Annotated in this window: 53 protein-coding genes and 5 pseudogenes (1 of these 58 only partly in view); 31 read left to right on the top strand and 27 right to left on the bottom strand. The window is 52.1% G+C overall.

What is annotated here, in order from left to right:
• Nucleotides 1-196: 196 nt before the first annotated feature.
• Nucleotides 197-454, bottom strand: a complete 258-nt coding sequence (locus JCM12308_RS28270; RefSeq protein WP_164845283.1) for a hypothetical protein — start codon at nt 452-454, stop codon at nt 197-199.
• Nucleotides 455-892: 438 nt separating this feature from the next.
• Here JCM12308_RS28270 and JCM12308_RS09445 point away from each other — a divergent pair, with 438 nt between their 5' ends.
• A complete protein-coding gene (locus tag JCM12308_RS09445; RefSeq protein ID WP_008551513.1) occupies nt 893-1,159 on the top strand; it encodes a DUF2312 domain-containing protein in 267 nt (88 codons plus the stop codon).
• Between the two features lie 200 nt (nt 1,160-1,359).
• Here the strand turns inward: JCM12308_RS09445 and mepK are convergent, their stop codons facing one another.
• The 3 genes from mepK to JCM12308_RS09460 all read right to left on the bottom strand — a co-directional run bounded on the left by mepK (nt 1,360) and on the right by JCM12308_RS09460 (nt 6,792).
• Nucleotides 1,360-3,051 (bottom strand): peptidoglycan L,D-endopeptidase MepK, encoded by a 1,692-nt coding sequence (gene mepK / locus JCM12308_RS09450; RefSeq protein WP_054783625.1) that lies wholly within the window; start codon nt 3,049-3,051, stop codon nt 1,360-1,362.
• 245 nt (nt 3,052-3,296) lie between these two features.
• Nucleotides 3,297-4,949, bottom strand: a complete 1,653-nt coding sequence (locus JCM12308_RS09455) for a L,D-transpeptidase family protein (RefSeq protein ID WP_054783548.1) — start codon at nt 4,947-4,949, stop codon at nt 3,297-3,299.
• A gap of 286 nt (nt 4,950-5,235) precedes the next feature.
• Nucleotides 5,236-6,792 carry a sigma-54-dependent transcriptional regulator gene (locus JCM12308_RS09460; RefSeq protein WP_008551667.1) on the bottom strand — a complete coding sequence of 519 codons (1,557 nt, stop codon included), beginning with the start codon at nt 6,790-6,792 and terminating at the stop codon, nt 5,236-5,238.
• Between the two features lie 228 nt (nt 6,793-7,020).
• Between JCM12308_RS09460 and JCM12308_RS09465 the strand changes: the two are divergent.
• Nucleotides 7,021-8,867, top strand: a pseudogene (locus JCM12308_RS09465) (M3 family oligoendopeptidase).
• 53 nt (nt 8,868-8,920) lie between these two features.
• On the opposite strand, the gene JCM12308_RS09470 reads toward JCM12308_RS09465, so the two are convergent.
• Together JCM12308_RS09470 and JCM12308_RS32995 are read right to left on the bottom strand one after the other, a co-directional pair.
• Complete coding sequence (locus JCM12308_RS09470) at nt 8,921-9,346, bottom strand: TetR/AcrR family transcriptional regulator C-terminal domain-containing protein (protein ID WP_054783549.1); 426 nt, start codon at nt 9,344-9,346, stop codon at nt 8,921-8,923.
• Nucleotides 9,347-9,393: 47 nt separating this feature from the next.
• Nucleotides 9,394-9,471 carry a TetR family transcriptional regulator gene (locus JCM12308_RS32995; RefSeq protein ID WP_373282349.1) on the bottom strand — a complete coding sequence of 26 codons (78 nt, stop codon included), beginning with the start codon at nt 9,469-9,471 and terminating at the stop codon, nt 9,394-9,396.
• A gap of 9 nt (nt 9,472-9,480) precedes the next feature.
• Between JCM12308_RS32995 and JCM12308_RS27755 the strand changes: the two genes are divergently transcribed.
• A complete protein-coding gene (locus JCM12308_RS27755; protein ID WP_164845285.1) occupies nt 9,481-10,521 on the top strand; it encodes an alpha/beta hydrolase in 1,041 nt (346 codons plus the stop codon).
• Between the two features lie 45 nt (nt 10,522-10,566).
• Here the strand turns inward: JCM12308_RS27755 and JCM12308_RS09480 are convergent, their stop codons facing one another.
• The 3 genes from JCM12308_RS09480 to JCM12308_RS09490 all read right to left on the bottom strand — a co-directional run bounded on the left by JCM12308_RS09480 (nt 10,567) and on the right by JCM12308_RS09490 (nt 12,310).
• Entirely contained in the window at nt 10,567-11,037 is a 471-nt protein-coding gene (locus tag JCM12308_RS09480) for a PaaI family thioesterase (RefSeq protein WP_128647363.1), read from the bottom strand.
• Between the two features lie 18 nt (nt 11,038-11,055).
• Nucleotides 11,056-11,832 carry a helix-turn-helix domain-containing protein gene (locus tag JCM12308_RS09485; protein ID WP_054783552.1) on the bottom strand — a complete coding sequence of 259 codons (777 nt, stop codon included), beginning with the start codon at nt 11,830-11,832 and terminating at the stop codon, nt 11,056-11,058.
• 100 nt (nt 11,833-11,932) lie between these two features.
• Nucleotides 11,933-12,310 (bottom strand): VOC family protein, encoded by a 378-nt coding sequence (locus JCM12308_RS09490; RefSeq protein WP_054783553.1) that lies wholly within the window; start codon nt 12,308-12,310, stop codon nt 11,933-11,935.
• A 299-nt stretch (nt 12,311-12,609) separates the two neighbouring features.
• Here JCM12308_RS09490 and purB point away from each other — a divergent pair, with 299 nt between their 5' ends.
• The 5 genes from purB (at nt 12,610) to JCM12308_RS09515 (ending at nt 16,789) form a co-directional block, all read left to right on the top strand.
• Nucleotides 12,610-13,950, top strand: a complete 1,341-nt coding sequence (gene purB / locus JCM12308_RS09495; RefSeq protein ID WP_054783554.1) for an adenylosuccinate lyase — start codon at nt 12,610-12,612, stop codon at nt 13,948-13,950.
• A gap of 17 nt (nt 13,951-13,967) precedes the next feature.
• On the top strand, nt 13,968-14,327 hold the full coding sequence (locus tag JCM12308_RS09500; RefSeq protein WP_054783555.1) for a VOC family protein: 360 nt from the start codon (nt 13,968-13,970) through the stop codon (nt 14,325-14,327).
• A gap of 154 nt (nt 14,328-14,481) precedes the next feature.
• Nucleotides 14,482-15,282, top strand: coding sequence for a metallophosphoesterase family protein (locus JCM12308_RS09505; RefSeq protein WP_054783556.1), 801 nt, complete (start codon nt 14,482-14,484; stop codon nt 15,280-15,282).
• Nucleotides 15,269-15,820 (top strand): RBBP9/YdeN family alpha/beta hydrolase, encoded by a 552-nt coding sequence (locus tag JCM12308_RS09510; protein WP_054783557.1) that lies wholly within the window; start codon nt 15,269-15,271, stop codon nt 15,818-15,820. Before JCM12308_RS09505 ends, JCM12308_RS09510 begins: the two co-directional genes overlap by 14 nt.
• Nucleotides 15,821-15,880: 60 nt before the next feature.
• Nucleotides 15,881-16,789, top strand: coding sequence for a heme-dependent oxidative N-demethylase family protein (locus JCM12308_RS09515; protein WP_054783558.1), 909 nt, complete (start codon nt 15,881-15,883; stop codon nt 16,787-16,789).
• A gap of 114 nt (nt 16,790-16,903) precedes the next feature.
• Here JCM12308_RS09515 and JCM12308_RS09520 read toward each other — a convergent pair whose 3' ends face one another.
• Nucleotides 16,904-17,602, bottom strand: a complete 699-nt coding sequence (locus tag JCM12308_RS09520; protein ID WP_208978417.1) for a DUF6597 domain-containing transcriptional factor — start codon at nt 17,600-17,602, stop codon at nt 16,904-16,906.
• A 90-nt stretch (nt 17,603-17,692) separates the two neighbouring features.
• Between JCM12308_RS09520 and JCM12308_RS09525 the strand changes: the two genes are divergently transcribed.
• The 6 genes and pseudogenes from JCM12308_RS09525 (at nt 17,693) to JCM12308_RS09550 (ending at nt 23,311) form a co-directional block, all read left to right on the top strand.
• Entirely contained in the window at nt 17,693-18,106 is a 414-nt protein-coding gene (locus JCM12308_RS09525; protein WP_054783626.1) for a DUF3224 domain-containing protein, read from the top strand.
• A gap of 113 nt (nt 18,107-18,219) precedes the next feature.
• Nucleotides 18,220-19,591, top strand: a pseudogene (locus JCM12308_RS09530) (ABC1 kinase family protein).
• A 136-nt stretch (nt 19,592-19,727) separates the two neighbouring features.
• Complete coding sequence (locus JCM12308_RS09535; protein ID WP_208978418.1) at nt 19,728-19,976, top strand: aa3-type cytochrome c oxidase subunit IV; 249 nt, start codon at nt 19,728-19,730, stop codon at nt 19,974-19,976.
• A gap of 193 nt (nt 19,977-20,169) precedes the next feature.
• Nucleotides 20,170-21,483, top strand: a complete 1,314-nt coding sequence (locus JCM12308_RS09540; protein WP_054783559.1) for a hypothetical protein — start codon at nt 20,170-20,172, stop codon at nt 21,481-21,483.
• Between the two features lie 141 nt (nt 21,484-21,624).
• Nucleotides 21,625-22,395 (top strand): acetoacetate decarboxylase, encoded by a 771-nt coding sequence (locus JCM12308_RS09545; protein ID WP_014286984.1) that lies wholly within the window; start codon nt 21,625-21,627, stop codon nt 22,393-22,395.
• A 10-nt stretch (nt 22,396-22,405) separates the two neighbouring features.
• Nucleotides 22,406-23,311, top strand: a complete 906-nt coding sequence (locus JCM12308_RS09550) for an alpha/beta hydrolase (RefSeq protein WP_054783560.1) — start codon at nt 22,406-22,408, stop codon at nt 23,309-23,311.
• 48 nt (nt 23,312-23,359) lie between these two features.
• Here the strand turns inward: JCM12308_RS09550 and JCM12308_RS09555 are convergent, their stop codons facing one another.
• Nucleotides 23,360-24,205, bottom strand: a complete 846-nt coding sequence (locus tag JCM12308_RS09555) for a tetratricopeptide repeat protein (RefSeq protein ID WP_208978419.1) — start codon at nt 24,203-24,205, stop codon at nt 23,360-23,362.
• Between the two features lie 210 nt (nt 24,206-24,415).
• On the bottom strand, nt 24,416-24,664 hold the full coding sequence (rpsU, locus tag JCM12308_RS09560; RefSeq protein WP_235861627.1) for a 30S ribosomal protein S21: 249 nt from the start codon (nt 24,662-24,664) through the stop codon (nt 24,416-24,418).
• Between the two features lie 705 nt (nt 24,665-25,369).
• Between rpsU and JCM12308_RS09565 the strand changes: the two genes are divergently transcribed.
• Both JCM12308_RS09565 and JCM12308_RS09570 read left to right on the top strand, forming a co-directional pair.
• On the top strand, nt 25,370-26,107 hold the full coding sequence (locus JCM12308_RS09565) for a class II glutamine amidotransferase (RefSeq protein ID WP_244271868.1): 738 nt from the start codon (nt 25,370-25,372) through the stop codon (nt 26,105-26,107).
• A gap of 184 nt (nt 26,108-26,291) precedes the next feature.
• The gene (locus tag JCM12308_RS09570; protein WP_208609232.1) at nt 26,292-27,692 is read left to right on the top strand and encodes an MATE family efflux transporter; all 1,401 of its coding nucleotides are present in this window, start codon (nt 26,292-26,294) and stop codon (nt 27,690-27,692) included.
• Between the two features lie 71 nt (nt 27,693-27,763).
• Here JCM12308_RS09570 and JCM12308_RS09575 read toward each other — a convergent pair whose 3' ends face one another.
• The 3 genes from JCM12308_RS09575 to JCM12308_RS09585 all read right to left on the bottom strand — a co-directional run bounded on the left by JCM12308_RS09575 (nt 27,764) and on the right by JCM12308_RS09585 (nt 29,777).
• Complete coding sequence (locus JCM12308_RS09575) at nt 27,764-28,852, bottom strand: 5-(carboxyamino)imidazole ribonucleotide synthase (RefSeq protein ID WP_054783563.1); 1,089 nt, start codon at nt 28,850-28,852, stop codon at nt 27,764-27,766.
• An 85-nt stretch (nt 28,853-28,937) separates the two neighbouring features.
• Nucleotides 28,938-29,441, bottom strand: coding sequence for a 5-(carboxyamino)imidazole ribonucleotide mutase (gene purE, locus JCM12308_RS09580; protein WP_008551529.1), 504 nt, complete (start codon nt 29,439-29,441; stop codon nt 28,938-28,940).
• Between the two features lie 123 nt (nt 29,442-29,564).
• Nucleotides 29,565-29,777 (bottom strand): YdcH family protein, encoded by a 213-nt coding sequence (locus JCM12308_RS09585; protein ID WP_008551464.1) that lies wholly within the window; start codon nt 29,775-29,777, stop codon nt 29,565-29,567.
• A gap of 399 nt (nt 29,778-30,176) precedes the next feature.
• Here JCM12308_RS09585 and JCM12308_RS27760 point away from each other — a divergent pair, with 399 nt between their 5' ends.
• On the top strand, nt 30,177-30,347 hold the full coding sequence (locus tag JCM12308_RS27760) for a YdcH family protein (RefSeq protein ID WP_008551400.1): 171 nt from the start codon (nt 30,177-30,179) through the stop codon (nt 30,345-30,347).
• A 61-nt stretch (nt 30,348-30,408) separates the two neighbouring features.
• Here the strand turns inward: JCM12308_RS27760 and JCM12308_RS09590 are convergent, their stop codons facing one another.
• Entirely contained in the window at nt 30,409-32,055 is a 1,647-nt protein-coding gene (locus JCM12308_RS09590) for an acyl-CoA synthetase (protein WP_054783564.1), read from the bottom strand.
• A 468-nt stretch (nt 32,056-32,523) separates the two neighbouring features.
• Between JCM12308_RS09590 and JCM12308_RS09595 the strand changes: the two genes are divergently transcribed.
• Nucleotides 32,524-33,096, top strand: a complete 573-nt coding sequence (locus tag JCM12308_RS09595) for a hypothetical protein (protein WP_037037760.1) — start codon at nt 32,524-32,526, stop codon at nt 33,094-33,096.
• Here the strand turns inward: JCM12308_RS09595 and JCM12308_RS09600 are convergent.
• The gene (locus tag JCM12308_RS09600) at nt 33,079-33,843 is read right to left on the bottom strand and encodes a sulfite exporter TauE/SafE family protein (RefSeq protein WP_054783565.1); all 765 of its coding nucleotides are present in this window, start codon (nt 33,841-33,843) and stop codon (nt 33,079-33,081) included. The genes JCM12308_RS09595 and JCM12308_RS09600 overlap by 18 nt on opposite strands.
• Nucleotides 33,844-33,922: 79 nt before the next feature.
• Nucleotides 33,923-34,681 (bottom strand): sulfite exporter TauE/SafE family protein, encoded by a 759-nt coding sequence (locus tag JCM12308_RS09605; protein WP_054783566.1) that lies wholly within the window; start codon nt 34,679-34,681, stop codon nt 33,923-33,925.
• Nucleotides 34,682-34,883: 202 nt separating this feature from the next.
• On the opposite strand from JCM12308_RS09605, the gene JCM12308_RS09610 reads away from it, so the two are divergent.
• Nucleotides 34,884-36,797: a propionyl-CoA synthetase gene (locus tag JCM12308_RS09610; RefSeq protein ID WP_054783567.1), complete on the top strand. Its 1,914-nt coding sequence runs from the start codon at nt 34,884-34,886 to the stop codon at nt 36,795-36,797.
• A 102-nt stretch (nt 36,798-36,899) separates the two neighbouring features.
• Nucleotides 36,900-37,690, top strand: a pseudogene (locus JCM12308_RS09615) (SDR family NAD(P)-dependent oxidoreductase).
• Between the two features lie 54 nt (nt 37,691-37,744).
• Here JCM12308_RS09615 and JCM12308_RS09620 read toward each other — a convergent pair.
• Complete coding sequence (locus JCM12308_RS09620; RefSeq protein WP_208609231.1) at nt 37,745-39,547, bottom strand: ABC transporter transmembrane domain-containing protein; 1,803 nt, start codon at nt 39,545-39,547, stop codon at nt 37,745-37,747.
• A gap of 262 nt (nt 39,548-39,809) precedes the next feature.
• Here JCM12308_RS09620 and rpmE point away from each other — a divergent pair, with 262 nt between their 5' ends.
• Nucleotides 39,810-40,034, top strand: coding sequence for a 50S ribosomal protein L31 (rpmE, locus tag JCM12308_RS09625; RefSeq protein WP_008551475.1), 225 nt, complete (start codon nt 39,810-39,812; stop codon nt 40,032-40,034).
• 107 nt (nt 40,035-40,141) lie between these two features.
• On the opposite strand, the gene rcdA is transcribed toward rpmE, so the two are convergent.
• Both rcdA and JCM12308_RS09635 read right to left on the bottom strand, forming a co-directional pair.
• Nucleotides 40,142-40,666 carry a protease adaptor protein RcdA gene (rcdA, locus tag JCM12308_RS09630; protein ID WP_054783569.1) on the bottom strand — a complete coding sequence of 175 codons (525 nt, stop codon included), beginning with the start codon at nt 40,664-40,666 and terminating at the stop codon, nt 40,142-40,144.
• 442 nt (nt 40,667-41,108) lie between these two features.
• Nucleotides 41,109-41,303 (bottom strand): DUF1192 domain-containing protein, encoded by a 195-nt coding sequence (locus JCM12308_RS09635; RefSeq protein WP_054783570.1) that lies wholly within the window; start codon nt 41,301-41,303, stop codon nt 41,109-41,111.
• Nucleotides 41,304-41,466: 163 nt separating this feature from the next.
• On the opposite strand from JCM12308_RS09635, the gene JCM12308_RS09640 reads away from it, so the two are divergent.
• The 5 genes from JCM12308_RS09640 to JCM12308_RS09660 all read left to right on the top strand — a co-directional run bounded on the left by JCM12308_RS09640 (nt 41,467) and on the right by JCM12308_RS09660 (nt 46,741).
• Nucleotides 41,467-42,474, top strand: a complete 1,008-nt coding sequence (locus tag JCM12308_RS09640) for an NAD(P)H-quinone oxidoreductase (protein WP_083417377.1) — start codon at nt 41,467-41,469, stop codon at nt 42,472-42,474.
• A gap of 288 nt (nt 42,475-42,762) precedes the next feature.
• On the top strand, nt 42,763-43,482 hold the full coding sequence (locus JCM12308_RS09645) for a DUF1013 domain-containing protein (RefSeq protein ID WP_054783571.1): 720 nt from the start codon (nt 42,763-42,765) through the stop codon (nt 43,480-43,482).
• A 304-nt stretch (nt 43,483-43,786) separates the two neighbouring features.
• Nucleotides 43,787-44,434: a hypothetical protein gene (locus JCM12308_RS09650; RefSeq protein ID WP_128647364.1), complete on the top strand. Its 648-nt coding sequence runs from the start codon at nt 43,787-43,789 to the stop codon at nt 44,432-44,434.
• Between the two features lie 165 nt (nt 44,435-44,599).
• Nucleotides 44,600-45,982 (top strand): hypothetical protein, encoded by a 1,383-nt coding sequence (locus JCM12308_RS09655; protein WP_128647365.1) that lies wholly within the window; start codon nt 44,600-44,602, stop codon nt 45,980-45,982.
• 123 nt (nt 45,983-46,105) lie between these two features.
• Complete coding sequence (locus tag JCM12308_RS09660; protein ID WP_054783574.1) at nt 46,106-46,741, top strand: hypothetical protein; 636 nt, start codon at nt 46,106-46,108, stop codon at nt 46,739-46,741.
• Between the two features lie 531 nt (nt 46,742-47,272).
• On the opposite strand, the gene JCM12308_RS09665 is transcribed toward JCM12308_RS09660, so the two are convergent.
• Nucleotides 47,273-48,307 (bottom strand): peptidoglycan -binding protein, encoded by a 1,035-nt coding sequence (locus JCM12308_RS09665; RefSeq protein WP_008551564.1) that lies wholly within the window; start codon nt 48,305-48,307, stop codon nt 47,273-47,275.
• A 3-nt stretch (nt 48,308-48,310) separates the two neighbouring features.
• Nucleotides 48,311-49,308, bottom strand: a pseudogene (locus tag JCM12308_RS09670) (flagellar motor protein MotA).
• 211 nt (nt 49,309-49,519) lie between these two features.
• On the opposite strand from JCM12308_RS09670, the gene JCM12308_RS27765 reads away from it, so the two are divergent.
• Nucleotides 49,520-49,669 (top strand): hypothetical protein, encoded by a 150-nt coding sequence (locus JCM12308_RS27765; RefSeq protein ID WP_208609230.1) that lies wholly within the window; start codon nt 49,520-49,522, stop codon nt 49,667-49,669.
• A 9-nt stretch (nt 49,670-49,678) separates the two neighbouring features.
• Here JCM12308_RS27765 and JCM12308_RS09675 read toward each other — a convergent pair whose 3' ends face one another.
• The 3 genes from JCM12308_RS09675 to JCM12308_RS09685 all read right to left on the bottom strand — a co-directional run bounded on the left by JCM12308_RS09675 (nt 49,679) and on the right by JCM12308_RS09685 (nt 51,719).
• Nucleotides 49,679-50,449 (bottom strand): metallophosphoesterase, encoded by a 771-nt coding sequence (locus tag JCM12308_RS09675; RefSeq protein ID WP_054783575.1) that lies wholly within the window; start codon nt 50,447-50,449, stop codon nt 49,679-49,681.
• A gap of 131 nt (nt 50,450-50,580) precedes the next feature.
• Nucleotides 50,581-51,078, bottom strand: a complete 498-nt coding sequence (locus JCM12308_RS09680) for a DUF2938 domain-containing protein (RefSeq protein ID WP_054783576.1) — start codon at nt 51,076-51,078, stop codon at nt 50,581-50,583.
• A 101-nt stretch (nt 51,079-51,179) separates the two neighbouring features.
• Nucleotides 51,180-51,719: a TetR/AcrR family transcriptional regulator gene (locus JCM12308_RS09685; RefSeq protein ID WP_054783577.1), complete on the bottom strand. Its 540-nt coding sequence runs from the start codon at nt 51,717-51,719 to the stop codon at nt 51,180-51,182.
• Nucleotides 51,720-51,853: 134 nt separating this feature from the next.
• On the opposite strand from JCM12308_RS09685, the gene JCM12308_RS09690 reads away from it, so the two are divergent.
• From JCM12308_RS09690 to JCM12308_RS32195, 4 genes are all read left to right on the top strand, one after another.
• Nucleotides 51,854-52,267, top strand: a complete 414-nt coding sequence (locus tag JCM12308_RS09690) for a putative quinol monooxygenase (RefSeq protein ID WP_054783578.1) — start codon at nt 51,854-51,856, stop codon at nt 52,265-52,267.
• Nucleotides 52,268-52,493: 226 nt separating this feature from the next.
• Nucleotides 52,494-52,943, top strand: coding sequence for a hypothetical protein (locus tag JCM12308_RS09695; RefSeq protein ID WP_041768770.1), 450 nt, complete (start codon nt 52,494-52,496; stop codon nt 52,941-52,943).
• A 22-nt stretch (nt 52,944-52,965) separates the two neighbouring features.
• The gene (locus JCM12308_RS09700) at nt 52,966-55,377 is read left to right on the top strand and encodes a hypothetical protein (RefSeq protein ID WP_208978420.1); all 2,412 of its coding nucleotides are present in this window, start codon (nt 52,966-52,968) and stop codon (nt 55,375-55,377) included.
• Nucleotides 55,350-55,481, top strand: a complete 132-nt coding sequence (locus JCM12308_RS32195) for a hypothetical protein (protein ID WP_280138362.1) — start codon at nt 55,350-55,352, stop codon at nt 55,479-55,481. The genes JCM12308_RS09700 and JCM12308_RS32195 overlap by 28 nt, the downstream gene beginning before the upstream one ends.
• 86 nt (nt 55,482-55,567) lie before the next feature.
• Here the strand turns inward: JCM12308_RS32195 and JCM12308_RS09705 are convergent.
• A pseudogene (locus JCM12308_RS09705) lies at nt 55,568-55,903 on the bottom strand (inositol monophosphatase family protein) (it continues 458 nt past the right edge of the window).

Consider the following 55,903-nt stretch of genomic DNA (forward strand, 5'->3'; position numbering starts at 1 on the left):
CAGGTTGTTCTGAGTAAAGAACGTTGCCCCAGCTCACCATTGGCCACACAAAAACGGCAGGATGATGAATTGATGAAAACCCGACATGTCATGCTTTGGTTGCCCCGCCCTGACTCTGGATGAGTGTGGACGACCCCCGTCAACACTTGAAATATGATCCAAAAGTCGGATCTTACCTCTAGGAATCTAAGTATCTTTATTGGCCTGAGTTCTGCATGGAATCAAGAGGAAAGCCTGAAAAGCTTATCTCCTCCCACAGTTCCTCTTGCTTATTGCGAATATATTTAGAAAGAGAAGACAAAGAGATAAACGCCGTTTCGGACAAATGTCCGGTTTTTACAGTTGGATTTGAAGCATCCATTCGGCCGCATACATGAAAATCCTTAGTGCTGCGGCAAGTTATTTCTTTGTAATGCGACACTTTGTCAGGAAAAGTTTCGTAGCGTTGTTCCATTGAATGGAAATGGAAAAGTTGTCATCTTAAATTTTCAAATGAACACTTCCGCTTAGAGGTGAAGCGCTCTGATATATTTAGGGTGTGAATTTGTCGCGCAGATTTATCTTTGGACAATTGTGAGTATGTTTTGATCTATGCAGCAGTGCGTACGTAACGGCACCTATCTTTACGGTAGTTGGAAGCCATTGAATGGATTGGGACTATCGGATCGGGAGTGTGCGTTGCAACGCTGAGATGAATTTGGGGCCGAGTGTTGCCAGCTGATTGTGCACCAATTGAGGCGAGTGTTTTATATTCCCATTGAAACTGAGTTCTTCCCCCAGATCCTGTGAAGGTTGCTGAAAACACATCGTGAACGGTTGACCCGTCTGCTCAGTTCTGGCAGCAAGACAACAAGGTTAATGGTGTTTCGCACGAACGTAAGGTGGATTTCATATGTCAGATGCCGGTGGTGTAGCAGCAGATCAGCTGCGCGCATTTATTGAGCGTATTGAACGTCTTGAAGAAGAGAAAAAAGTTATCGCGGACGACATCAAGGATGTTTACGCGGAAGCTAAGGGCAACGGCTTTGACGTGAAGGTTATGCGCAAGATCGTTTCCTTGCGTAAGCGTAAGCCGCATGAGCGTGAAGAAGAAGAGGCGATCCTCGATCTTTACCTGCATGCGCTCGGCATGGCTGGTCCTGTTGAGGTTGACGCGTAAGCGCTCAGTCAGCAACAAGAGAATACTGAAAGAGGCTCCTTACTGCGGTGAGGGGCCTTTTTTGTTGGGAGTAGGGAACTGATGCTCTGGATGGAATGAGCTGAGACTGGCTGTCTTTGAGGCAGGTATAAAAAACAGTTGCCGCGAGTGGGTGCTCTCGCGTTGAAAGGGCTAGGTTCTCAAAAGGAGGCTGGAGGTGCTTACCGGGAAGAGACTTTGACTGAACCTGTGTAGATGGAGTCGAGCCATGCGATTGCTGAGCCGCGGTTGATGCTTTTGCGGATCGGGCGGTATGGCGTTTGGGTCAGAGCGTCTTTCAGGACAGACGTGACCGGTGACATCAGAACTGCCAGTTGGTTCTGGTCAGGATGTTCCATCGTGATGGTGCGGCGGTTTCTGGCGGTCCAGGTTGGGTCTAGCATCAGCACCGCGTCTGCTTTTGGTGCAGAGTGGAAGCCTGTCAGCGGTGCTTTATGGACTGCTTTGGAGATCACAGTCTGCTGCGCCGATTGTGGCTTTGGTGGCAAGAGGTTTGGCAAGCGCTGCTCAGCGAATGGTGCCTGAGCGGAGAGCGCGGACTTCTTGTTGAATTTGTTCTTAGCCTGATCGTTTCCAGATGCTGGGGAAGCGTACGCGAGCTGTGAGTTCACGAGCGGGCGAAGGCTATCCGGTGTTTTTTCGCCAGTTGCTGCGATAATTGCCGCGATGCCGTCTTTTGGTGTTTCCACTTTTTGCGGAATAATTGGCGCGCGCTGAGGTGTAGCAGGGGTGGCCGCCGGCAAAGCGGCGACCTGAATGATTTGCTGTGGCTTGATGCGAGGACGAGCGGAAGCGAACAGATTGAGGTTCTGCTCAGTCGCTTCAGGTGCTGCTTCGGTTTCAGCCTTTGGCTTGGCGTAGGGTGTGATTGACGCCAGCGCGAGTGGTGATGCAGCTCCCGGAACCGGGCTTGCTGCTGGCTGTGTTGCCAGCAGTGCCACTTTTGGCTGCGGAATAGCATTGAACTCGTTTTCTACACGGCGGCTTGGATCAGGCTCACGCTCGCGTGGTGCCTTGGTTGCCGGTGTAGGAGCTGGTTTGCTTGCTTCATTGCTGTCAGAGTTGCTGAACAGGCGAGAGAAGAAACCGCCACCACTATTGGATGATGTTGCTCTGGCGCTTGCTTTAGAAGAAGAGCTGGAGCGGCTTGCTACGCTTGTTGAGCGGCCTGAATCTCTGCGCTTCACTTCAGCAAGGGTCTGCTTGTAGCGTGCCAAAGGCTTGCCATCAGACGGCACGTGAATGGTATCGCCTTTCGGGAACACCTTGACCAGCTGAGAGCGTGTCATACGTGGCCAGTGACGCACGGAGCCCGTGTCCATGTGAACGAACGGTGTGTTTGAGCGTGGGTAGTACCCGACGCCGCCAACATGCTGACGCAAACCAAGGGCGCGCAGCTTTGCTGTGCTTACACCTGGAATGAAGAAGTCCATCGCGCGGCCTCTGGTGTGTTGGCTGTTTTTAGCCACACCGCTGGAGCGCTTGCGGAGCATATTGTTGGTTTTGGGAGAGCGGTATGCTGAGACCACATGGATGTACTTGCTTGTGCCGGCCTTCTGGTAAACTTCCCAGATGAGGTCAAACAGTTCAGGATCCATTTTGGTTGGCTCATTCTGACGCCAATCCCGCAGGAAGTTGTTGAGCTTGCGAAGGCCTTCTTTGTCATAGCGGCCATTGCGCTTGAAGGTGATTTCCGCTCGCTCTTTTGTGTGGGTGAAGTACAGCTTTAGCGTGCGTGTACTCGCACTAGCCGAAGCAATTGAGGTGAGGAAGAACGCACAAAGAACAGCTGCGACCAGCATTGAAATGCCAGGCAGACGTTTACCAAAGTCCGAGCGCCCGAATGCAATCATGTCACGCAATTGAATCTCGCTTTCGCGTTATCGGCTAAAACCTTACCCCAGAGCCCCACCTCTTTCGTTCTAGTGCGGACAAGGTTAATGAGCCTTTACTTTAGTTACAATTAACGCGAACTAGTGACTTACCGGCAACAATCCAAGTTTTTTGCCAAAAACCGCTATTTACATGCGACAAATGCGCGCGAATCCGCACGCATAAGTCGTCATATCACTGTGGATACATGTGGATTGTGACAATTTTAAAGATTCAGAGCGTCGATCACAGCCTGATTATGTCCGTAAATATCCGGACGTCTTTGCAGCTTTCCGGCCTCATCCACAAATGCAGTGAAGTAAGAGATGTGGACAGGGATATCTTTTTGCAGATTCACCTGTGTCTGCTTCTTACCTACGAGCGAGCGAATGTAGTTGCCGGTGATGGTGTCTTGTGTCGCCATCAGAGCATCTGAGAATTCGAATGGGTTCTGCACACGAACACAGCCATGAGAGAAGGCGCGTTCGGAGCGGTTGAACAGTGACTTGGATGGTGTGTCGTGCAGGTATACGTTGTGCTTGTTGGGGAACATGAACTTGATTTTGCCAAGTGCATTGCCACGGCCCGGACGCTGACGAATACGGATCTGCTTGAAGGTCACCGCATCCCAGTTCACACGGCGCGGATCAACGATCTTACCGCCATACACGATCTCGTAGTTGCCCTTTTGCAGGTAGCTTTGCGGGTTGCTTGCGCGGAGTTCCGGCAGAAGTTCTTTGGATGCGATGGAATATGGGACGTTCCAGTATGGGTTTACGACCACATGCTGCATTTTGTCTGAGAATACCGGTGTCTTGTTGGAGCGTTTGCCAACGACAACGCGTGTCTCATACAGAACGAAGCCTTCCATGTTCAGGCGAACCATGAACTCCGGAATGTTGACGCGCAGGTGGGTTTCACCCAGATCCCGCGGCATCCAACGCCAGCGTTCCATGTTGGCGATGACGTCCTTGATCGGGTCACCACTCACGCGGCCATTGAGGGCCAGCAGAGTGCGCGGGCCGACAGCGCCGTCCGGATGCAGACCGTTTGCAGCCTGGAATGCCTCAACAGCGTAGGCCAGATCCTGCGTGTAGACATTCATCTGAGATTCAACGGTTGGAACACTCAGGCGCTCACGCAGCAGCGCAACGCGGGAACTTTTGCTGCCCACTTTCAGGAGCTTACCAGCTGGAATAACGACCTGCTTTTCAAGATCGCCATTGTCGGTCTGCTCGCGAAGTTCAGCGAGTTGTTTTTTCAGGGCTTTGTATTCAGCATGCGGTGGGTTGAATGCTGCCAAAACCTGTGCCGGAGCTGCCGAGCGCGCGACGGAGGTCAGCGCTTCAATCGGGTCCGGGCGTTCTGGGCGAAGGGTGATGTCCTCGGAAATCGCGTAGGGGCTGACGCGGCCAGCCTGTGCGTCCTCAGCGTATTTGAGGATGGAATGGGTCAGTTCCAGTTCAGCTGCAGCGATCTGGTCAGGTGTTGCTTTGCCATCTGCGTTAAAGTCAGCTGCCGGAACCGGGTAGTCAGCGGTGTGCAGGCCTTCTTCATCAGCGGATTGCAGAGTTTCAATGGCGGACAGAGCGCCGGATGAGAGCTTGCCTTTGAGGATCCAGGCTGGCTGGAAGCTTCTGTTTTCGTAGAAGAGTTTTGCTGCAGCTGCCTCACGCTTTGCATGGAAGTTCTGACGGCGATGCTTTTTGCTGAATGCCTTTTGAATTTCCTGCGCAACCGGATTTGACAGAGCAAGGTTTACTTGCTCGAGCTGCGCGTCAAAATTGTCAGGAATTGCGGCTTGCGCAGAGTACACAGTTGATGAAAGCGCAAAAACTGCCCCTGCGAGCAATACTGATGTGCTCGTTCTACCAAACATTTATGACTACCCACCTGATAACTCTTTGATATTTCAAAGTAGAAGACGAATACCTTGAAATCTAAGAGTGTTGTTTTGCCCAAACTTATATTTATTACGCATATACACTAATGCGTTTTGAGATAGCACGTGTGCGTGATGTTTTAAATTCAAGGTTCAGTGATATGAACTTAAACCCACGGTTTTTTGCCACATATTGTGCTAGAAAATGCCTCAAAGTACGCTCAATCAAAATTGATAAGCGAACTTCGTTCTCCTGCCTTGCGCCACGCTTGTGACTTGCGCTTTAGTGCGCTGCTTTGTTTTCTGGAGTTTCTTCCAGACCGTATTCTTTCAGTTTGCGATAAAGCGTTGAACGCCCGATGCCCAAACGCTTAGCGACCTCGGTCATGCGGCCTCCATAATGGGATATGGCTGTCCGGATCATCTCTTCTTCGACGCCGGTCAGGGTGCGCACATGGCCTTCGCCATCGAGTGAACGCATATATCCAAAGGGAGGTTGCTCCGCATCGAAGGCTGATACTGCTTCGACATGAAGAAATTGTTCGTCCTGCTGTTCCTCCCATTTACTCGCTACACTTAGGGATGAAGAATAGACGTCAGCTTGCGGCTCTTTTTTTCCAACAGACGGCGCTGCCGCGTAACTCATTGGCGTATCAGTCGCTTGAGCTATTTGCGGGAAGTCATCGCATGTCAGGCTTGGACCATCGCACAGGACAACGGCGCGGAATACTGCGTTTTCAAGCTGGCGAATGTTGCCAGGCCAGTCATAACTCTTAAGCATATTGACCGTGTCAGAAGTGATGCCCGTAACTTGAGGCTTGCTTTCTTCTGCAGCAAAACGCGCGAGGAAATGGCGAGTGAGCTCGGGAATATCCTCACTACGATCTCGCAGGGGAGGGATCCAGATTGGGAAGACGTTGAGGCGATAATACAGGTCTTCGCGGAACTTACCTTCCTTCACCTGATCGATCAGGCGGCGGTTGGTTGCGGAGATCAGGCGGAAATCCACTTTGACAGGCTTGCGGGCGCCAACTGGGTCCACTTCGCCTTCCTGAAGAGCGCGAAGAAGTTTGACCTGTACTTCCAGAGGCAGTTCGCCGACTTCATCCAGAAACAGCGTGCCGCCGTTTGCTTCCTGAAATTTACCGATATGCCTGTCGACAGCGCCGGTGAAGGCCCCTTTTTCGTGACCGAAGAGGATGGACTCCACCAGATGATCGGGAATGGCACCGCAATTTACAGTGACAAATGGCTTGGACCTGCGTTCGCTTGAGCCCTGAATGGCGCGTGCGATCAGCTCTTTACCGACACCGGACTCGCCTTCAATCAGGATCGGAATATTGGAGGATGCTGCCCGTTCGCCCAGTCGAAGCACACGGTCCATTGGCTCTGACCGCGTGACAATGTTATCAAAGGTGAGCGTGCCTTCTGAATGCTTGCGGATGCGGGTGAGTTCGCCTTCCAGCGTAGCGACTTTCAGCAGGTTGGTGATGGAAACCTGAAGACGTTCTGGACGGCTTGGTTTGACGACAAAATCCTGAGCGCCTGCCCGCATAGCCTCAATGACGGTTTCAATGCTGCCATTGGCGGTTTGCACGATGACAGGGACGGCGTTTTTGGCTTCCCGGGTTTCTTTAAGAACCTGAAATCCATCAACTTCCGGCATCATCAGATCCAGAATGACCAGATCGATTTCGGATTGGGCACTCCCTGTCAGGATTTCCAGCGCTTCACGGCCATCAACACAGCTTTTGGAGCGGTATCCGAACCGCTTCACTGCCTCTTCCAGCAGGCGGCGTTGGACCGGATCGTCATCTACGATCAAAATGCGCTGTGCCATGGGAAATCCCTTCAAATCGATTGGGCAGTAATGCATAGTGTGCCAATTCAGGTCATCCTGCACTCAATTTGGTAAACAAATTGCCCACTTCATTTTGGGGATCTTGTGAAAACACGCCATTGCATGTGCACGGATTGGACGCATATTTAAACAGTGTGCTACGGAACTTGTTCTGCGCACCTCAGATTTCTTTTTTGGTTACATGCCAACCCACAATCGGACGCTCAAATGACACTTAAGCACGCCACTCCTTTCCCTATCGCTTATCAAAGTGCTGAGGCTGCAATGACAGCCGGAAGCCTTGGTGACTTACCGGAGTGGGATCTTTCTGTATTTTACAGCTCTATAGAAGATCCTGCGATTGATCAGGATATGGAGCGTGCGAAAGAACTGGCAGAGCAGTTCGAGGCGGATTGCAAAGGCAAACTTGCTGAGATCGCTGCTCGTTCCGGCGATGAGATGGCGAGATCGTTCGCCGTTATGAAGAGCTGGAAGACCTGATGGGTCGCATCGGTTCTTATGCTGGTCTCTCTTACGCCGGTGACACGACTGATCCGGCGCGCCAGAAGTTTTATGGCGATGTTCAGGAAAAGCTAACAACCGCCAGCCTTCACATGCTGTTCTTCTCTCTGGAGATGAACAAGATTGATGAAGCGGTTCTGGAAGAGGCTCTGAAGTCAGAGAAACTGGCTTACTATCGCCCTTGGCTGGAAGACCTTCGCAAAGAGCGTCCTCATGAACGCAGTGAGGAAATTGAGCAGCTCTTCCATGAAAAGCATGTGACAGGGGCTGCTGCGTGGAACCGTTTGTTTGATGAAACCATTTCTGGTTCCCGCTATGAGATTGATGGTGAAGAGCTCTCCATTGAGCAGACGCTGAACCTGCTGCAGGGTGCTGATGCTGAGCTGCGCAAGAAGGCAGCTGGTGCGCTTTCCAAAACCTTTGCCAAGAACCTGAGCATCTTTACGCTGATCACCAATACGCTGGCGAAAGACAAAGACACCTACGATCGCTGGCATAACTTTGAAGACATTGCTGACAGTCGTCACCTTTCCAACCGTGTTGAGCGGGAAGTGGTTGATGCGCTGGTGGATTCCGTTCGTGCTGCTTACCCACGCCTGTCTCACCGCTACTATGCGATGAAAGCCAAATGGCTTGGTGTTGAGAAGATGCACTTCTGGGATCGCAATGCGCCACTGCCGCAGGCAGATACCCGTGACATTCCATGGGACGAAGCAAAGACTACTGTTCTGGACGCCTATTCCAAGTTCTCACCTGAGCTTTCAAGCATTGCGGAAGAGTTCTTTGACAAGAACTGGATTGATGGTGCGGCTCGTCCGGGTAAGTCTCCGGGGGCGTTTTCTCATCCAACCGTTCCAAGTGCGCATCCGTTTGTGCTGATCAACTATCAGGGTAAAATCCGTGATGTGATGACGCTTGCGCATGAGCTTGGCCATGGTGTGCACCAAGTGCTGGCGGCTCCTAATGGTGCGTTGATGGCGCCAACACCGCTGACGCTGGCTGAGACTGCTTCTGTGTTTGGCGAGATGCTGACCTTCAAGGATCTGCTTGCAAAAGCAGAAACACCTGAAAAGCGTCAGATCATGCTGGCGGGCAAAGTGGAAGACATGCTGAACACGGTGGTTCGCCAGATTGCGTTCTACACGTTTGAGCGTCAGGTGCATGAGCTGCGCAAGGAAGGTGAGCTGACCTCTGAACAGATCTCGGCGATCTGGATGAGCGTTCAGGAAGAGAGCCTTGGTGAGGCGATTGACCTTGAGGGCGGCTATGAGAACTATTGGACTTACATCCCGCACTTCATCCATTCACCATTCTACGTTTACGCCTATGCTTTTGGCGACTGCCTCGTGAACTCGCTTTATGCGGTTTATGAAGAAGCTGAGGAAGGCTTCCAGCAGAAGTACTTCGATCTGCTGAAAGCAGGTGGCACCAAGCATCACAGCGAACTTCTCGCCCCATTCGGCTTCGACGCCACCGACCCAGCCTTCTGGCAAAAAGGCCTGGCCGTGATCGAGCGGTTCATTGATGAACTGGAAGAGATGGATAAGGCGTAAGCCAAACTGAATTAGGTTCAAAAAGGCGCTCTGTTGGGCGCCTTTTTTATTGCTTACTTCATGTCGTAAACCGACTTAATGCCTTCAATGATGATTTTAAGGCCAGTTTCAAAGTTGTGTTCGTGATCTATCATGAAGTTGTCTCCCAGTGCCCAAAGTGTATTGGGAAAGGGAGCGAGGACCTCTGGTAAGTTGGGCGGGGATGCGTTTTCTTTCATCAGAGCTTCGCGTTTTTTCAGATCCTGCTCTTCGTGCAACACCATATCTGTGGCGTGTGAGATAACCCCTGCGACGGACATGAAAGCTGCTTCTGGGTTGAAGCCTGCTTGCCGCATTACTCCCAGCGAATGCTCCACCACTTTCAGAGCTTCAGGTGTTTGGAGGCCTACATACCTGATGAACTCTACAGAGCCGGGCATAGACAGGGCCACGCGGCGATATTCTCGTGCCAGTTCATAGAGAAACGGCTCCCATTTCATTGTTATCGGGAGTGAGACTTTTTCAGAAATTGTATCAGTGCAAAGTTCTATGAGGCCTGTTTCGAGGGGATGTGCCGATAGAGTGCAGTAGCTGACACGCCAAGATGCTTTGCAATGGTGTGCATGGAAACATCATGAAGTCCGAGCTGCAAAGCGCAGGCGATAATTTTTTCCTGACTGATGTTTGCTGGACGTCCACGCTTTTGCGGGCCAGCCGGTTTTGTGCTTGCCATATTAAGTTAATGCCATTAACAATATCTATATTAGATAACATCATTAACTTAAGGTCGGGGTATCGCAAGAGGTTTCCGGCCAGACGCGGAAACACAATGACTGAATTGCATAATGACTGTGGAGATTACACCGTAAGCCGGTCTGTTGAGGGCGGGATTGAGCGGGTTCGGGTTCTCCCAAAAGAAAAGCGTCACCAAACGCCAATCCTGTTTCAGCACGGGATGTGGCATGGAGCATGGTGTTGGCTACCTTGGCAGGAAATTCTGGCTCAACATGGTTGGGAAAGCTGGGCGATCAGTCTGCCTGGACACGGAGGATCGCCAACTCAACGTCCAGTGCGCTTTTGCAGTTTGGATTATTATCTCGGTTTCCTGAAAGCAGAGATTGAGCAGTCAAAAGTAAAGCCGATTTATATTGGACACAGCATGGGCGGAGCCTTAGGGCAGCGCTATCTCAAGAAAGTTGCTGATGACCTTCCAGCGATGGTGCTTGTTGCATCGTGGACATCGCATAGCACCTGGTTTGATGGCATGGGGTTACATCTTAAACGTGATCCGCTGGGCTTGTTTTTGTCCGGGTTTACTTTTTCAACTCAGCCATTTGTGCGGAATGCTCAGGCTGCGGCCTCTATGTTGATTACGGAGGGCGGACTTTGCAGCGCTGAAGAGCTTTATGAAAAGCTCGGCCCTGAATCTGCGTTGGTGTTGAACCAGCATAACCCTCCGTTCTGGCAGCCAAAGCAGAACCCGCAGACGCCGATGCTTTGGGTCAGTGCGGAGAAAGATGCAGTGATCAGTTCGAAAGGGGCTCGAAAGTCTGCAGAGTTCTATCATGCAGACTTTATCGAGATCGAGGGAAATGGGCATAATCTGATGATGGAAAGCAATTATGCCTCTACCGTTTCTCACATTCACGATTGGCTTGAGCAAAAGCAGCTTTGATCGCAGGCTCTGTTGGAGAGGGTGTTAGCTCTCCAATAGTGCTTGCTACTGCTGAATATCTGCTCTGCCGCGGACGGACATCATGGTGCCAGAGAGGGTGGCGACTTTTTTCTCTACACCATCTTTAATGGCGTAGGCTGCCGCGTTGACGAAGGTGATGGTGCGGCCGGGTTTTTCTACTTTTGCCCGGAACACGAAGTGCTCGCCTGCGGCAGGATTCATCAGGTTGGTTTTCAGCTCGATTGTGAGTACGGCGGTGTCTTCCTCCATAAGGGAGAAGGCGGCGTATCCGGCGGCGCTGTCCAAGGCTGTGGTGACGATGCCAGCGTGAAGGAAACCGTGTTGCTGGGTGAAGTCCTTGTTGTATGGCATGGTCAGCTCGACGATGCCTGGTTCCACTTTGGTGATCTCGATGCCCAGTGAAGCCATAGCGGGTTGGCGGGCAAAGCTGTCTCTTACTTTTTTCTCATAGCCTGCAAAGCGCGGCGTGAATTCTGTCATGCTGTCTGCGAGCATTCTTAATGTCCTACGGGTTTAATCTATTACTATGCCTAGTCTTAATGCCGGGCTTTCCTGATGGTCTTGAAGAAAACGGACAGAGTTGCTTTCTGACCAGATTTCTCTGAACTGTGCAGGGGAGTGTCCGGTTTTCTCTCTGAAATCGCGGCTCATATGCGCCTGATCCGCGAAGGCATGTTCGTAGGCGATGTCGCTGAGCGGTGAGTTGCTCTGCGAAATGTCTGATAGCGTGCTCTGAAATCGGTTGAGTGCTGCAAATGGTTTGGGCGAGATGCCCATACGCGACTTGAACTGTCGGCGGTGTGTGCGTGCTGATTGCGCAGTTGTCGGTTGGTGTGAGGTTTCATTGCCCGGTGTGAGAGACATCAGGATTGTGCAGGTTTCAGTGAGAGCCTGACGGATGGCTTCCAGCTCTCCCGAGTGTTGCTCACAGTGTGTGTGGATCGAATTGATCTGATCAATTGCTGCCATGGGCGGCTGTTGGATCGGGAGAGGTGGCAGCTGTTTGAACTTCACCCCCCAAATCACACCGAAAATCTGGCGGGTCTTAGGAGATATTGTCGGCTTGGGCGGAACGTACCTGAGCTTTGGCGGACCTTCTGTTCGGTCGGTGGAGTACTCAAATCGCAGGGAGGCATAAGGAGAGGCGAAGTTTCCTTTGCTTTGTGCTGAGAGAGTGCCGTTATCGCGGAGGTAGAATGTGCTTTCAATGAAATGGGCTTGCCAATCTAGAGCCTCGAACTCCAGATAGCAGGCTTTGGTATCGGCAAATTCAACTGAAGGAACAGTCACTCACACACCTCATTGGATTTATGAGGGGAGTGTAGAGGGATTTGAGAGGCTTACTAAAGCTCAACGTTTGTCGTAGCTGGCTGGAGAGCTTTCTCTCCGGCTATCTATGCTGATCAATCAGAATTGGGTTTCCGTCAGGATCAACCACCGTGAAGCTTGCCGGTCCTGTGGTGGTTTCGTCAGCTTCCGTTCCATGGATTTCGATGCCATCTGCTTTCAGGCGTTTCTGAAGCTCTCTCACATCCATGAACTCATCCAGCGCCTGAGCTTCCTGATCCCAACCGGGATTGAAGGTGAGCATGTTCTTTTCAAACATACCCTGAAACAGCCCGATGACAGTCTCACCATTCTTCATGATCGCCCACCCGTTAGAGCCATCGCAACTTGGATCGCAGGTGAAACCGAGCTTCTTGTAGAACGCGATTGATGCGTTGATATCTTTAACTGTGAGACTGAGTGAGAACGCGCCCAGTTGCATGTGATATCCCCCTCCAAGAACCAGTATGAAATGTTCAGGTGAGATAGCATAGAGGAAGTTCTGCCGGGCTCAAACTGGGTAGATTTTGCGATGTCCTTGTTGTGTGTTTGATTGAGAAAAATTTGATCAAAAGCAGCAGGTTCTTTTTTCATGGAATGAAGAAATCTTCACCTGCACATAGCAACGCAAAATTCTCCAAAAAACGCGTTTTTCGGTCTTCCTGCTGCTTTCTGGCATTGTTCTAGGGAGCCTGTGCTGCTACATCCTGCGACAGAATTGTAACGCATACGAGGACTGGCATGATCCCGCGCTATTCGCGTCCTGACATGGTCGCTATTTGGTCTCCTGAAACAAAGTTCCGCATCTGGTTTGAGATTGAAGCTCATGCTTGTGATGCTTTGGCAGAGCTGGGTGTGATCCCAAAAGAATCTGCTGCAAAGATCTGGGAGAAGGGTGGTCCGGCTACCTTCGATATTGCGCGGATTGATGAGATCGAGCGTGAAACCAAGCACGACGTGATCGCGTTCCTGACGCATCTTGCTGAGATCGTTGGTCCGGATGCGCGTTTCGTGCACCAGGGCATGACTTCCTCTGACGTTCTGGACACTTGCTTCAACGTTCAGCTGGTTCGCGCGGCGGATATTCTTCTTGCCGACATGGATAAGCTGCTGGCAGCTCTGAAGCGCCGTGCGTATGAGCACAAAGACACCGTAACTATCGGTCGCTCCCACGGTATTCATGCTGAGCCTGTGACCTTCGGTCTGAAGATGGCGCAGGCTTATGCTGAGTTTGATCGCTGTAAAAAGCGTTTGGAACTGGCGCGTGAAGAGATTGCGACCTGCGCGATTTCTGGTGCTGTTGGTACATTCGCGAACATCGACCCTCGCGTTGAAGAGCACGTTGCTGAGAAGCTCGGTCTGGGTGCAGAGCCTGTTTCTACTCAGGTCATCCCGCGCGACCGTCATGCCATGTTCTTCGCGGTTCTGGGCGTGATTGCGTCTTCCATCGAGCGTCTGGCGACTGAGGTTCGTCACCTGCAGCGTACCGAAGTTCTGGAAGCTGAGGAGTTCTTCTCCAAAGGCCAGAAGGGTTCTTCTGCGATGCCGCACAAGCGTAACCCAGTGCTGACCGAGAACCTCACCGGTCTGGCCCGTATGGTTCGCTCCTACGCAATGCCTGCCATGGAAAACGTTGCTCTGTGGCACGAGCGTGACATCTCTCACTCTTCCGTTGAGCGTATGATTGGTCCGGATGCGACTGTAACTCTGGATTTTGCGCTGGCTCGTCTGACCAACGTGATGGAAAATCTGGTGGTTTACCCAGAGCGCATGATGGGTAACATGGACCGTCTTGGTGGTCTGGTACATTCTCAGCGTATTCTGCTTGCTCTGACACAGGCTGGCGCTTCCCGCGAGGACAGCTACCGTCTGGTACAGCGCAATGCGATGAAGGTTTGGGACAGCTATCAGGTTTCCGGTAGCGCAGATGTGGACTTCCTGACTGAGCTGCTGAACGATGAAGATGTTCGCAAGCACCTGTCTGAAGAGCAGATCCGCGAGCGCTTTGACCTTGGCTACCACACCAAGAACGTTGACGTGATCTTTAAGCGGGTGTTTGGCGAAGCTAAGTTGCCCCGTTGATAGCAGTGGAGGGGAAGATGAAGCTTTATGGTCTGCGGATTTTCGTGAATGATATCGGAAAGGCCAAGGAGTTTTATGCTGAGACGCTGGGTCTTCCTCTCAGCTGGGATATGCCTGAGCTTGGCGCGTTTGGTGCCAAGCTCGACAACGCTGAGCTCATTATTGAGCAGGCGCATAACGAAGAAGACCGCGAGTATATTGGTCGCTTCCTTGGTGCTTCTTTGCAGGTGGACGATATTGTCGACACCTATGAACGCCTTTTAGAAAAGGGCGTTGCCTTTTCCAGCCCACCTGAAAAGCAGGAATGGGGTGGAGTTCTTGCACATTTTCATGATCCGTTTGGCAATGTTTTGACATTGCTGGGCGAACCTCGCTGACAACTTGGTCTGTTTAAGGTTTTAATCACGCCAGTGCTGGCAAAGCTTGCTGCCTGATGCAGTGGCTTGGCCAACTGTTTTGCCAATGTTGTTGTGCGTATTCTTTTTTCGCAAATGAGTTGCTCGTCAGGAATACGCTTTTGGAGTTTTTGCTATGAGATTTGCGGTTATCTCCGACATTCACGGTAACCTGCCTGCTCTGGAAGCTGTTCATCGTGACATCAAACGGAAGTCGCCGGATCTGGTGTTCAATCTGGGCGATTGTGTCTCCGGGCCGTTATGGCCGGAAGAGACCGCTCAGTATCTCATTGCTGAAAACTGGCTCACGGTGCGCGGCAATCATGACCGGCATCTGGTGGACCATGCCCAGTCCAATATGGGGCCAAGCGATGCGCATGCCTATTCGCTGCTTTCTGATGAATCAAAGGCATGGCTGAAGCAATTGCCGACGCAAATGGAGCACGTGGAGAATGTGTTTTTGTGTCATGGCACCCCATCAGCGGATAATGTTTATCTGACTGAGGAACTCAGTGATGACCGTACTAAGCTTGCGTCTCCTGAGTACGTGCTGGAGCATATTGGCAATGTGACGTCACCGCTGATCGTGTGTGGGCACACTCATATTCCGCGGGTGATCTGGCTGGAGACAACGGGGCAAATCGTTATGAATGCAGGTAGCGTGGGGCTTCCTGCGTATGATGATGACAAGCCACATTCGCACGTGATGGAAGTTGGAAGCCCGCATGCGCGGTATATGATTGTGACCCGTGTTGGCACGCGATGGTCCTTTGAAGAGCGCATGGTGAACTATGATTGGGACCATGCGAGCAGAAAAGCTGCGCGTAATCAGCGTGGAGATTGGGCTGGAGCTTTGAAAACCGGCTATTTTCGTCCTATTAAGCTGCCAGACTTTTTAGCACGACCACGTATTGAGGAACCCTATGAAGATTTCTGAGGCGGACATTCTGATTGTCCCCGGCCTGCATGGCTCCGACGCAAATCACTGGCAAAGCCGCTGGCAGGCTAAATTCTCCACTGGTCGGCGCATTGAGCAGAAAGACTGGAGTAAGCCTGATCTTGAGGAGTGGGTGAACAATGTTGTGAAGGCGGTTGAGGAAGCGACACGGCCGGTGGTGCTTGTTGCGCACTCCGCTGGTGTTGCAACCGTTGTTCATGCAGCCCCTCGCATCAAGAATTGGGTGAAAGGCGCTTATTTGGTTGCACCGGCAGATGTTGATGACAGCTCCTGCGTGCCAACTGAACTACACGGCTTTGCTCCGTTCCCAACGTCCCCGCTGCCATTCCATGCCAAGGTTGTTGCCAGCCGCAATGATCCTTACTGCACCTATGAGCGAGCGGAGCAGCTTGCGAAGCTGTGGAACGCGCGTTTGCAGGATGCGGGTGAGAGTGGTCACATTAACTCTGAAAGCGGACAGGGGCCGTGGCCAGAAGGCATCATCTCCTTTGCGCACTTCATGAAAGAGCTCGGGTAATCCGTCTAGGTTGCTGAATGCCCTCCATCCGGTGCATGGTTTGCATGGGGAGGGCGTTTGATGTCGCGATTTGCTCATACACCTTATGATGGCTCCAAGAAACCGTTTACCGTTGGGCTTGAACCACTTGATTTGAAAGAGTGGATTGAGCCCGATGAGTTTTTGATTGCGCATTTAGATGAAAAAGAGCGGCTCATAGCTGACCCAAGCGCGTTTGTGTTTGCTGCTGAGGCAAATACGGAAACAGCTCAACGTGAGGTGGCTGAGTTGATCTCATCGCACTTGCTGGTTCAATTTCCAGAGCTTTATGCGTGTGATGCTGATGGGGCTCTGGCTTTGCAGGGAACTGATAAGAGTATTGAGTTTTCTGCTGGTGTTGAAGCTCCGCTTCTGTCGATCTCCCGATTGGTGCAGGAAGATCTGGTGCTGATGCGCAAAGGAGAGGACGGGTATCGGCTTGTGGCGGCGAGCCTGTGCTTTCCCTCCAGCTGGTCTTTGGCAGAGAAGTTCGGTGGTTCAATGACTGCCATCCATGAGGGTGTGCCGGACTTCAATGGCCACCGTATGGGGCAGATGGTTCAGCGGATCTTTGAGCGACTGGAAGCTGACAAGCCCGTCTGGCGGCTGAACTGGTCGCTCTATACAGACGGCGACCTACACCATCCTGTTTCCCGTTTGCACCGTGAGGCTTTTTCTCTGCCAGAACAGGCTCTTGAGCAGCTTTATGTGCGTGTTGAAAAGCAAACACTGCGACGGTTGCCAGAGAGCGGGGACATCCTCTTCACAATCCGCGTGCATCACGATCCCATCAAAAATTTGCTGGAACATCCTGATGGAGATCAGTTGGCGCAGGGTCTAAAAGCGCAAGTTCTTGGGCTGAATGAGGATCAACTGGCTTACAAAGGCATCAAAGCGCATGCTCACGTTATCGGGCAAGCGCTTGATGCTGTTGTGAAAGAAACGGCTTAGGCGGGTTCGGCTTCTGGCAGGTAATGGCTTGGGGTATGGCCTGTTAGTTTTTAAAGGCTTTGCTGAAATGGGCGTGGTCGAAGTAGCCGAGAGAATGTGCCAGGTCGGTCAGGCTCAGGTTCTGGCCCTGATTAATCGCGTCAACCGCAGCAGCATACGGTATCGTTCAACCACCCACTTAGGGTTTACGCCAACGTGGCTTTGGAACAGGCGCTGGATTGTTCTTGGTTGGATGCCAGAGATCCTAGATAGGTCTGTCAGATTGTTGATTTCATCTGATTGAGCAATAAGCTCGACAAGTGCGCGGGCATCTCTTGCTTTAGACGTGAGTAGCTGTTGGAGCTTGAGCAAGTGCTCATCCATCTGTTGGGCAAAGGCCTTCGGGAGATTGGTTTCCCTCAGATCTGAGATGAGTTGTTGCTCTGGAACTTTGAGGAACGGCTCAATGCTCTCGTGGGTGTTGAGGAGCTGTGAAGGATTGTAGCGGAAGAAGTCTGCGAAGGCTCCGGGGCGAAACTTTACGCCAAAGACGCGACCGGTCTGCTGCAGCGTATAATTAAAGACACCTGTGTTGATGCCAAAAACACCTGTCGTTTGGGTGGTGTCTATGACGATGTGTTGGGACGGGTGCGGAAGGTTGGCTTGCTCGTAAGGTGGCTTATCTCGCAGATCCCATGTGATCAGCCAGTAAAACTCGATTGCTTCCTGTAACGGCGCGGCGGGTTCGAGCCACTCCAGATTGAAATGTTGGAGGCTGCACTGCTGGTTCAGTAGGCCGCTGATCTGGTTTGAAGTGTCATCCTGATTTGGCATGAGCATAAAAGATAGCAGCTGTCGCGCTTTTACAAGCCCTTCGATTGAGAGCGCATTAGATCTTCGGTTCGTTCAATCGAGGAGTTGAAGATGGCAAAACTCAAGTGCACCTACAAAGTTGAAGAATGGAAAGAAGAAGTTTCTGAGACACTTTCCAGTACGAGTAAGATTGCAGCTGTTCGTGCTTTTGGTCCCGTTGGAGGGGATATTGTTGGGCAGGTCAACACGTTTTATCAGTTGGCGTATGTGAATGAAAAGCTGGGCAATTATAACGGCTATACGCAGGTGTCCGGTCGGTGTGGGCCGCGTGAAGGCACGTTTCTCGTTGAGGAGACTGGTATTTTTGATGCTGAGGGTGTTCAGTCGGAAATGACTGTGGTGCCGGGTTCCGGGACGGGGGATTTTGAAGGCGTATCCGGGGCCGGCAAGTTTGTGACGTCTCATGGCAATGCAGTTGAGAGTGAGTTTGAGCTGGAGTTTGCCGAGAGGGTTGAGCAAGCCTGAACAAAGATGTGATTAGGTAAATCTCAAAAGTGCCCTTGGGTTCTCTGCGTTTTCTGCTAGGTTTTGCAGTGCACTATATATTGCATAAAGAGTGTGAGACGCAGGAACCCCATATGCCTTCATCTCGTGATCGCGAAGCAAACCGAATGACTGCCCGCATTGGTCGCTATGCCAAGGTTGGCGGCAATATGAGCGGCATTGCAGCCAAGCTTGCTGCTGGCAGGTTGTTCGGCTGGGATCAAGACCCCGCAAAGAATGCAGCTGCTATTGCCGAATCTCTCGGAGAACTTAAAGGGCCGCTGATGAAAGTGGCGCAGCTGCTTTCGACAATCCCTGATGCGGTGCCGCCAGAGTATGCAGCAGAGCTGGCTAGTTTGCAGGCGAATGCTCCGCCGATGGGCTGGGCATTCGTTAAACGACGTATGCGCGCTGAGCTTGGGCCGGGGTGGCAAGGCAAGTTCGATAAGTTTGAGAAGGAACCAGCAGCTGCGGCTTCTCTTGGTCAGGTGCACCGCGCCTTTAATCAGGACGGATCGATGCTGGCGTGCAAGCTGCAATATCCAGATATGGATAGTGCGGTAGAGGCCGATTTGAACCAGTTTGATATGCTGCTGGCGTTGCACCGGCGGTTTCGGCCAGCGATCGAGACATCCGAGATTGCGAAGGAAGTCGGCGCCCGTCTGCGCGAAGAGCTGGATTATCGACGTGAAGCACGACACTCGAAGCTTTATGCCAATGTGTTTGCGAAAGATGCAGAGATCCAGATTCCTGAGGTGGTTGAAGATCTTTCAACGCGACGTTTGCTTTCCATGAGCTGGTTAGAGGGGCGTCCACTGCTTGCGTACAGGCAGGAGAAGCTGGAGGCCCGAAATAAGATCGCGCAGGTCATGTTCAAAGCCTGGTGGCATCCCTTTGCACATTACGGTGTGATCCATGGAGATCCTCATCTTGGCAACTACACGATCTTTGAGGATGGCAAAGAGCCTGCGGGTGTGAACCTGCTGGATTATGGATGTGTGCGGATCTTTCCGCCTGACTTTGTTCAGGGGGTTGTTGATCTGTACCACGGGCTGCTTGAGGATGATCAGGCTCGGGTGGTTTCAGCCGTATGAGACCTGGGGTTTTGAAGGGCTGACGAAGGAGCTCATCGAGACGCTGAACATCTGGGCAAACTTCATTTTTGGTCCATTGCTCAGTGACAGGACGCGTTCCATTGCGGATGGCGTGTCTCCGGCGACCTATGGCCGGAAAGAAGCGTTCCGGGTGCATCAGTCTTTGAAAGAGTTGGGACCGGTAAAGATCCCTCGCTACTTCGTTTTCATGGACCGTGCAGCCATTGGGCTTGGGTCTGTGTTCCTGCATTTGCGTGCAGAGTTGAACTTTCACCAGTTGTTCAACGAGCAGATTGATGGGTTTGAACGAGATGTGCTGACTGCCCATCAAAAGCAACAACTGGACTTATGTGGTTTGACTGCTGCTGATTGAAGCTCATACTTTGCCAGCTGGAATTATCCCCGACACCTCGGTTATTTCCTGAGCGGTTCTTAACGGAAGTTGCGTCACATGACATTGTGATGTTAAAGAATCGTATCAGGAAAACTACTTGTTTCGAGGGGGAATCATGGCTGACGGGAGCGCGTCTGTTATGGATTATGAGGAACACGAGAAGACCTACAAGAACTTCATCAACTTCTCAAAGGTTGGCGTTCTTGCGGTTCTTACGTTCGTATTGGTTATTGCAATGGTTGGATTTGGTGGTACTGCCGGGACGGTATGGGCAAGTATCATCACAGTCGCCAATGTGATTGCAGCAGGTGTTGGTATGGCATCTGGCGACAGAGCCACGTTGTGCCAGGAATCGTCTTCCTGATTGCATGTGCGGTGACGGTTGCATTGACAATCTAGGGAAACCCTCAGGTTTCAAACGGTTTTGAGGATCGCAGGAGCTGTGTGCTTCTGCGATTTTTCGTTTCAACCCCGAGATTCAGCGGAGGCGCTGCCCTTTTCTGATCATTATTGAAGGATAGGGCCTTAGTAATAGTTGTTCTGAGTTCGGGTATCTTATGTCTACTGCGCAAACTGTTCGCGTACTCCTGCGCTGTTCTTTATTGCTTGCCATCTTCATTGTGGTCGCGATTGCTTCATCACCGTCTCACTCTGCCTCTTCAGATTTGGGTTTCTCTCAGATCCTGAAGGAAGAGGGTGTTGCCGTGCGTGGCAGCAATTATGAGATATTGCCGCCCGTCCTTCGGAATGGGACGCTGCTTCAATACAGCCTTCGGGTTCAGGGTAAGACCTACAAGGTGCGCGGTACTGCGACGCTGAAAAAGCGGATTAATGAGCTTCAAGCTCTGCGCGGTATTGAGCAGATGGATACGGTTTCGCAGGCGGGCGAGGGCGTCGTAAGTGCTGTTGCCAAGCCACTGACTTTCTTAGGAAGCCTTGTCACCGATCCGAAAGAAACACTCAGTTCCACTGCTGATGGGGTTGGGTTGCTGCTGAACGGGACAGTCAATACGATTACCGGTAACTCTGGTGCGACTGCGCCTTCTAAAGGCGGAGCCAAGAAGACTTCTGCAGTTGAAAGTGTTGCGGCCGCTGTTGTTGGACGCGATAAAGCGCGCCGCTATATTGCCGTGGCTGCGAATGTTGACCCGTATACGACCTTTCCTCCGCTATCAGATGAGCTTGATAAAGCCGCCTGGGCTTATGCTACTTCTAACCGCCTGACTAATCTGGCGACTGTGTTTATTCCGGGTGGTGCGGGCACTGCTGTGAGTGGCGTGCTGGCAACGACGAACTTTAGTGAAGCGTTGAAGGCGAGCCCGACGGTTGCGGATGAGAAGATGCGGGAGATGCTGGGTGAGATGGCTGTTCCGCAGCGGACCACACAGTCCTTCCTGAGTGCAACATCCATGACTCGCGGCGAAAAGATTGTGTTTGTTGCAAGCCTGAATGCGTTGAAAGGTGTTCGTGGCAAAGCTGCGTTAATTGATCAGGCGAGCCGTCGAGGCTTGTCTCAGGAAGCCGGTTATTATTATCTGATTGGCCTGATGATGATTGCTGACTACCACATTGATACGGAGCGCCTTGCTTCTGTGGAGTTGGTTGAGGGCGTTGCAATCGGGACTACGCGTACAGGACGAAAAGTTGCGTTTGTAGCAGGTGATCGAATTGGATGGAGTGTTGATCAGTCTACCACCACGCTCAACATTGCCAGCCGTGTAAATCAGAGTAGCTCTGGAACTGGCGCAAGTGAGCTTCGCATGTTTGGACTGGTTCATCCGACGTTGAAGACAGAACTTGGGGCGTTGAACTGGGTTATCCGCGAAAAAGCGCCAGTCGCGACCTTCAAGGAAATCGACATAACCAGCTGATTGAAAAAGTGTTTGGGGTGAGCTCTGAAAGTGCCACCCCAAAACCCAAGGGGCAACATCCAAAATATCGGTGCTTATGGTGAGAGCGCGCTGGCTGGTGATTTGGCTGCGTATCACACCCTTTCATGATCGAGGTGGTCCATGAAAATTGCCGATATTCTTGAACAGGCTTCCATGCCGATTGCTTCTCCTGCTTATCCCAAGGGGCCTTACAGGTTTATCGACCGCGAGTTCTTTGTGGTCTCCTACGAGAGTGATCCCGACGCTATTCGCGAAGCCTTACCAGAACCGCTCGAACCAGATGGTTCCAACAAGGTGATGTTTGAGGTGATCCGCATGCCAGATTCTGCTGGCTTTGGGGATTATACTGAATCCGGCATCGTGATCCCCGCCAAGTTTGGTGACCACCCAGTCAACTTCACCCAGCAGATGTTTCTTGATGATACGCCACCGATCTTTGGTGGGCGTGAGATTTGGGGATTCCCTAAGAAACTGGGGCATCCGGAACTGAGTGTGACAGGCGCGACACTGACCGGGCATCTGGAGTTTGATGGAGTAACGATCGCTATTGCGACGATGGGCTATAAGTACCAGCACCTTCTTTACGATGTGGAGCATGGTACGCAGTGTCATCCAGATGCGATCCTGAAGAAACTGCAGAAAACGCAGGTGAATCTGAAGCTTATTCCTGATGTTGATGGCTCATTGGCGATTGCTCAGCTGGTAGCTTATGAAGTTGCTGATGTGACTGTGAAGGGGGCTTGGTCTGGCCCTGCGAGCTTGCAGCTGTTTCACCACGCCAATGCGCCAGTTGCTGACCTACCAATGCTCAAGTCGCTGGGGGGCGTTCACTTTATCACCGATCTCACATTGCCGTATGGCCGGGTTATACATGATTACCTGAAGCCGTAGGAGGCTGGCGATGCTTGGGCTTCTGCAAAGCTGCTTCAGGATTATTGTCGGTCTGATGATGGTGGGTTTGTCGTTCTCTCAGGCTGCTGGCTTTGAGCTGAAACCCTATAAGGATGAACTCTTTGCTTATCCGCTTGTGTTGGAGCAGGGGCAGGGCGATGCGTTTTTGAGGCTCGATTACCAGATACAACGGGACTTGCGGGAGCGGGATGAAATTCCTGAGCGGCGCGTTGACGGACGGTATGTTTCCAGCAGACCGTCCTGGTATGTACGGGAACGCTCGGCAGTCTTAGCAGGCAGCAAGCGAAAGCACATTCGTGTTGGCTCTCCTGATGCCAAGACGAAACTGTTGGTGCTTTATCTGCATGGAAAGGGCGGTAACCGGAAACAGGGGAATGCGGACTGGACGTTTGGTGGGAACTTCAATCGCCTCAAGAACCTGATGGTGCGAAACGGCGGGGTTTATTTATCGCCTGACGTGAAGCTTGAAAGTCCGAGAGGCACGCAGGAAATTCGGGAGCTGATTGCGCAGTATCGAGAACTCGCCCCAAATGCTGCTGTGATTGTTGCCTGTGGCTCCATGGGGTCTCAGGTTTGTTATGGCTTGGCTAGTGACGCTGGTGTGGCAGGCCGTCTGTCTGGTTTGTTTTTCCTTGGAGGTGCTACAGATCGACGGCTTCTTTCAAGCGAAGCTTATGGGGCTGGTGTGCCTATCGTGTTTGGTCACGGGAGTGCAGATCGCGTGTACAGCTGGGAAAAGCAATATGCTTTGTTTCAGGCGCTTGTATCCAAGACAAAGGGATATCCGGTGCGGTTTCGTTTGTTTGAGACAGGCTCTCACGGCACGCCGATCCGCATGATTAATTGGCGGGATGAGATCAACTGGATGCTGGGGCACAGTCTGGGGTCGAGGTAATAAAAAAGGCCGGAAGCCCGGCCTTTGGAAGCTCTATGTATAAAGCGCTTAGGCTTGCGGTACGCCAGAGGACACTGCCAGACGCTTGGCGCCTTCTTTCGCGATCTGGTTTGTCGAGGAAAGCTGCAATGCTCTGGTATAGGACTGACGTGCCTCAGTGATCTGCCCCAAAGCTTCTTCAGCGCGACCGCGGTTTGCCCATGCTGATGCGGACTTTCCGTTCAGTGCAATTGCTGCGTTGAAGTCTTTAAGGGCGGATTTTGCATCGCCGAGTGAAAGGTAGGTTACACCACGTGCGATCAGTGGTGAGTAAGCACGGGAGTTCAGGCCGACTGCGGATGAGAAGTCATTCAGCGCGGCTTCCTGCAGGCCCTGTGCCTGATAGATGAGGCCGCGGTTGTGGTAGGCCTGTGCGTCACCAGCGTTCAGACGGATAACTTCGTTGTAGTCACGCAGGGCTGACGTGTTCTGGCCGATGGAACGGTACGTGTTGCCGCGTCCGTTGAGAGCCTTCACATAATCTGGCTTGATGGACAGAGCTGCGCTGTAATCCTGAATGGCTTGTGAGGTGTTGCCTTTGCGGCGTTCCACCAGCGCGCGGTTTGCATAAGCCTGATAAGAGTTAGGACGCAATTGCAGGGACTTGTTGAAGTCCTCAGTTGCCTGATCAAGGCGTCCTGCTTTTGCATATGCGATGCCGCGCTTGTTGTAAGCGTCTGCATCGGTTGGGTTTGCGTCAACAACAGCGCTCAGACTATCGATGTTGGAGGAAGAGCCAACAGCTTTGTCGATAGGTACATTCTGATAAACAAGGCCGGAAGAGTTGGATTGGCACGCTGCAACGCCAAGCGCGAGCAGACACGCGCAGATGCCTTTAGCCAGTTTATTGTTCACGAGAATGTGCCCCATTCTTAAAGAGTCCTTGCAATGACACGGTAGCCTACACTTTAGTGTGGCAAAAAAAGGTCGAATGAACCAGCAGAAACAATAAACGGACCAACCGGCTTACCGGTTAGTCCGTTCTGAATTCAAGCTCCGAGAAGGTCGCAGGCTGTGTCAAACATTGTTGAACCTTAGCTGTGCGATGCCCCGGATATCGCCGAATTAACGACGGCCTTTGCCGAGCAGCAGGCCTTCACGCTGTGCGCGCTTACGTGCCAGCTTGCGGGTGCGGCGGATAGCTTCAGCCTTTTCGCGAGCCTTCTTTTCAGATGGCTTTTCGTAGTGGCCACGAAGCTTCATTTCACGGAAGATGCCTTCACGCTGCATCTTTTTCTTAAGCGCTTTCAGCGCCTGATCGACGTTATTATCGCGAACGAGAACCTGCACGCGTTTATCCTTACCTTCGAGCATTCCGGATAAGATATCCAGAACGACATAAATGAAATGATTGATAGCGATGCTTAGCGCATATGCACGGGTCACAAGGACTTCGTCGCCGCTGATGCGTCGCTTCTTGACGGGGTAACTAGCAGACTGAGTGTGGGCTGTCTACCTCCTTACTTGAGAATCTATGTTAATTTATAGATGGGATAAGGGGGAATACCTCTTCCAGAGCAAGGCAATCGCAGCAGCAGTCGCACGTTTTCTTCAAGTTGGCGTATCGGCGGCTTCTTGCTTAAAGTAAAAGATAAGTAAAAATAGCTTTCAAAATCCATTATAACTTCATGGCTGAACTCTGATAAGCATAATGCAACCTTTGATTGTGTATGGTTGAATCTCTCTTTTGATACCGAAAAAAGTCACAGGAGCTTTTCTGAACGGTGGAAATCGAGGTGGAGTTTTGAGTGAAATTTGCTTCAAACGCCGTCCGTCGTATTCGGAGACAGAGGATGAGTCGAGCGGGACATTGCGCTTCTGGCATGCTCACTTTAGATTCTCAGAAGGGTCACTGAGAAAACTCGTTACTCTAGTTATAGGGAAGGGGTTTATACGTGCAGGTGGATCATGCATAATCTGAGGACCTCATTTGGGTAATCGATCAGAAGAAAGAATAAAGTAATGTGCCGCTGGCTTGCGTACCGTGGAGCTCCCATTTTTATGGAAGAGCTGATTTCAATGCCCAACCATTCTCTGATTGCGCAGAGCCTGCATTGTGCGGAAGCCAAGGTGAACACCAATGGTGATGGTTTCGGAATTGGCTGGTATGGCCATAAACCTGAGCCGGGTCTTTATCGTGACACGCAGCCGGCATGGGGTGATGAGAACCTGTTGAGCATCACCAAGCAGCTGAAGTCCTCATTATTCTTTGCGCATGTGCGCGCGTCTACTGGTACAGCAACTTCCCGATCCAACTGCCATCCGTTTGCTGTTGGCAAGTGGATGTTCATGCATAATGGACAGATTGGGGGATATGACGATATTCGCCGGCAGATCGAAGGCATGATCAACGACGATTTCTATCGGTATCGCCAGGGCACGACAGACAGTGAAGCTCTGTTTCTTGCGATGATGAGCCATGGTCTGGATGTTGATCCTGTGGGGGCTGTGCAACAGGTGCTGACGAAAACGCTTGAGATTATGCGTTGCAATGATGTCATTGCTCCGTTGCGTGTAGCGATGGCCTTGACTGATGGCGAGCGTCTTTATGCGGTGCGTTGCTCTAGCGACAAGATCGTGCCAAGTCTCTATTATCGCTTGCATAACAGTAACTTGAGTGTTGTGTCTGAGCCTTTGGAAAAGGGCGGGCAAGGTTGGTACGAAGTGCCTTGCGGTCACATCATGATCTATGGCGGTGATAATGCGCCTTGCTTTATTCCTCTGGACATTCCCGAAGAGTTTTGCAAAGTAGCGTAATCGACTTTTTCACTAGCGGAAATGCTTAGGCAGGGAACCGTTGGGAAATTGTCGGTCTGTTTCTATTATAGGAAGTTTCCTCCCAGCGAGGTGATGCGGTCAATTGCGGGTCGCGATCTCGTTTATGTTCTTGAGAGGCTCAAGTTCTGGAGGGGCTCCATGCCCTTTTCTTCAGGAGCTTATGATGACGCGGGTTGAAAGCACCAGCGTTGCCAAACCCACAGCCATGTCTGCATGGTGGGGGGAGTCCAATGCAACGCTTATTTTGGGATTGCCGTTGATCGGTGCGCAGTTAGCGCAGATGGCAATCAACGCCACCGATGCATTGATGATCGGTTGGCTCGGCGCAACAGAACTGGCAGCATCCGTGCTGGCCTTGCAGCTGTTCTTTCTGATCTGGTTGGCTGGACTTGGATTTGTTCAGGCCGTTATGCCATTGGCATCCAGAGCCGAAGGTAAAGGCGATGTGCGTAATGTACGTCGTGCTTCTCGTATGGGACTTTGGATCTCGCTGATCTACACGACCTTTGCGATGGTGGTGCTTTGGAATGGTGAGAGCGTCCTGCTGGCACTGGGACAGGACCCTGAGGTTTCTGCCATTGCTGCGGATTATCTGCGCATTGTGCAGTGGTCTATGTATCCGTCTCTTTTCGTGGCGGCTCTGCGTAGCTTCCTGACCAGTATTGAACGTTCCCAGATCGTGTTGTGGGCGACTGTGGTGAGTGCAATCGTCAACGCTCTGCTCGATTACGTGCTGATCTTTGGTTACTTCGGGTTCCCTAAACTGGGTATTCTGGGTGCTGGTATCGCGTCCGTTGTGACTGCTTTGGCGTCCTGTGTGATCCTGGTGGCCTATGTGTTTTGGGAAGAGAAGTCCCGCAAGTACGAAGTGTTTGTGCGTTTCTGGCGTGCTGACTGGCCTGCGTTCTTTGAGATCCTTCGCCTTGGCTGGCCGATTTCCCTGATGCTGGTCGCTGAAGTTGGCTTGTTTGCTGCTGCGGCGCTGATGATGGGCTGGATTGGTACCTTGGAACTGGCTGCGCACGGTATTGCGGTACAGCTTTCTGGTATCGCCTTCATGATCCCGCTTGGCTTTGCCAATGCTGCTGTTGTGCGTGTTGGTATCGCTTCTGGCCGTGGTGATGCAGATGGCATCACCCGTGCTGGCTGGGTGGCCTTGATCTGGTCTATCGTGATCGGTCTGCTCGGCGCGGTTCTGTTTGTCGCGATCCCGGATACGCTGATTTCGTTCTATCTGGACAGCAGTAACCCTGATGCAGCTGATGTGATCCGCCTTGGTGTGCCGCTGGTGTTTATCGCTGCCGTTTATATGGTGGTTGATGGCATTCAGGTGGTTGCCGGTGGTGTGCTACGTGGTCTCTCCGATACGCGCATACCAATGGTGATTGCTGTGATTGGTTACTGGATTATCGGTGTGCCGCTCTCTTACGTCATGGCTTTTACGTTCAACTGGGGCCCGGAAGGGATCTGGGTTGGATTGGCGAGTGGTCTCTTCATCACCGGCATCCTGTTGCTGATCCGGTTCCAGAAGCGAGATCAACTTGGACTGGTGAGGCTGGGATAAGCTTTAAGATAAAAGAAAAGCCCCGAAGACGGATTGGTCTTCGGGGCTTTTTTGTTGGATGTAGTCGCTGACTATGACTTCGGAGAGAGGCGGTTGATGTGGCCCATCTTGCGGCCTTCGCGTGTCTCTGCTTTGCCGTAAAGTGTCAGACGTGCATTTGGTTCAAGCAATGTGGCTTCCCACGTGTTCACGTCGTCACCAATCAGGTTTTCCATGATGACGTTGTGTGCACGGGTTGGAGTACCAAGTGGCCAGCCCGCGACAGCGCGTACGTGTTGTTCAAACTGAGAAACCGGACAAGCGTCTTCGGTCCAGTGGCCGGAGTTGTGAACGCGAGGTGCGATCTCGTTGACCTTGAGTTCTGTTTTGTCGCCATCCTTCACCACGAATAGTTCCACGCCCATCACGCCGACGTAATTCAGAGCAACTACAATGCGGGTTGCCATGTCAATGGCTTCCTGCGCGGTTGCTTCAGGAATGTCTGCCGGGACACTGGAAGTCTTCAGGATGTGGTTCTTGTGGTAGTTGTCTGCCGGGTCGTAGCATTTCACGGTACCGTCGACACCACGAGCGACGATGATGGAAACTTCCTTTTCGAATAGGACGATGCCTTCCAGAATAGCTGGCTGGTTGCCGAGCTTATCCATGGCGCCTTCGATGTCCTGAGGCGTGCGGATCATGATCTGGCCTTTGCCGTCATATCCAAATCGGCGTGTTTTCAATACGCCTTGGCCGCCAAGTTCCATGAGGGCTGCTTCCAGCTCTGCCTGATTGTCGACCTTGATGAAAGGAGCGACCTGCGTGGCAGCTTCTTCTGAAAGGAAGGTCTTCTCTTCGAGACGGTCCTGTGAAACTTTCAGTGCGAGTGGGCCCGGGCGGACTGGCACGAATTGTTCCAGAATGCGGGCGGTTTCGCCTGGTACGTTCTCGAACTCATATGTGACGACAGAAACGCTCTTTGCGAACTGTGTAAGTGCCTGCTCGTCTTCGTAGGCTGCAACGGTCTTTTCTGCGGAGACCTCAAAGGCCGGGCTGTTTTCATCCGGGCAATAGATATGGCACTTCAGGCCCATCCTGCTGGCAGCTTGTGCGATCATGCGACCAAGCTGACCTCCACCCAGAATACCAATCGTGTCACCAGGACGTAGTGTGGAACCCATTTCGAAAACTTTCCAGAGTTAGGGGCCAGATGTTAGGGGCAGTTAAAACAAATGAGGCGCCTGCAAATGGGCGCCTCTGAAACTCTTACTCTTCCGGATTGACTGGCTTTTCAGCAACAGCCTGACTTTGCTTCTCGCGCCAGTCATCCAAGTTGGCGGCAATCTCTGGATTGTTGAGTGCCAAAACAGCTGCTGCCATGAGTGCGGCGTTGACTGCACCGGCGCGGCCAATGGCCAACGTACCAACCGGAATGCCTGCTGGCATCTGCACGATAGAGAGCAAGCTATCCTGACCTTTCAGGGCGCGCGACTCAATCGGAACACCGAAGACTGGCAATGGAGTCATGGATGCTGCCATGCCTGGCAGGTGAGCTGCTCCACCGGCGCCAGCGATGACAACCTTGAAGCCATTCTCTTTTGCGGTTTTGGAGAATTCTACCAGACGATCCGGAGTGCGGTGCGCGGAGACGATGCGAGCATCATAGGAAACTCCCAGTGCTTCTAGCGTGTCTGCGGCGTTTTTCATGGTTGGCCAATCAGATTGGCTTCCCATGATGATGGCGACTTCTGGCTGATCTGTGCGGTTCATAAAACGGGCACCCTCTGAGCGGCTGGGAAGAAAGCGCGGATTATAGAAATACCACGGCGTGTTTCAACCCAATTACTACAAGAAATGCCAATAATATACGAAGGTTAGAGCTCTGCCTCTAATTTAGGCAATAATGTCAGGTAAGAGCTGGGTTTCCAGTACCTGAATCTTATCTCTTAGCATGAGTTTTTTCTTTTTCAGGCGTTGCAGCTGTAGGACATCTGATCGTCCTGTTTCGATGAGTGCTTCGATAGAGTGATCCAGATCCCGGTGTTCCTGCCTCAGCTCCGCCAGCTCGGAGCGAATGCTATCCTGATCAAGGTTGTCTTCCGTCATCGTTTTGTCCTCACATGACACGTATCGGTCTGTGTGCAACTCTACCCATCAGTGAATAAAATCTGGTGGGGCGCGTTGTCGCAATTCACCGCTCTGTAACAGTATACCGAATGTGTCGGCGCGATGAACATGAGTCTGACGATTTTTACAGGAAGTCGTGTCACATGACGAATTTACGTAGCGTATATATAGGGTTGAATACTTAGTGAGCTTCTCTTTTTGCTGGTGGTGGCAATCACTGAAATTTACTGGGTCATTTATAAGTTCCCTAAGTTTTTCATGAATTAACGATCTCGCGTTGTAGAGGCCGAAAAAAAACAGCTAATCATCGTTCGACAACTCATGAAAATGGTGCCATCATCCTCCTGTAACAGAGACAATGTAGGAGGATTAAAACCTATGTCCATCCGTGAGCATTTGACTGAGCTGGAACGCCGCCATGCTACTCTTGAGAAGGAGCTGGAAAGCGCCAAGCATCATCCATCAATGGATGAACTAGAGATTGGCAATCTCAAAAGGCAAAAGTTGAAGCTTAAGGATGAAATCTCGCGATTACGAGTGACGGGTTAGCTTCCTCTTCCAGAATTATCAGAAAATGCGCCGCTTTATGCGGCGCATTTTTTGTTTGTGCTCAGGCCAGCGCTTTGGCTTTTTCCCGCAATACGAACTTCTGGATTTTGCCGGTAGACGTTTTGGGCAGATCGGTGAAGACAACTGTCCTTGGCGATTTGAAGCTGGCCAGGTGCTCTTTACAGTAGGCGACGATATCTGTTTCGGTCACGCTGCTGTTTTCTTTCAGTTCAACAAACGCACAGGGTGTTTCGCCCCATTTGTCATCAGGCCGAGCAACTACGGCTGCTGCGGAGATCTCCGGGTGTTTGTAGAGCACTTCCTCGATCTCGATGGATGAGATGTTCTCACCTCCTGAGATGATGATGTCTTTGGAGCGATCTTTGAGCTGGACGTATCCATCTTCGTGCTGCACGCCGAGATCTCCTGAATGGAACCAGCCACCTGCAAATGCCTCTTGCGTTGCGGATGGGTTTTTCAGGTATCCCTTCATCACCACGTTGCCTTTGAACATGACTTCGCCGATGGTTTCTCCATCAGCTGGGACTGGCTGCATGGTTTGTGGATTCAGCACGGCGAGATCCTGAAGAGCAACGTAGTTGACACCTTGTCTTGCTTTGAGGGCGGCTTGCTCCGAGGTTGGCAGTTCATCCCAGTGCTCATGCCATTCGTTGACGACTGCGGGCCCATAGACTTCGGTCAGGCCATACAGGTGTGTGACGTTGAAACCTTCTTCGGCCATCGCAGCGAGCACGGCCTCTGGTGGAGGTGCTGCTGCGGTAAAGAACTCGACTTCATGGGTGAGCTTGCGTTTCTGATCTTCTGGCGTGTTGAGTAGCGTGGACATGACGATTGGGGCGCCACACAGGTGCGTAACCTTTTCGTCTGCCAATGCGTTCCAAATCGGGCCTTGCCGAACTTGGCGGAGGCACACATGGGTTCCAGCAACAAGCGACAATGACCACGGAAAGCACCAGCCATTGCAGTGGAACATTGGGAGCGTCCAGAGGTAGACTGGCTTCTTGCCCATAGCTGCTGTGATTATGTTTGCCTGCGCTAGAAGATAAGCACCGCGGTGATGGTAAACGACGCCTTTCGGATTGCCGGTCGTGCCAGAAGTGTAGTTGAGCGTGATGGCATCCCATTCATCGTCCGGGAGTTGCCGCTGGAAGTCAGTTGAACCGCTAGCGATAAGCTCTTCGTACTCAAGCTCTCCAATGGCTGGTGCTGATTGAGGGAACTCTTTGTCGTCATAGAGCACAACGGTTGGCTTGACGGTTGCCAGTTCCAGAGCTTCGGTCATGACCTTCGAGAACTCGCGGTCAACAATAACCAGCTTGCTTTCTGCGTGATCCAGCTGGAAGGCGATGATTGCGGCGTCCAGTCTGGTGTTGAGTGCGTGCAGCACTGCGCCCGCCATAGGTACACCGTAGTGGGCTTCGAGCATGGGTGGTGTGTTGGTCAGCATTACCGACACACAATCATTCTTCCCTATGCCGCGCTGAGACAGAGCGCTGGCAAGGCGGATGGAGCGTTCGTAAAACTCTTTGTAAGACCGGCGGATGCTGCCGTGGATGATCGCTGTGTGGGTTGGGAAAACTTTTGCAGCCCTTTCCAAAAAACTTAGCGGGCTGAGTGGTGTGTAATTGGCGTCCGTTTTTGGGAGGTCTTTGTCGAAATACGATGTGTTTAATAGATGGTTTTTCATGAAATCCCCCAGGCATTCAAATTCCCGCACAAGGAACAGGAAGATCCCTTGAAGTGATAATGAACTTTCCCAAGTTGGTTACTGGCTCTGGTGAAGAGCTAGGAATTAAGAGTGTTACATGTTTTGATATATCTGAGTATAGGCAGAGCGGGTAGCCCAGATGACCTAGATGTTAGTCTGATGGTGTTCTTGCCCTTAGACTTTCATCTATAAGTATTTTCTGGGTGTTTTGTGGAATGGTGTCGATATATTCGGTAAATTTGTATACGCTGGTTGCAATAGTGGCGTTAACTTAACGGAAAAGGTGAAATCTTGTTGCCTTTTTGGGCAAGAAGAAAGCTCGCGACAATTTGCAACACCCCAGAAGTCTTCCCCGTTTGCCTTTCGATTTGTAATGTAGACCTGTCTGATAAAAGAATAAATTGCGACCCGTTTTCGGACGGTGAGCGATGAACAAGCAGGGCTCATATGACCGTAACGACACCAAATCGACAGGGGAAGATCGCCATATTCTTTGGCGTGGTTTTCTGCGCGATTACCGTGGTTCTTACGGGGTACATCTTCATGCTTGGGCCACACAGATCGCAGGATGCACAATGGTTCGTGCTGCTGGTGGCGTTCCCTGTTCTTATTCAGCTCTATCTCAACCGAGCCGTCATTCTCAATCACTTCCGCACCCATTGGTATCTTTGGGCTGTGTCTACTGCAGTGTGTCTGGTGCTTGGGCTTCAACTCAACTTCGCGCAGCTCAACTCGTCGAGTAGCATGGCAGATCAGTTGCGTACCTACTTCTTCTCGTGGGTAGAAGGTCAGCCTCCGAGCTCTGAGTTTGCGGGTGATCCGTCAGACACTTACAACGCAAAGCAGGTTCGGTATCGTATCGTTTCCCCTGCTCGTGGCGATCTGGATCTCACGGATCCTTCCAGCTACTTTCACGAGAGAGTGCCTTGGAAAACCATGCCGGATGCGACCTTTGAGATGGATGGACCGATTGCGGCTATCCGGAGCGTGCTTTACCACGGCCTAGGTGAGCGCGACTAAACCGTCTGCAATCAGCTTCAGCGCTACAATGAAGACACCGAAATAGGTGATCTTATAGAACAGCTGTGGGCTGATAACCTTCGCGATTTTCACTCCCAGATACATGCTTATTGGTGCCAGAGGCAGAAGCACGGCTGAGACCGTGAGGTTAGTGGTGTCGAACTCACCCAACATTGTGTAGGGGATGAGCTTTACTGCGTTGATGACTGCAAAGAAGATGACTGCCGTGCCCGCAAACAGGATAGTTGGCAGCTTGAGGGGCAGGGCATAGATCTGGAATGGTGGGCCGCCAGCATGGGAGACGAAGCTGGTGAAGCCTGCGACCGTACCCCAGAAAATACCCTTCGCCTTACTGGGTTTTGGGGCCTCTTTCTCCGCCTTGTCACCGATCCAATACTTCAAAACGAACGCCAGTGCGATGCCCCCAATCAGGAGTCTGATGATTGCCTCGCTGAAGTAAGCTGCTGTTGCCCAACCGATGGCAACACCCAGTATACCTGCGGGAATGGTGAGCTTGAGCACGGTGGTGTCGTAGGTTCTACGATAGGCGTAGAGGCCCACTACATCCATCGCTACGAGAAGAGGAAGTAGTATTGCTGCAGCCTGAATAGGTGGAATGATCAGGCTGAGCATTGGTACGCCGAGGATTGCCACACCTCCACCGAAGCCGCCCTTTGAGATGCCCACGATGATGAGGGCGGGGATAGCGACAAGGTAAAACAGCGGATTGATGTGAATATCCTGCAACTGTGATGATCCTTTGTAAGAGGCAGCTACAGTCTTTTTAAGAGAAAAGCAGACCTCTCAAAATTGAGAATTCTTTGCGTCACAGACCGCTGGCACCATCCCAGATCAGTTTCAGGGCGATGATGAACAAGCCTGCATAGGTGATTTTGTAGAACAGCTCTTTGTCGATGTGCTTGACGATCTTAATGCCTGCGATGGTTGCCAGAGGTGCTAATGGCAGTAAAATCAGAGAGGTGGAGATATTCTTGGCATCGAACTGTCCGAGTGCGAAGTAGGGCAGAACCTTTGAAAAATTGACTGTGGCAAAGAAGATGACAGCGGTTCCTGCCATGACAGGAGGGGCCAGTCGCAGAGGCAGGACGTACATCTGAAACGGGGCACCGCCTGCATGCGCAATGAAGCTGGTTACGCCGGAGATTGTTCCCCAGATGCCGCCCAAGATGACATTGTGTGGTTTGGGCGTTTTGTTGGCTTTGTTGTTGAACCAGTAGTCCAACACGAAGACGAGTGCGATGACGCCGGTGACCAGCCGGATCAGTGTTTCGGAAATGTATGCTGCAGTGAAGTATCCGATCAGGGTGCCCAGGAGACCTGCCGGGATAAGAATAAGAAGTGTTTTGCGACAATAGATTGCACGGTAGGAGAATAGTCCGACCGCATCCATGACCAATAGGATGGGAAGGAGAATTCCTGCAGCTTGCACAGGTGGAATAGCAAGCGACATCATCGGCACGCCCACAAGTGCGAGGCCTCCGCCGAATCCTCCTTTTGCCATGCCAACAATGAAAACAGCAGGTATTGCACAGAGGTAGAAGAAGGGATCGGTAATAGGCAGCATGAGTTACCACCCGCTATGATGCGGGCAAGTCCTTTTTTTATAAGAGGAAACTAAGAAATAGGCGGGTTGAAACTATGGGGTCATCTTTAGTTATAAGCCGATTTTCTAATATAGCAAAACTTGCCTTTGGGTCATTCAAGGCTCAGTCTTAGCCGAACCTGTGGACAGGTACTATGCAGGGGTGCATGGGAGGAGAGCAGCTATGACGAGCCGATACCACGACGTTTACAATGGATGGAAAGAAAACAAAGAAGCCTTCTGGGACGAAGCGGCTAAGGGCATTGATTGGTTCTCGCCCTATACAAAGACTTTTGATGCTTCGCAGGGCACCTATGGACGATGGTTTGTAAGTGGTGAGTGCAACACTTGCTACAACTGCATTGACCGTCATGTAGAGCATGGCCGTCCGGGCCAGCCAGCAATCATTTACGACAGTGCAGTTACCGGTGAGAAGCGAACCTACACCTATCTTGAAGTGCAAGAGCAGGTGGGCGCTATGGCGGCTTTGCTGCGTGAGAAGGGCGTAGAGAAAGGCACGATGGTGCTGATCTATATGCCGATGATCCCGCAAGCAATGTTTGCGATGCTGGCGTGCGCACGCCTTGGCGCGATCCACTCCGTGGTGTTTGGCGGCTTTGCAGCGCAGGAGCTGGCGGTACGTATTGAGGATTGTAAGCCTAAGGCGATCATCAGTGCTTCCTGCGGTATCGAGCCGGGTCGTGTGGTGGAGTATAAACCGTTGCTCGACAAAGCGATTGAACTGTCCTCTCACAAACCAGATTTCTGTTTCATTCAGCAACGTGAGCAGCTCATTGCTCCGCTGAATGAAGGACGTGATTATGATCTTGGCGCGCTGATGGAAGGTGCGGTGGCTGAAAAGATGACCACCGAATGCGTTCCGGTTGCTGCGACAGATCCTCTTTATGTGCTTTACACCTCCGGAACCACCGGCCAGCCGAAGGGCGTGGTGCGTGATAACGGTGGCCATATGGTTGCGCTCAAGTGGTCCATGGAGAACCTCTACGGGATTGATCCGGGTGAGGTGTTCTGGGCGGCTTCTGATGTGGGCTGGGTTGTTGGTCACTCCTACATCGTTTATGCGCCATTGCTTCATGGTGCTGCAACGGTTCTTTATGAAGGTAAGCCTGTTGGAACACCGGATGCTGGTGCATTCTGGCGTGTGATTTCTGAACACTCTGTGGTGTCTCTGTTTACTGCGCCGACTGCGTTCCGCGCGATTAAGAAGGAAGATCCGGAAGGGACTGAGCTTGCCAAGTACAGCATTGCTGGGCTTCGTTCGCTGTTCCTTGCTGGTGAGCGTGCTGATCCAGATACGATTTTGTGGGCTGAGAACCTGCTGGGTGTGCCTGTGATTGACCACTGGTGGCAGACTGAAACCGGTTGGTGTATCGCGGGTAACCCACTTGGCCTTGGTAAACTGCCGATCAAGCTGGGCAGCTCCACCGTGCCTATGCCGGGTTATGATATGCGTGTGCTGGATGATGAAGGCAACGAGCTGGGCGCTGGTGAGCTGGGCAACATTGTTGTCAAACTGCCGATGCCTCCTGGAGCTTTGCCGACGCTATGGAATGCAGATGACCGCTTCAAAGATGCGTATCTCTCTGAGTTCCCGGGCTACTATAAAACAGCAGATGCTGGCCTGATGGATGATGAGGGATATCTCTTCATCATGTCCCGCACGGATGACATCATCAACGTGGCTGGTCACCGTCTGTCTACCGGTGGAATGGAAGAGGTTCTTTCTGAACATCCAGACGTGGCTGAATGTGCTGTGATTGGTATCTCTGACAATCTTAAAGGCCAGCTGCCTTGCGGGTTTGTGGTGCTGAAGAGTGGCGTTGAGAAGCCAACCGATGTGATCGAGAAAGAGCTTATTGCTCTAGTCCGTGAGAAGGTTGGTCCCGTGGCGGCGTTTAAGCTGGCAATCACTGTTGAGCGTTTGCCGAAGACCCGTTCTGGCAAGATCCTTCGTGCAACCATGCGCAAGATTGCCGATGGCGAAGAGTTCAAAATGCCAGCTACCATCGATGATCCTGCAATTCTTGATGAGATTGCAGAAGCGATCTCTGATCGCGGTTTGGCGTCAGTCAGCTAAATTCAGAGGAGCTAAGGAGTTTTACTGGAGAAGTGCATCGACATGGCTGGCCTTAGAGATTAAGGTCGGCGAAATTTCGGCATTGCCAGAGGTATCTTCAAAGTGAAACTAGAGAAGAAAGTTGCGATTGTAACCGGTGGCGCTCAAGGCATCGGTTACGCTATTGCGCAGCGATTTTTGCAAGACGGCGCCAAAGTCATGCTCTCCGACTCGGATGAGCGTGCCGGGGAAGCAGCTCAGGAAGCTCTCTCCGAGTTTGGACACGTGGCATTCTGCCATTGCGATGTCAGCGTTCGTCTTGATGTCCGCAACATGGTTGCGAACACTCTGGATGAGTTCGGCGACGTTGATGTGCTGGTCAACAATGCTGGCATCACGGCAGGTGGTGATTTTCTGGAACTTTCCGAGGAAGATTTTGATCGGGTGCTGCGCGTCAACCTGAAGGGGGCATTCCTGTGCTCTCAGGCTGTTGCGCGTCATATGGTTGAAAAGGTTGAAGACGGTGGTTCCGCTGGTTCCATCATCAACATCAGCTCTGTCAACAGCGTGCTCGCAATCCCTGATCAGGTGCCTTACACGATCTCCAAAGGTGGCCTGAACCAGCTGACGCACGTTTCTGCTGTTGCGTTGGCAAAGTACGGCATTCGCGTGAATGGCATTGGTCCGGGTTCTATCGAGACTGAGATGCTGAAGAGCGTTGTTCAGGATGCGAGTAAGATGGAAACAGTGCTTTCCCGCACCCCGCTTGGTCGTCTGGGCCAGCCAGCAGAAGTGGCAAGCATTGCTGCTTTCCTTGCTTCTGATGATGCAAGCTATGTTTCCGGGCAGACCATCTAGCTGATGGTGCGCGCATGCCGTTGAACTATACGGTAGATGTGAGTGAGCCTGAGTAAGCCTTGCTGATTGCAATTAAAAAGCCGCGCTCTGAGGAGCGCGGCTTTTTTCGTTTAGCTGGCTTTTTCCTGCGCGTTCAGTGCTTCAGCACCGATCTCAAACTGCATTCTTGCAAGTTTGGCATACAGGCCTTTTTGAGCAACCAGTGTATCGTGCGTGCCTTCTTCGACGATCTTGCCGCCATCCATAACGACGATACGATCTGCTTTCAGCACTGTTGCAAGACGGTGTGCGATGATCAGTGTTGTCCGGCCTTCCATAAGCTTGTCGAGAGCTTTTTGAACGATAGTCTCGCTCTCGGCGTCCAACGCGCTGGTGGCTTCGTCGAGAAGCAGGACCGGGGCGTCTTTCAGGATTGCGCGGGCAATAGCAATGCGCTGACGCTGACCACCTGAAAGGGTGACACCGCGCTCGCCAATGAGAGTGTCGTACCCGTCTTTCATGGTGGTGATGAAATCATCTGCCAATGCAAACTTGGCGGCTTCGATGATCTGCTCGCGAGAGGCGCTTTCCTTACCGAATGCGATATTCTCAGCAATGGAGCTGCCGAAGATCGCCGTGTCCTGAGGGACCAGTGCGATATGCTCGCGCAGGTCACGCGGATCAGCTGCATCCAACTCGGTGCCATCTAGTGTGATTTTGCCTGAGACAGGATCGTAATAACGCATCAGGAGTTGGAACAAAGTGGACTTGCCTGCACCGCTTGGGCCAACGATAGCAACTGTCTCGCCCTTCTTGACGGAGAGGTTCAGGCCTTCCAACACGCCTGCTTCCTTAGCTGTCGGGTAATGGAAGGCGACGTTGTCGAACTCCAGTTCGCCAATTGCAGGAGATGGTAGAGCGACTGGATTTGCTGGTGCGTTGATGTCTGAAGGGACATGCAACAAGCCAGTGATGCGATCTGCTGCACCAGCTGCTTTTGCGAGTTCGCCCCAGACCTGAGAGAGCTCGCTCATAGCGCCGGCTGCGATGATGGAATAGATGAGGAACTGGGTGAGCTGACCGCCTGACATGCGGCCATCGATAACGTCCAGCGCTCCGACCCACAGTACTGCGATGATACTGGAAGAGATGATGAGAATGATGGTTCCTATCAGGAACGCACGTGCACGCGTAGCGACGAGGGCGGCTTCGTAGGTGGTCTCGATATCAGCTTCAAACCGGTCTGATACGCTTTTCTCGTTGGTGAAGGCCTGAAGGGTGCGGATGGAGCCAAGTGCCTCTGTAGCGTACGCGATGGCGTTTGCCAGGGTGCTTTGCGCATGGCTGGTTCTGTTGCGTACAGCGCGGCCAAAGCCGAGGAGCGGCAACACGATCAGCGGGATAGCCAGCAGCACGAATAAGGAGAGGCGCGGGCTGGTGATGACCATCAAAGTGGTGGAGCCAGCAAACATCAGCAAGTGTCGCAGAGCAATGGAAGCGCTTGCGCCAAAGGCAGACTGAATGAGTGTCGTATCCGCTGTCAGGCGTGAGATGATCTCACCGGACTTGGTTTTGTCGTAGAATGAGGGGGATAAATAGGTGAGGTGGCGGAACACATCCGAGCGTAAGTCCGCAACGACTCGCTCGCCAATCATCATCACCATGTAGTAGCGCAGCGAACTGGTGAGTGCGAGCAGGGCGATTACAAAAATGATGACGAGGAAGTAATCGTCGATCAGATTTGGATTGTCGCCGGTGAAGCCGTAATCAACCATATAGCGGACTGCAATGGGCAGGACCAGGGTCAGACCTGCAGCAGCCAGCAAAGCAAAGGTTGCCAGAACCAAGCGGGCCTTATGCCTTAAAAGATAAGGGAAAAGCGTCGCGAGTGGACGCAAGGTCTTTTCCCGATTGTTTGAGTCCCGCTGGCTCATGCCACCCCCGGATATCTGCGAAATCATCTAAGTTTATCTTATGATGCAGTAGATGTGTCCCGATAGTTTTAATTGCAAGCGCTTTCTCTGGATTTCTGCGGGCTGTACCCTCTTGTCTCCTTGGTTTGGATGGGTTATAGACCCCTTCACGATTATGCCGTGCTTGTGTGAGCGCGGCTTCTTTCTACCGATGCTTCAGGCCAGCCCAAAGCCCATCTTAGGATTGAGGCGGCCCGGCCGTTGCTGACAGGACAGTTTAGTCATGAAACAGGACATTCATCCAGATTACCACACCATCACTGTAAAGCTCGTTGATGGTTCCGAATTCACCACCCGTTCTACTTACGGTAAAGAAGGTGACACCCTGCAGCTCGACATCGATCCGAGCTCCCACCCTGCATGGACTGGTGGTGACCGTCAGCTCATGGACCGTGGTGGTCGCGTGTCCCGCTTCACCAACAAGTTTGGTGGCTTCCTGGGCAAATAATTGCTCTGAAGTTTGCGAAATTAAAAACCCGAAGCGTTTGCTTCGGGTTTTTTTGTGCGCGTTTGAGGAGTGCGCAGGGTTGCTGGCGGAGTTGGCCAACACACAGATTATTTGAAAGCGGCTGAGATTTGAGAGAGCTGGTCGCCGACCGGATTGGAACTGTTTGCTGCCTGCTCACGGAGCATCTCTTCTTTGAGCATGTTGTTGACGTGCTTGATACGTCTTTGCAGCTTGAATGATGTTTCGATCAGGCTGCGGAGTTGCTCTGGCAAGTCATTCCAAGCGGGGTTCTGCATTTCTTTAGTTGCGTTGTCGACGCGGATCTTGTTCTTCTCGCTTTGAGCTTCTGCCTGAACAATCTCACCATCATTTACCGCGCGCTGCAAGAGGAGCCAGGACGCAAGCTGCATCAGGCGAGTGGTGAGGCGCATGGACTCTGTGGCATAGGCGAGGGAGGCAGCTGGACCGAGAGCTTTGCTCTGCTTTCTGCCTGGGCCATCCAGGTAAGAGGCTGTTTCTTCAATCAGCCCCATGCCTTCACGAAAGAGCTCCGTGAAGTTTTGAGATGTCATGAGGCGCTGTGCAAAGTTGAAGGTATTCTCCGGTCCTGTTTCAGTTCTGAATTCACCCATCTTAAAACCCCTCAATTAATGCGTTGCGTCTCTCTTGCCGTCGTCCTTTGCATTCCCAGTCTGAAACAATTACGGCTCGAAAATTGAAGTGAGCCTTTTGAAAAGAATAAAACTGTCTCGAAATGGAGCAAGAGATCTTACTTCAATCTGAACGGAGCAAAGCCCGTGCCAACTCATGGTTGTGAATTGAGGGGTTAAGCCGGGTTTGGGTGTTGAACCGGCAGAAAAAAAGAGCCGCATCGGTGCGGCTCTGAGGTGTTTTAACAGGGAGGCGTCAAGCAGAGTGAACGTTCACTCTGGATCCAGATCAACTGGAATAACTAAGTTCTAATTTAAAATGGTTAACGATACGTAAACTGCAAGTATCCAATTTATATATTTGCGAATTGTAGCTTGCGTTTATATGATTTTAGCCAAGTTACTTGTTTTAAATGCTGTTTGATTACTTGAAGAAGCTTTCTGCTGATGCATTGATGTCTGACTTTGTTTTGATCTCGTTCTCGACGCGTTTGATCTCTTCCTTAAGTTGTTCAAGTCGCTCACTTAATTCGTGGATTGAAAGGTTGCTGAGCGGCTCTCCCACAACAATGCTAGAGGTTGTGGAGCGCGGTGTTTCGTCATCATCAAAAATTCCCATAGCGCTATGAACTCCTTGTGTTGACCCTGAGCGCTGCTCCATTCCCAAAAATGAAGAAAACACCTTTGGTGGGGTAGACGGGCTCTTGTTGGGAACTATTCTTCACTTAATCGAGAAAGTGAGCAAGCGGCAGTTTTGGCGAGTGCGGAGATTGGGGCAGCAGATGGCAGTAGGGGGACATCCAGAAATGATGAAAGCCGTGGTGATGAACGGTGTTGGGGGCTCGGAAGTCCTTGAAATTGCAGAGGTTGAGGTTCCAAAGCCTGGTGTTGGTGAGGTTCTGATCAAGGTTCATGCTGCTGGCGTCAATCGGCCGGATGTCATTCAGCGCAAAGGGGCATATCCGCCGCCTCCGGGTGCTTCGCCTCTACTCGGCTTGGAAGTCTCCGGTGAAATTGTTGAGCTTGGAGAAGGGGTTGCCTCTCATAAAGTTGGCGAGCGCGTGTGTGCGCTGACGCCGGGAGGGGGATATGCGGAGTATTGTGTCGCGCCTGCTGCGCATGTTCTGCATGTGCCGGCTGGGATGTCCATGGAGGAAGCGGCTGGCGTGCCTGAAACCTTCTTCACCGTGTGGTCGAATGTGTTTGATAGGCTGGGGTTGCAGTCCGGGGAGAAGTTCCTCGTTCATGGCGGCTCTTCTGGGATCGGAACGACTGCTATTCAGCTGGCAAAGGCCTTTGGGGCTGAGGTGTTCACCACTGTCGGCTCTGAGGAGAAGGCACAGGCTGTTCGGGAGCTTGGGGCGGACTATGTCATCAACTATCGCAGTACCGATTTTGTGAAAGAGATCGGCAACATCACCAGCAAACAAGGTGTTGAGGTGATCCTTGATATGGTTGGCGGTGATTACGTGGAGAAGAACTGGATCGTTGCTGCCATTGAAGGGCGGATCTGCCAGATTGCGACGCTGCATGGGCCTTCGGAAAATGTCAACTTTAGCCGATTAATGATGAAGCGGCTGACACATACCGGTTCTACGCTTCGACCGCGGACCAACGAGTACAAAGGGCATATCGCTGAGGCTCTTCATGAGAAGGTCTGGCCGCTGCTGGAAAGTGCGAGGGTGAAGGTGGTTATGGATAAGGTCTTTGATATCAGTGATGTAAGGGCTGCTCATGACCGGATGGAAGGGTCCAGCCACATCGGAAAGATCATCCTGAAAGTTGCTTAGAGCATTCTGCCTGCATTCGCAGTCATGCTTTATGTTCTAGCATGTGTTCGGGGAGCGAGCCTGATCGTTTGACCCTGTTCAATCGAACGGAACGCACTTCAGGGAAAGTGCATAGGTGCCGCTTCAATTCGCACAGGTTTCCTAAAGAAGCTGGCGGCAAGTGTTGATCTGGTTTGCTTTTGGGGAAATGTGGGCGTATAGTGCGCTCAAGTTTCCCCAAAAACTCTTATGGAATTCGGCTTCGCCACCTTTGATTAGGCTGTGGAGCACACAGGAGGGATTTATACAATGTCCAACGCACCGCTTATGCCAAAGGCAACAGCCGTATGGTTGGTAGATAACACCGCTCTGGGCTTCGATCAGATTGCTGCGTTTTGTAAGCTGCATCCGTTGGAAGTGAAGGCGATCGCTGATGGTGAAGCTGCACAGGGCATCAAGGGTATGGACCCTGTTCTGACTGGCCAGCTGACCCGCGAAGAGATTGAAAAAGCTCAGAATAACCCGAGCTACCGCATGCAGGTGCAGGAGTCCAAGGTGCGCGTTCCTGAGAACAAGCGCAAGGGCCCTCGTTACACCCCGGTTTCTCGTCGTCAGGATCGTCCAAACGCAATTCTGTGGCTGGTTCGTTACCATCCTGAGCTGCTGGATGCGCAGATCATGCGTCTTGTTGGCACCACTAAGCCAACCATTGAAGCGATCCGCACCAGAACGCACTGGAACTCTGCGAACCTTGAGCCGATGGATCCTGTCACTCTGGGTCTGTGTTCCCAGATTGAGCTGGACATCGAAGTTGAGAAAGCTGCGAAGAACGCTCCGAAGCCTATGGAAGGTGAAGAGCCGCAGACCCTTATGCCTGTTGACGAAACAACAAGCGAAGACGCGATTGCAGCTGCGTTTTCGACCCCAGCACCGAAGACCCGTGAAGAAGAAGAGGAAGTGGATGCAGACGCTGTGTTCGCGAACTTCAAATCCATGGGTGAAGGTGATGAGGACGAAGACGAGCGCTAAGAACGCGCTTTGAAGGGGCATAACTCTCAAAAAACTGCCCCGACTGTGTAGGATAACCTGAAAAGCCGTTGCCCACCCGGGCGCGGCTTTTTTGCTGTTTGCGTCGCTATGCGCAGCTTTGCGTTATTCTGCGTTTTTTTCCGTTTTTGCTGCGTTGCTATGTTTGTTGGTGCTGGACTAGACGGGGCTGAGTATTTGCTGGCTGGACGTTGGCCTGCTCATCAGGGAAGTTACTCCCCTTGTTGAGGTTTGAGGCTATGATGTAGCATCACTTCAATTTCTGGTTGATTGGACTGTTGCTCTGATGTGTAGATTGCTTGGTGCTGTATTTGCATTGCTTGTTGCAAGTGGTGTTTCGTTTGCCTCTGGCCTGAAGGACGAGAACCTTCTGGTGGGGATGCCTGAAGGCTACAAAGTTGCTTTTTCACAAAACAAGAATGGCCTGCTGGTTTCCGAGATGATCCCTCGTGAACAGTCCTTGAAGACCTGGAAGGACATGGTGACCGTTCAGATCCACTTTTCCCGGCGAGTACCTATGAAGGTGCTGGAGACGCAATATACAAAGGTGAAGAGCCCTATCTGCAAGCAGCAAGACGGGCGCTTGCTGAAAAAGGGACGTGAGAACGGCTACGAGTTCGGCCTGTTTCTAACCAGCTGCACCACCACACCTGCTTCCAAAAGTGAGACAGTGTTGACCAAGGCTATCCTGGGCAATGACAGCACCTACTTCGTTATCAAATCCTGGCGCTCAAAAGTGCGTAAGGCGGACATTGCAAAGTGGTCGAGTTATCTGTCCCGCGTGAAGGTGTGTGATAGCCGGATTGAGGGTAGGAAGTGCCTTGAGTGGGTTGAGAGGTGGGATGAGCCCTTTGCGGACTTTGACCGGGGCGCAGGGCTTCGCGAGTGCAGCAAGTCGTTTTTGATCATTTGCAGCCATTTGATCTACTTATGAGCATTTTTAGTCAAAGCTTGTGCTCAACTGCTAGCGGACCTTACCTTGTATAAATCTGGCTCAACTGTCCAAACAAACCGAGTTACCTCTAATGTAATTAATTGGTGACGTGGCAAAGTAGTTAAACATATATACTATAACTACTTTTTGAGATCGGAGCATTTGGTGAACAGACAGAAAAAACGTCAAATACGCCATACATTTGACTATCTTAAGAGTGAGTTGATCCGTCACCAGGAAATTGTAAAAGACAAAGATTCTTTCCGGTTAATGCTGCAAGATGGAGGCTGGCTTTGTAAACTTCCGCTACCGAATGGTCGGGAACTATATACTGGCAAGAGCGCGTATCAAAGATTACTCACCCTCGCAAAAGAGATTATTGTAGACGATGAACGTTTGTCTGGTCGTGTAAGAATAGATCCGTTCTTTAAAATCTTACGAGAAGAGTTTGGGCGCATCATTTGGAAGCAAGAGGAAATTGACGAAGTTTCGCTCATCGAAGCTTGCATTAAGAGAGCAGTCTCAAGTTTATGCGTAACTAAGGAGTACTACATTCCGTGCATTGCACCTTACTTTCAAGGAATGACGCAGTTCAAAATTGGCCCGGTCACGTTCATAAGCAAAGAGAAATTCTCAGCCCACTATTCTGAAAGAATTGCAGCTTATCATTCCATGGAATTTAGTAAGTTTGAGGATTTTTATAAAGTACAGAATTGGATAGCTTGCATAAAAATTTCAGATTTTGATGAAAAACTTGCAGAGGAACGAGCATTCTTGTGCGTACGTTTAGCAATCGCTTCAATCAAAGCGCGTTTAGAGCAAGAACCAGCACAATGGCTCGGCACTGAGAAGCAATCAATGCCCGGTCTCACGAATTACCGGCTAACATCTGAGCCTAGTGGGAAAGAGCCTTCAAAGATAAACCTTGGATGGGGACGCCGCTTTATTCTAAACGGCAATAACGAAGAAGTTGAGCATTTATTAACTGCATCATCTCGATCTTGGTTCATCGTCTTTGGACGATTGATTGAAAAAATAGTTAACCTTAGTCAATGGGACTATCTCGAATCCAAGATCGTTACTGCGATGATATGGTTGGACATCGGAAACAGCCCAATAAGCAGCGCCGAGAGAGTCGTTGCTTTTTCGAATTGCTTGGAGGCACTCTTCGTCACAGAGGAACGCGGTAAGAAAAACCAACTTGTAATACGCTCTCGTTTACTACTCGAATACTCTGGATGGCGGGCTGACCTAAATGGAAAAGTCGATGAGTTTTATTCCAAAAGAGGTGATATTGTGCACGGTGATGAAATGCCTTTGAACGAAGGCCTATCAAATACTGCATTTGTCGGAAAATATCTCTCAGATGTCTGTATTGAGGGCTTTCTCTACTTCTACCACTGGCTACTCACAAAACATCACCAAGCAGACACCCCAAAAAATAAACGTCCTTTTAATGGACATGGTAGTTTTAATCGAGCGATGGAGGAAGAGCTTCCTTTATTCTTAGAGCAACTGAGAAATAAACATTCTAATGAATGTGCGTAGCTCATCTCAAATGCCTATTGTGATCGTGTCTGCTGTTCTGCAGGTGGACGGGGTTATCGTAGTCGATAAGACAAAATCACCGAAGAGTTAAGTTGGGCCTGAACAGTGTGAGGAGAATGTTGAATGGATGATGTAAAGGAGCGAGAGGCCTACATTGCTGGAGACTTGAAACGAGAAGATTGGCATAAGCGAAGAGTAGAACTAAGAGACAAGCCATCACCCGAGCTTTGGGCGGAAACATTTGATAAATTTCTGATGAGGCGACTTAAAGACCGCTATCTTGAACCCATTCAAGCGATCCAAGAAGCTGGAGCCCTTGAAGGTGAGGGCTTTGCAATCGTATCCATTCAATGCGCGCTCATTGAGTTCCTTGCAGCTCTGAAACTGGGAAAAAATTTTAAGTATCTGGTCCGTGGTGAGCGGTTAGGAGAGTTCGAGTATTCTAAGAGCCGTGAGTTATTTCGAGACTTCCTCGTCACCGAAAAGCCTTTTGCGAACTGTTTCAAAACAATAGAGAGTGCCGAGTCCTTCTATTCGAATGTGCGATGCGCACTGCTGCATGAGGCAAGAACGAAAAATGGATGGCTTATATGGGCTTCCGGTAACGTTGCAGTTGATCCGCAAAAGAAACGTGTTTGGCGAAATCAGCTTCAAGAGGCCATAAAAGAATATATTAGGACCTACGGGGAAGATCTGATTGAGCAACGCGATTTGCAGCTAGCATTCATTCGAAAATTCTCCCACCTAGCTGATACCTGAACAGCATCAACTCATAATAAAGCCGCTCGAAAGCCCGCTGTGTGGCCGGTACATGTTGAAACAGCCACATACATTTTCGGTTCTTGCAATGCAGCGAACAACAGCTTTTCGTCAAGAAAAATGGCTGCACTTGCGGAAGCCGGCGCATCGATGAATATCGGCTAAGGGGCTGGAGAAACAAAGCAAATTATCGAAGGCACTCAAGGCATCTTTCAAGAGTGCTGGTCCAACCCTTGATGGAACAGCCCAAATGTCCGCTTGTGTCCCCGCGACGCAAGCGACATCCCATGAAATCATGCTGTGCAGCGAAAGTCCGCTTTGTCCGCATAACGGTTGTCTGGTGCCTTGAAGGTCAGCGGTTTTGTGTCAGTTTAGCCTATCCCATTGAGCACTTTTGATAGCCTTGGACGGATAGTTGAGGTCCACTGCCGTCATGCCGGGCGGAGCGTCGTGGAGATCCGGTATCCAGAAATAAAACAGGCGCTTGAGGGATGCTCGGGCGCCTGTTTTTGTGTTTGGTTTTATCAGCCGTTACCGCTGTGTGAGTTTTAGCTCGATGCGGCGGTTTTTGGCGTAGGCTTCATCGGTGGTGCCTTCTTCTAGGGGTTGGAACTCGCCGAAGCCGGCGGCGACCAGGCGGTCGGGTTCCACGCCCTTGGAGATGAGGTATTTGACCACCGAGATGGCGCGGGCGGCTGAGAGTTCCCAGTTGTCGCGCAGGCGGCCTGTGCCGGAGAGGGGACGGGCATCTGTGTGACCATCCACGCGCAGGACCCAGTTGATTTCATCCGGGATCTGACCTTCCAGCTCCAGAATAGCGCTTGCGAGGATATCCAGCTGGTTTCTGCCTTGCGGGTTGACCTCTTCATCTCCGGAGGAGAACAGCACTTCAGACTGGAACACGAAGCGGTCGCCGACAACCTCAATATCGGAGCGCTGGGCGAGGATTTCGCGCAAGCGGCCAAAGAAGTCTGAGCGGTAGCGAGACAGCTCCTGTACGCGCTGGGCGAGGGCCACGTTGAGCCGTTTGCCAAGGTCGGCAATGCGCGTCTGGCTTTCTCGGTCACGCTTTTCTGAGGCGTCCAGTGCGTCTTCCAGCACGGCAATTTGGCGGCGCAGGGCGCTGATCTGCTGGTTCAGCAGTTCCACCTGTGCCAGAGCCTTGGAGCTGATGTTCTGTTCGCCTTCCAGTTTGGCCTGAAGGGCAGCCAGTGCACCTCCTGCTTCGTCAATCTGGCCGGAACGCTCGTTGAGCAGGCCCTGAAGACGATCCCGTTCTCCAGAGGCTTGTTCCAGACCCAGTTGTAGGGAGGAGATGGTGGATTCCAGATCTCCCACATTCGCCTTTTCCAGCGCCAGCAGCTCTGTGAGCTCTGCGATTTGCTGGTTGAGGCGATTGAGCACCTTATCCCGACCAGACAGCTGCTGGCTGAGAAAGAACTGCGCAATCATGAAGATGGAGAGCAGGAAGATGAACACCAGCAGGAGCGCGGACATGGCATCCACGAAACCCGGCCAGTAATCCTCTGAGCTGCTTTGAGACCTGCGTGTGCGTACTCCTGCCATGCTTTATTCCTTCTCCCGCTCTACCTCTGCGGTGAGCGTTTTCAGGAACCGTTCGATACGGCGCTGCTGCATGGACTGGCCTTCGGCCCATTCGCGCATCATCTTCTGCTCGGAGCGTACATGCTGGACGAGGCCCTGAATGCCTTCTGCCAGTTTGCTCATGGCGGCGTTGGAGCTTCGTCCTGTGTGGTGCCTTTGGCTTCCATGGACTTGCGCAGCTTGTCCAGCGTGATGCGCAGGTCTGCGGCCATATCTGCCGTGGTGCCGTTGCCCAGCTCGTCTGGGTCGATGTCCGTCAGGGTCGAGAGCCAGTCTTCCAGCTCCTGATAGAAGCGGTTCTGTGCCTGTCCTGCCTGCAGATCGAGGAAGCCCAGAACGAGGGAACCGGTCAGACCAAGGAGGGAGGAGGAGAACGCGATGCCGAGGCCGGTCATCTGTGCGGTGATGCCGGAGACCAGATCTTCAAAGAGCACGTTGGCATCGCCGCCTGCCGCGTTCAGCGTGCTGACGGTGGTTGCCACAGCGCCCACGGTTTGCATCAGGCCCCAGAAGGTGCCGACCAGACCGAGGAAGATGAGCAGGCGGGTGAGGTAGCGGGAAATCTCGCGGGATTCATCCAGGCGCATGCCGATGGAATCGAGCATGGAGCGCATGGTGGTTGGCGAGATGGTCATGTCGCCTGCTTTGTTGCCAAGCAGGGTTGCCATGGGTGCCAGAAGGATTGGAGGACGGCGGACCTCAAGGCGCGGATCGCCGAGGCGGAAGCCGTTGACCCAGGAGACTTCCGGGAAAATGCGAAGAACCTGCCGGAATGACAGGAGAATACCCAGTGTCGCGACGCCTACGATCAGGCCGTTCAATGCCGGGTTTGCCATGAAGGCTTCCGTGATTTGTCCAATCAAGACAAAGGCGATGAAGCCTGCCAGGACCAGAAAAATAATCATGCGCCACAGGTAAACCTGCGGGCTCGACAGACTGTAGGGATCGTAGTCGCGTGCCATTATCCTGCGTACATCTAAAGCAAAGCGGCTTCGTTTTGTCTGGTCAGACCAATCAAGCAGAACCCGCCTTAAAGTTAATGATGTCTTTAGATAACGCGATTTCCGGTTAATAGGAAACCGCAAATCGCCGCGATTGGGCAAGAAATGCGTAAGTTTTTAAATAAGTCGCATTTTCGTGCGCGTGCTGCCGTGTTTTAGACGGGATGTGGTCATGGTGGGAGGAGTTGCTGACATTCAACCGGATACGGCGCGTAAGCAGTTGAAGAGTGCGCAGGGCAAGCTGAAGATGAAGGATCAGAAGCAGTTGTTGCGCTCTTACATGCAGTATGCGGCGGCGCATCAGTTTATCGTGCAGATGTAAGGTCTTGCGCTATTTGTGCGTGGGAATGAAGTCGAAGAGTTCCCAGCCGTCCGTCGTGGCGGTGATGTACTGCATTTCGCTGCCTTCCAGCACTGCGCAGGTGAGCTGGCCGGAGGCGTAGGCCTCGGTGTCTACATCCAGCCGGTTGGTGCGGCGGTCGATGTGTTCCACGGGTGTATGACCGTGGACGACGAAGAGGCCGAAACTCTTCTCATAATTGAGGAAAGGGCCGCGGATCCACATGAGCTCATCGTCGCTTTGTTCTTCCAGTGCCAGTTCGGGCCGAATGCCAGCGTGGACGAACAGGTAGTCGCCGCGTTTGTAGTAGAGCTCCAGTGATCTGAAGAAGGTTTCGTGCAGCTTGGAGAAGTTCTCTCTGAAGATGGTCTGCACACTTTCTGCGCCTGCGGAGCCCATCAGATCATGGTGGGAAAGGCCATAGGACAGCAGGGTTTCCATGCCGCCCAGATCTTCCCAGTGGTAGAGCGTGCCCGCGTCTTCCAGAAATTCCAGCAAGGATGCTTCGTGATTGCCTTTCAGGCAGATCTGGCGGGGCGTGCGGTGGTGGTTGTCGACGAGGAAATCGATGACGCCCTGACTGTCCGGGCCTCGGTCGATGTAATCTCCGAGGAAGACAGTTACGGGGTCGGCGATCGGGCGTTTTGTCAGGTCGCTCTCGATGGCTTTGCCCATGGTTTCCAGCAGGTCTAGCCTGCCGTGGATGTCACCAACTGCGTAAATGCGTGTCCCTTCCGGAAGTGTTGGATAGGGTTTTGGCATGGTCGTCCCGTTCCAAATACTGGTCTGTGTCGTGTTCAATGGTGGTGCCAATCTACTTTAAGAAAACAAATGAGGAGCAAACCCACAGCCTCAATTTGTTGGCTTTGCGGCTGTGGGTTGCTGGACGTGTCTTATAGGGGGAGGGAGATCAGGCACAGTCCGGTGAGGTAGAGGCCGAGGCCGAAGGATATGTGGGCGATGAAGCTTCTTATTCTGGCAATCTTCGGGGCAGGCGTTTTGGCGGCAGCAATGCCAAAGCCAAAGGCGGGTTGCATGAGGAAGAAGGGAAAACCCAGGGAGAGGAAGCCGATGACAAGTGGCATCAGGATGGTTGGGTTTTGCAGCCAGTCTGGTCCGGTGACCGCCAGCATCATTAGGGCCAGTATAACGCCGATCGCGTAGTGTGCCACCCAGCCGGTGGAATGCTCAAATGGCTGTGGCGGGCTCTGCATGATGGTTTGGTGATTGTATTGGCCGCGCGGCATGCTGAGCATCCAGCGGCCTACGAGGCGGTAGTCTAAGGCTGGGATGGAGAAGAACCGAAGCCGGACCCAAGCGACCAGATCCATGAAAATTGTTGCGCCAATGCCCAGGAGAAGAGCGTTGACCAGAAGACTTGTTGTGTGCACGTTTTTGCCTTTCCTTCTAGGAATTTAGCTAAAAGTGCCACTTCAAGTCGACTTGAGGTCAAGCAGTTTCTGTTGGGTTTTAATGAATAACTTTGCTCAGGCTAACAGGGCCAGAATGCCTTTTGTTTGAGTGTTGAGAAGCTGGCGCAGCTGATCCTCTGACTGGGCATGATCCGGATGCCGAGGGAGGACAGCACGAGGTATTCGGCGAGTTGCTGCGGGCTTTGCTGGGTAAACGTGTAGTCAGAGAGCATATCCGCGCAGGCTGTGATTTTGGTCTGCTGCGCTCGCAGGGTGGCTGCTTTGCCTTCCTCATTGAAACCGCCGACCATGTCTCTGGCTTCCTCGGAGGCGGTGATGACCTTGAAGGAGGCGATGATGGCGTGCTCATGATAGGCGTTGAGCTTATCCTCCAGTGTTTCCAGCTGTGCCCATTCGCCCTGAATAGCAGTGAGTGACTGCTCCGAGAAGTACGAGATGCAGGCGCACAGGATCTCGGTTTTGTTTTTGTAGTTTGAATAGACTGTCTGGCGCGCCACGCCTGCTTCTGAGGCAATGTCGTGCATGCGGGTGCGGCCGACGCCATAGCGCATGAATGCCTGTATGGCGGCTTCCAGAATCTTCTCTCGCAAATTTTCCATTTTCACATCTTGACAAAAAATGTCATTTTGTCAATAATTACAAAAATACAAAAAATGTCATGTTGTAATTTGAATGAGGCTGATTGCGCTGATGAACAGCATGGCGATTTGCTGGAAATGAAAGGACTGCGGACATGGAACGACGTGTGGTTTTGCAGGCACTGGCTGCGAGCATGGTGACCGGCATGGTGCCGGGACCGGTTTTTGCAGCAGCTCAGAAATTAGACAAGAAGGGAACTGGAATGATTATCGTGACTGTTGAGGTTGAGTTTGAAGACAATCAGATTCAGCAGAAGATTGGTGCTGTACAGGAAATGGATGCGGCGACAGCTGAAGAAACTGGCTGTATCTCCTACAAATCGTCTTTGGATGCGACGAACCCGAATATCCTGAGGATCTATGAGATGTGGGAGAGTATGGATGCGCTTATTCCGCACTTTAAAACCCCGCATATGGCCAAGTTTCAAAAGGAGCTAAGCTCTTTGAAATCAAAGGGAATGACGGCAAAGGTTTATGAGGTCAGCAAGGAATTACCGTTTCCAAATTAATCGACCTGACCTGCCAGATTAGCTTGCGATGAGTATTGATCTACGCAAGCTGGTCTGGAGCTAATGTTCTTCCGTTGGGTTATTATATTTCAACGATTTCATTTTTAGAGAAATAAAATATCAATTTCGTCGTTTGATTGTGCTCTTCGATACACTTGGGGCTTTGTTGCTTCTCTACGCTCGTGATGGTTCGCTTTTTGCTTCATGCAGTTTTGGGGAGAGCATAATGGGGCGATGTCAGGAGACGGAATTACTGGACCTATTTGAACGGCTTGCCGCACTGTTGCACTTGCCAGATCTGGCTCCCAACAGGGCGGGGCAGGTCGCGCTTCATTCAGATGAGCACCATCTGACGACGATGATTTCGGCGCGCTATCAGGAACGGCGTTATGAAGTGCAGCTTGAGGCTGATGTCTTTCCGGAAAATGGTCTTGAACTGCCACAACTGAAAACCCTTTTGGCACGTGTTGGGCAACTTACGTCTTTTGGCCTTATCCTTGATGCGCAGCAGCATTATGCGGTGCGCCAGCAACTCCTCTTACACATGAGCGATCCCGTTGAGCATCTGATGGAAGCTTTGAAGAGCTTTATTGGTGAGGCTTTGCAGCTGCGCCATTCGCTGAGTGATGCCGGAGGAGCAGAAAGCCAGTGGACCTCGGAGCATATATTGGTCTGAGTGGTTTGGGAGGAATGCCACCATGAGGAATACCGGAGTAACATCGCAAGTCAGCACACCCAGCTCTAACGTGACACCGCCTGTCGATCAAGCAGGAGGGCATACGGCTTCAAGGAGCGGGAGCACCCAATCGGCACGGATGCCCTATCGGTTGTCAGTGGTGCCGGTTGCAGACGGGCAGGAAAGACGGGTTCCTCAGCCACAGCGGGCTGTTTCCATGGCGAGTTTTCATCGGCGACCTGTTCCATCCTCTGACCTGTCCGGGCAAACAGCACAGTCAGAACGGAACGGGCCGCCTCTCTCTTCCATGGAGCGAGCGTTGCTGGATGCGCGCCTCAAGCTACAGCCTGTGCAGCGGGATGTTTTGGGCGGGCAGGCCCGGTTTGGTAACAAGACTGCTGGTGTTGGCAGTGAGCATCGGGTGTTTCAGGCTCTGCAGGCATTTGCAAAAGATCCGGGCTTGCTGACGAAAGAGCGAGCGGCAGATCTTCAGAAGCAGTTGGTGTCCGTCTCTTTTGCTGAGCCAGAACAAGAAACAACCAAGACGGCTTTGGTTGAGCATCTGAATGGGGTGGCTGGTGGTTCAGCAGCAGGCCGTGACACGGTTGAGATGCTTCTGCCTGTCCTGGAGGATCTGGAAGGTCATCTGAAAGAGCGTCAGCCAGCACTGGATCGGGCGCTGGGTAGTGGCCGGGCGCAGTCGTTGCTGCGGGCGGGGCAGGAAGAGTGGCATGGGGTCAGCACAGCTAAGCTTACTGAAACGGCTGGTGGGCAAGAGGGTGGCTATCATCCCTCCCGCGTGACAGCGCGAGGTGCGATTGCGGAAGGTGTGCAGACGGAAGGTCTGGTGCGCAATGGACTGGGCAAGTTTCCGCACAATGTGATGCCGCTGATCAATGCTGCGGTGAATGGGCGAGAAGAGATCTTCCGGACCGAAGTGCCGATCACTGATGGTGTTGCTTATGGTCGCTTTGGGTTTACCAGTTTTTATTATGCGCTGGGGGCAATCCAGAGCCTGATTTCTGCGCGATCCGCTTACACAAGCATGAAGGCAGCGGACAACGCGCTTAATACGTATCGCACTGAAGCCAAGCAGTTTCTTGAGGCACAGAAAGACATTGCCGAGCTGGCGGCCCTATCCCGCATGGTCAAGGATGTGCAGAAGGGTGATGATTCTCCGCTGACATTGGTGGACTCCTTGGCGCAAGCGGTTCAGGCCGGCAAGATCACGAAGCAGGGTCTTGGTGTTGCGCTGAATGGTTTGTTCCCTAACTTGTCAGCGTCTGCGAAGTCTGCCTTAGAAGCGTATGTCAGAGTGGAGAAAGGGGCTGCTGATGAGGTGGAGCGGCTGACTGTTCTGCGAAGTCAGGTGGCGCTGACTTATGGAGAAAGTTCTGCCAGTGAGGCTGCGCATCTGGAAGGGGCTTTAGATCATCTGGATGGTGCGCTGAAAGGGCGGATGAAGGCTGCGGACAAGGCTCATAAGGCGCTGACAGGCCTTGTTGCGAATTACGGCAAAAACGCCACTTTGGCGAAGGCCATGCGCAGTGATTACAAGACCCAGATGCATGTCAACATTCTGTCCGCTGAGGTTTGGGGGCTTGCGATGGTCTCTGATGGCTTGGCTATTGCTGAAAGAGCGCTCTCTGCCAACGTTGAGGGCATTTCGCTGGTCACGCAGGGGCTAGGTTATGCTGCTGGCACTGTTGGTGCAGGAGTGGGCGTTCTTGCTGTTGGGCTTTCTGCCTATGATGCCAGTGTCACTGCTATCCGTGCCTTCAAACATCACCAGACAGGCAAGAAAGCTCAGGCCTTACATCGGTTGTTTGCGGAGCGGCAGGAGGTTCCTGTTTCCGGCTTGGATGGATCGCGGAAGGTCTCTCGGGCGCGGGATGCTGAGCTGGCAATGATTACGAAGACGATTGCCGATAATCAGTCCCGTGCGCGAAACACCAAGATCGGGAAGGCTGTGCTTTCTGCCGTTGATGGACTGGGCTTTGCTGCCCTCACGGTTTCCGGTGTGGCTGGTGTTGTGGCAGCTGCGACAGGCGGTGTGGTTGCTGCTGGTGTGGCGGCGGCGGCGTGGCCAGTTGGGGCGGCCATTGGCGGGGCGTTTGTGCTGGGAACCGTCACTATGGCTGGAGCCCGGCTGATCAAGTGGGGCATTCATCACTATAAGAGCAAGCAGTTGCAAAAGGTGATTGCAGGCGATCCGCAGGCTATGCGCAAGTATGCGCGCAAGAATGGCATTGAAGTAGGTCAAGGGAACTCAGTGCGTCGGAGCACTGTGGAAGCTGAGATCAAGAAACACGCCATTGACGCTTTGACTAAGCATAGCACAAAGTTTGCACTCAACCGGTTCCATCAGCGGCTGGTGACGGAGATCGCGCAGGTGGATATGGCGCATTGGATCAATCCCCTGCCATCGCTGTGATGAAATGCTTCTTTGATGATGCTGCGCAGATCCAGGCTATTGCTGGGCTAAGCACGGATGCCGCTGTGAAGGTGCTGGCGAAGAAGTTTCAGGTGCGGGCGTAGAGCATCGCACAACAAAAAAGGCAGCTTGCCGGAGTGGTCCGGGGCAAGCTGCCTTTTGGAATTCTTGGGCTGAAGCGCCGTCTGTCTTATGACTTGGCTTTTGCCAGCAGTTCACGCAGCTGAAGGTGGGTGAACTCGTTGCCTGCGATGATGGTGCGGGATTCGAACATGTTGTCCTTGCCGTTGGCATCGGACACGAAACCACCAGCTTCACGAACCAGCAGAACGCCTGCTGCCATGTCCCAAGGATGCAGACCGTTTTCCCAGAATGCATCGAGACGACCAGAAGCGACCCATGCCAGATCCAGTGCAGCTGCACCAGCGCGGCGAATGCCTGCGACTTCGCCCATCACGTGGCGGATTTCTTTCAGTGCGCGGCCATGGTCGCCAACACCGATGAATGGAATGCCGGTGCCGATCAG

Origin of the sequence: Pseudovibrio denitrificans JCM 12308, assembly GCF_001310815.1 — a bacterium.
Classification (GTDB): Bacteria; Pseudomonadota; Alphaproteobacteria; order Rhizobiales; family Stappiaceae; genus Pseudovibrio; species Pseudovibrio denitrificans.

Bases quoted from the DNA above. Each gene is read 5' to 3' on its own strand.
- JCM12308_RS32995 (WP_373282349.1), bottom strand. From the start codon at position 9,471: ATGCACACCATTGCAAAGCATCTTGGCGTGTCAGCTACTGCACTCTAT.
- JCM12308_RS09650 (WP_128647364.1), top strand. From the start codon at position 43,787: ATGTGTAGATTGCTTGGTGCTGTATTTGCATTGCTTGTTGCAAGTGGT.
- JCM12308_RS09675 (WP_054783575.1), bottom strand. From the start codon at position 50,449: ATGCCAAAACCCTATCCAACACTTCCGGAAGGGACACGCATTTACGCA.
- JCM12308_RS09515 (WP_054783558.1), top strand. From the start codon at position 15,881: ATGTCGCGATTTGCTCATACACCTTATGATGGCTCCAAGAAACCGTTT.
- JCM12308_RS09590 (WP_054783564.1), bottom strand. From the start codon at position 32,055: ATGAAAAACCATCTATTAAACACATCGTATTTCGACAAAGACCTCCCA.
- JCM12308_RS09685 (WP_054783577.1), bottom strand. From the start codon at position 51,719: ATGGAAAATTTGCGAGAGAAGATTCTGGAAGCCGCCATACAGGCATTC.
- JCM12308_RS09610 (WP_054783567.1), top strand. From the start codon at position 34,884: ATGACGAGCCGATACCACGACGTTTACAATGGATGGAAAGAAAACAAA.
- rcdA (WP_054783569.1), bottom strand. From the start codon at position 40,666: ATGGGTGAATTCAGAACTGAAACAGGACCGGAGAATACCTTCAACTTT.
- JCM12308_RS09690 (WP_054783578.1), top strand. From the start codon at position 51,854: ATGGAACGACGTGTGGTTTTGCAGGCACTGGCTGCGAGCATGGTGACC.
- rpmE (WP_008551475.1), top strand. From the start codon at position 39,810: ATGAAACAGGACATTCATCCAGATTACCACACCATCACTGTAAAGCTC.
- JCM12308_RS09550 (WP_054783560.1), top strand. From the start codon at position 22,406: ATGCTTGGGCTTCTGCAAAGCTGCTTCAGGATTATTGTCGGTCTGATG.
- JCM12308_RS09505 (WP_054783556.1), top strand. From the start codon at position 14,482: ATGAGATTTGCGGTTATCTCCGACATTCACGGTAACCTGCCTGCTCTG.
- mepK (WP_054783625.1), bottom strand. From the start codon at position 3,051: ATGATTGCATTCGGGCGCTCGGACTTTGGTAAACGTCTGCCTGGCATT.
- JCM12308_RS09525 (WP_054783626.1), top strand. From the start codon at position 17,693: ATGGCAAAACTCAAGTGCACCTACAAAGTTGAAGAATGGAAAGAAGAA.
- JCM12308_RS09470 (WP_054783549.1), bottom strand. From the start codon at position 9,346: ATGAAATGGGAGCCGTTTCTCTATGAACTGGCACGAGAATATCGCCGC.
- JCM12308_RS09570 (WP_208609232.1), top strand. From the start codon at position 26,292: ATGACGCGGGTTGAAAGCACCAGCGTTGCCAAACCCACAGCCATGTCT.
- JCM12308_RS09700 (WP_208978420.1), top strand. From the start codon at position 52,966: ATGAGGAATACCGGAGTAACATCGCAAGTCAGCACACCCAGCTCTAAC.
- JCM12308_RS09645 (WP_054783571.1), top strand. From the start codon at position 42,763: ATGTCCAACGCACCGCTTATGCCAAAGGCAACAGCCGTATGGTTGGTA.
- purE (WP_008551529.1), bottom strand. From the start codon at position 29,441: ATGAACCGCACAGATCAGCCAGAAGTCGCCATCATCATGGGAAGCCAA.
- JCM12308_RS09535 (WP_208978418.1), top strand. From the start codon at position 19,728: ATGGCTGACGGGAGCGCGTCTGTTATGGATTATGAGGAACACGAGAAG.
- JCM12308_RS09585 (WP_008551464.1), bottom strand. From the start codon at position 29,777: ATGACGGAAGACAACCTTGATCAGGATAGCATTCGCTCCGAGCTGGCG.
- JCM12308_RS09480 (WP_128647363.1), bottom strand. From the start codon at position 11,037: ATGCTCGCAGACAGCATGACAGAATTCACGCCGCGCTTTGCAGGCTAT.
- JCM12308_RS09640 (WP_083417377.1), top strand. From the start codon at position 41,467: ATGGCAGTAGGGGGACATCCAGAAATGATGAAAGCCGTGGTGATGAAC.
- JCM12308_RS09520 (WP_208978417.1), bottom strand. From the start codon at position 17,602: ATGCCAAATCAGGATGACACTTCAAACCAGATCAGCGGCCTACTGAAC.
- JCM12308_RS09695 (WP_041768770.1), top strand. From the start codon at position 52,494: ATGGGGCGATGTCAGGAGACGGAATTACTGGACCTATTTGAACGGCTT.
- JCM12308_RS09565 (WP_244271868.1), top strand. From the start codon at position 25,370: ATGCCCAACCATTCTCTGATTGCGCAGAGCCTGCATTGTGCGGAAGCC.
- JCM12308_RS27755 (WP_164845285.1), top strand. From the start codon at position 9,481: ATGAAGTCCGAGCTGCAAAGCGCAGGCGATAATTTTTTCCTGACTGAT.
- JCM12308_RS09595 (WP_037037760.1), top strand. From the start codon at position 32,524: ATGACCGTAACGACACCAAATCGACAGGGGAAGATCGCCATATTCTTT.
- JCM12308_RS09545 (WP_014286984.1), top strand. From the start codon at position 21,625: ATGAAAATTGCCGATATTCTTGAACAGGCTTCCATGCCGATTGCTTCT.
- purB (WP_054783554.1), top strand. From the start codon at position 12,610: ATGATCCCGCGCTATTCGCGTCCTGACATGGTCGCTATTTGGTCTCCT.
- JCM12308_RS09605 (WP_054783566.1), bottom strand. From the start codon at position 34,681: ATGCTGCCTATTACCGATCCCTTCTTCTACCTCTGTGCAATACCTGCT.
- JCM12308_RS09635 (WP_054783570.1), bottom strand. From the start codon at position 41,303: ATGGGAATTTTTGATGATGACGAAACACCGCGCTCCACAACCTCTAGC.
- JCM12308_RS09500 (WP_054783555.1), top strand. From the start codon at position 13,968: ATGAAGCTTTATGGTCTGCGGATTTTCGTGAATGATATCGGAAAGGCC.
- JCM12308_RS09455 (WP_054783548.1), bottom strand. From the start codon at position 4,949: ATGTTTGGTAGAACGAGCACATCAGTATTGCTCGCAGGGGCAGTTTTT.
- JCM12308_RS09510 (WP_054783557.1), top strand. From the start codon at position 15,269: ATGAAGATTTCTGAGGCGGACATTCTGATTGTCCCCGGCCTGCATGGC.
- JCM12308_RS09445 (WP_008551513.1), top strand. From the start codon at position 893: ATGTCAGATGCCGGTGGTGTAGCAGCAGATCAGCTGCGCGCATTTATT.
- JCM12308_RS09540 (WP_054783559.1), top strand. From the start codon at position 20,170: ATGTCTACTGCGCAAACTGTTCGCGTACTCCTGCGCTGTTCTTTATTG.
- JCM12308_RS09660 (WP_054783574.1), top strand. From the start codon at position 46,106: ATGGATGATGTAAAGGAGCGAGAGGCCTACATTGCTGGAGACTTGAAA.
- JCM12308_RS09620 (WP_208609231.1), bottom strand. From the start codon at position 39,547: ATGAGCCAGCGGGACTCAAACAATCGGGAAAAGACCTTGCGTCCACTC.
- JCM12308_RS09490 (WP_054783553.1), bottom strand. From the start codon at position 12,310: ATGCAACTGGGCGCGTTCTCACTCAGTCTCACAGTTAAAGATATCAAC.
- JCM12308_RS28270 (WP_164845283.1), bottom strand. From the start codon at position 454: ATGGAACAACGCTACGAAACTTTTCCTGACAAAGTGTCGCATTACAAA.
- rpsU (WP_235861627.1), bottom strand. From the start codon at position 24,664: ATGCTCGAAGGTAAGGATAAACGCGTGCAGGTTCTCGTTCGCGATAAT.
- JCM12308_RS27765 (WP_208609230.1), top strand. From the start codon at position 49,520: ATGGTGGGAGGAGTTGCTGACATTCAACCGGATACGGCGCGTAAGCAG.
- JCM12308_RS09460 (WP_008551667.1), bottom strand. From the start codon at position 6,792: ATGGCACAGCGCATTTTGATCGTAGATGACGATCCGGTCCAACGCCGC.
- JCM12308_RS09665 (WP_008551564.1), bottom strand. From the start codon at position 48,307: ATGGCAGGAGTACGCACACGCAGGTCTCAAAGCAGCTCAGAGGATTAC.
- JCM12308_RS27760 (WP_008551400.1), top strand. From the start codon at position 30,177: ATGTCCATCCGTGAGCATTTGACTGAGCTGGAACGCCGCCATGCTACT.
- JCM12308_RS09575 (WP_054783563.1), bottom strand. From the start codon at position 28,852: ATGGGTTCCACACTACGTCCTGGTGACACGATTGGTATTCTGGGTGGA.